A 54,487-nucleotide genomic window follows, 5' to 3' on the forward strand; every position below is an offset into this window, starting at 1 on the left:
CGACACCAGCACCCCCTGCAATTCAATGCTCGGGTCCCAGTCGTCTTCCACCACCAGAGCCATGCGCTCAATGGTCACTTCGATGCCCTCAAGCTGCTGGTTTACAGCCGCCTGCACACGCGCATGCACCCACTCTGGTGCCTCAAGCGGTTTACCACTGACCACAAAAGCCACCGCCGCCAAGAACACTACCGGCACCAAAAGACTAAACAACGCGATGACGCCAAACCGCCGCGCACGGCGCGGGCGACGCGCAGGTTGCGTCTCTGTGATCTCCGCCTCCGGTTGCACCGTATCTTGCCCGTCTTCGGGCGATACGGCGGTATCGGATGTTGTGGCTGGACCCTCAGATGCGGAGTTATGATCGCCGTTCTCTGTCAGGGTTGATGCCTCTGTGTGTTCTGGTATTCCGGTGCTCGTGGACAAAACTATACCTGCAAGCGCCGCCCGACCCAAGGCCAGATCACGGCATTGGCACCATCGGGCCACAAAGGAGCAAAATGATGATTGATGCCAACCAACCTGCCCCCGATTTCACCTTGCCGTCCACTTCAGGCGACGACGTCACGCTCTCTACCCTGCGTCCCGCACCCGTGGCCCTGTTTTTCTACCCACGCGACAACACCGCAGGCTGCACCAAAGAGGCCATCGCCTTTTCCCACCTGCTGGAAGACTTCGCTGCGGCCGGCGTAAAAGTCTTTGGCATCTCCAAGGACAGCATGAAAAGCCACGACAAATTTGTTGAGAAAAAAGAGCTCACCGTGCCGCTCCTCTCGGATGAGCACGGCACCGTTTGCGAAGACTACGGCGTCTGGGCCGAGAAAAAGATGTATGGCAAAACCTTCATGGGCATCGTCCGCGCCACCGTCCTGATCGACGCCAACGGCAACATCGCCCGCACCTGGCCAAAGGTCAAAGTCGACGGCCACGCCGAAGAGGTTCTGGAGGCGGCAAAAGCACTCTGATGACACAAACTCTTGCAGAAATGGCGGTGGAGGTCCTCACCACCGCCGACGGTCGTACCAAAACCGCAATTTCCAAAAAACACGCCGAAGCGTGGTTTGCCGCGCGCGAAGCCGGTAACCCATTGCCCATCGGCACCGCTAATCCACCGCTGCAACCGGCCCGACCGGAGCAACCGGAGCTTTTGAACCCACGCGACGTGCCCCGCCGCAAACCTGGCAGCCCGCAGGGCCGCATCGCCATGCTGCACGCTGTGGCGCACATCGAGCTCAACGCCGTGGACCTGCACTGGGACATCATCGCCCGCTTCACCGACGTTGACATGCCGCTGGGATTCTATGACGACTGGGTCAAATCTGCCGCCGAAGAATCCAACCACTTCAACCTGATATGCGACAGTCTTGAAGCCAAAGACAGTTTCTACGGCGCGCTCCCTGCGCACGCCGGCATGTGGCGCGCAGCTGAGGATACAGTTGATGACCTGATGGGTCGTCTCGCTGTGGTGCCAATGGTGCTCGAAGCCCGCGGCTTGGATGTAACCCCAGGCATGATCCGCATCTTTGAAAACGCCAAAGACGCGCAAACACTGGAAGCCCTGCGCATCATTTACGCCGAAGAAGTGGGCCACGTCGCTTATGGCTCCAAGTGGTTCAACTTCCTCTGCGGCCGCCACGCGCTTGACCCCAAAGTCACCTTCCACGGCTTGGTACAGAAATACTTCCACGGCGCTCTGAAACCGCCGTTCAACGAAGAAAAACGCGCCGACGCTGGCCTACCGCCAGACTTCTATTGGCCGCTCGCCGACGAAGAGCCGCCCGCCTACGCCCGCTGAACATCGGCGGCAAACCGCCCATCTCTGCGCCACATCCGCGCCATACCCGCCTAAAAAGGTCAAAATCCTTGCCGGACATGGCCCAGGCGGCTAAAACCCTGCCCCAAGGCGCCATCAAAAGGCGTTGGGGACAAAGGGTTGCGCCGGGGGTGGCGTGCTCTGGGATGGGACTAAACAAGGAATTCTTCCGTGAGAACACGACTCGCGATCCGCGCGCACGCGATCCTGGAACGCTTCTTTCCGGAACGCAGGCTCTTTCTTCGGTCAGACACAGACACCCGCTTCATTCGCCTGAAGCCAAGCACGCAGCTTGTTGCTTTTGTCGGCTCTTCCGCCATCGTCGCCTGGGCCATCATCGCCACCGCAATCCTGTTGATGGACAGCATTGGCTCCGGCAATTTCCGGGAACAAGCCAAGCGCGACCAACTCACCTATGAGCAGCGCCTGAACGCCCTTTCCTCTGAACGCGACATGCGCACCGAGGAGGCTCTGGCGGCACAAGCCCGCTTCAACTCCGCACTCACACAAATTTCCGATATGCAGTCCGAACTGCTCGCTTCGGAAATCCGTCGCAAAGAGCTGGAAACCGGCATCGAGGTCATCCAGGCCACCCTGCGCCGCACTATGCAGGAGCGGGAACTCGCCCGCGCCGAGGTTGTCGCCCGCGATCAGGCCCAAGCAGAGACCCAAACGGCTCTTATCGGCTCTTCGCCTTTGGGCAATGACATGCTGGACGTGCTGTCCACCGCGCTCAATGAAACCGCCGCTGAGCGGGACGAAGTGGTTGCCAACGCCCAACTGGCCCTGCGAGCCGCTGAGGAAATGGAGCGTGAACTCCTGCTGATGGAAGAGAAGAATGATAAAATCTTCCGCCAGCTCGAAGACGCGATGACCGTCTCTGTAGAGCCGCTGACCAAAATGTTCACCGCCGCCGGTCTGGATACCAAAAGCCTGATGGATGAGGTTCGTCGCGGCTATCAGGGCCAAGGCGGCCCGATGATGCCTCTCAGCTTCTCCACCAAAGGCGCGGAGATTTCGGAAGAAACCCTACGCGCCAACCGCCTTCTAGAACAGCTGGATCAGTTGAACGTCTACCGCATCGCTGCGGAAACCGTGCCGTTTGACAATCCACTGAAGTCCGCCTTCCGCTACACCTCTGGTTTTGGCATGCGTTGGGGCCGGATGCACAAAGGCACCGATTTTGCCGCCCGCTATGGCACGCCGATCCATTCCACAGCGGAAGGTGTGGTGGTTCATGCCGGCTGGCTGTCCGGTTACGGGCGTCTCATCAAAATCAAACATGACCACGGAATTGAAACCCGCTATGCCCACTTGGCGAAAATCCGCGTGAAGGAAGGCCAAAGGGTCTCGCGCGGCGACCATATTGGTGATATGGGCAATTCTGGACGCTCGACCGGCACGCATTTGCACTACGAAGTGCGCGTCAATGGTCGCGCAGTGAACCCGATGACATTTATCAAGGCTGGAAGAGATGTTTTCTAAGAGCAAAATCAACGACCCCGCACCGACTACAGACACTCCGGCCAAGCCTGCGGCCGCCGACGCCTCCCCGATTCCGGCGGCACCGGCCAAGGCCAGCGAATTCAAAAGCGCGTCTGCCCCAAAAGCCAAGCCACCTGCCTCTGTGCTGTCCTCTGACCTGCACATCTCCGGCAACATGAAAACCACCGGTGACATTCAGGTGGAAGGCACTGTTGAAGGCGACATCCGCGCCCACCTGCTGACCGTTGGCGAAAGCGCCACCATCAAAGGTGAGATCATCGCAGACGACGTGGTCATCAACGGCCGCATCGTCGGCCGCGTACGTGGTCTGAAAGTACGCCTGACCTCCACTGCGCGTGTAGAAGGCGACATCATCCACAAGACCATCGCCATCGAAAGCGGCGCCCACTTTGAAGGCTCCGTACAGCGCCAGGACGATCCACTGACCGTTGGCAAAGCCGCCGCGCCAAAGGCCGCAGCCCCTACTGCCGCGCCCGCCGCTGCCGCAAAGCCAGCGAAATAAGCGACAAAATCGCCACAGACGTTTGAAACCGCTGCGCCCTTGGCGCGGCGGTTTTCTTGTGGGCAACCGTCTGAAAACACGGCAAAACCTCTAACTGATCACCTTCCAAGCAGAGCAGTCCCCGCCATCACAGCTGCCAAACCTCCCGATTTTCTCCCCTAGGCAGAGCCAAATTCGCTTCCTACGCTCCCAGAAGGTATATTTGGGAGTGATATAAAATGTTTCAGAAACTCGGCGCAGAATTCATCGGCACCTTCTGGTTGGTGCTCGGCGGCTGTGGCAGTGCGGTCCTTGCAGCCGGTGTGGCGGATGTCGGCATCGGCTGGCTTGGCGTCAGCTTCGCCTTTGGTCTTACGGTGATGACCATGGCCTATGCTGTGGGCCACATCTCCGGCGGACACTTCAACCCCGCCGTCAGCCTTGGCCTCATGATCGGGGGCCGTTTTGAGGCCAAAGACCTGATCCCCTACTGGGTAGCACAAGTTGCCGGCGCCATCGCCGCAGCGATAGTTCTTTACCTCATTGTCTCCGGCGCGCCTGAGTTTGCCGGTGTCGGCGGATTTGCTTCCAACGGCTACGGTGAGGCGTCTCCGCAAGGCTACTCCATGATGTCTGCTCTGATCATCGAAGTGGTCCTGACTGCAGCCTTCCTCTTCATCATCCTCGGGTCCACCTCCTCTGGCGCACCCGCAGGCTTTGCCCCCATCGCTATTGGCCTGGGCTTGACCCTGATCCACTTGATCTCCATCCCGGTCACCAACACCTCGGTGAACCCCGCCCGCTCTACCGGCGTGGCGCTTTTTGCCGACGGTCCCGCTCTGGCACAACTCTGGTTGTTCTGGGTTGCCCCTTTGCTTGGCGGCGCAATTGGTGGCATTCTGTGGAAGGTCATCGGCTCTGACGAGTAACCCGTAAACCACCGCGAGGGCGCACAGCCCTCGCCCTTTGTATCAGTGGCAAGGATACGGTGACCCAAAAGGACCAAACCAACCCCGGGGAGCCCCACAATGAAATGTCTGACTCTGCCACTTGCTGCGGCGCTTTTGACCGCAACCGCTGCCACCGCCGAAGACCTGCAATTCCTGCTCGTCAATGAATCCAGCGCAGCCGTCACCGCCTTCCACGTCAGCACCTCTTCCTCTGACAGTTGGGAAGAAAACCTGATTGCCGGCGGCTAATTGGACTCCGGCTATGAAATCAACGTGCTGATCGCGGACGGTTAAACCACCTGTGTTTACGACGTGCTGGCAGAATTTGCCGACGGCGCCACGTTGGAAGACTACAACCTCGATCTCTGCGAAATGGGTAGCTACACCTTCGCCGACTACCCCTAACCTGAGCCCGCTTTACAGCACATTGTAGTGCTCCACAGCGGGCTCAAACACTTTGGCATCCAGCAGGGAAAATTTCTCGAAACCCTCGGTCGCGCTCTGTATCCGGTCACAGCGAAATGTGCGCGGCGCATCCCGCAAATGATCCCAGGCCAGCACATACCACACCGGCGAACACAGCAGCAGGTAATGCGGCGCAATCGTGCGCTTAGATTTCGCCCCGTCCTCGCGCACATAGGAAATCTCCACCAGTTTCTGGTTGAGAAACGCCTGATGCAAGGTCTGCACCACCCGCGGCTTCGGCTCCCCCATGGATGTCTGCACCGGCAGAGACGCCTGCTCCGCAATTAAAATCCGTTTCTTGATGCCTTCCACAGCCCGCCGCTTCTCTTTGGAAAACGACGCAATCAACTGCCGCCGAATGGAGCCCATCTTGGCCAGAAACAGCGGCGAGTTCATCTGCTCTGCCACCGCCAGGCTGATCAAAAGGTCGACACTCTCCGCGTAAGACAGGTTGAGCCGGCCTACACCCCAGTTCACATCCATGCGCACGCCACCACCCCGGCCGCGTTCCGCCTCAATCGGCATGCCCTGCGCCCGCATGATCTCCAGATCCCGCGCAATGGTGCGCCGGCTCACCCCATGGGTCTTGGCCAAATCCTCAACCGTACAGGGCTCTTCGCCCTTTAGCTGGGCCGCGATCTGATCCAACCGCATCATCCGGGTTTGTGCATCCGCACGCGAACGTTTCTGTGTCATGCGCACAAATAGGACATAAAACGGCGCATTACTCAATATCCCGTCCCTGTCACACATACAGGAGACTCCCATGACACCCATCACCGTTCTGGCCCCGATCAAACTGGCGCCCAACAAGACCGAAGCCGACCTGCTGGCGGCCTCCGCCAAATTCCAATCTGAGTTTGTCGCCCATGAACCGGGTGTGCTGCGCCGCGAGCTGGTCCGCGCCCAAGACGGCACCTATCTCGACATCGTGCAATTCCGCAGCGAGGCCGATATGGCCGAGGTCATCGAAAAAGAAATGCAATCGCCAGCCTGCGCCGACTTCTTTTCCGTGATGGACCTGACCGACTTTTACCCGGATGCCCCTATGGACACCTACGTCTCACTGGAAACCCACGCGGCCTAAATCAGTTGAACACCAGCGCCTTCACCGGAATGACAATCGCCATGGCGCGAATGACCACCGCATTGGTCACGCCCAGCCCGTCAATCGCCTTATACATAAAGGCATGAAGGCCGGTGAGCCCGTTTTCCGCGATGAATTGGGAGTGGTCCGTAAAGCCAACCCCGGTGCAGCGACTGCCTGGCGGCACGCCCTCCACTTTCTCCGGAAAGATCGGCTCCATAATCGCCAACAAGGTGCCGGGCCGAATGCGGTCCTGAATATCAATCAAATTGTCGCCGGGCCGAAACTGTCCGGCGGCAATCGTGTCCTGCACCTGCACCACCCGCATCGGGATCACCGTCAATGGCTTCGCCGGGCAGGTCATTTCAATCAACATGCCCTCTTTCACGATGCCCGCTGAAATCTGCCGGAAGCCCGCCATGAACCGCCGTGGCCCCGCCATATCCGCCACGAGAACACCGGCAGGCCGCAGGATCGGGTTGATCACATCACCGGGCTTGAGCTGAAACTGCGTCACCGTCCCGCTGACCCCGGCATACACCGTGGACAAGGCAATCTCCGTCTCCGCCTGCGCCAAGGCCGCCTCGGCACTGTCCCGCTGTGCTGGCAAAGTGTCACTGACCCGCAAGGTGGCCGCCTGCACCGCCGCAATCGCCGCGTTGCGCTGGCCCTCGGCCACATCCACCGCATTGGACAACTGTTCCAACTCCTGCTCTGTCACCACGGTGCTGTTGCGCTCTGCAATGCTTTGCCGCCGCTGCAAATCATCCCGCGCCTGGGTCAGCTGCGCCTCAGAAGCATCCAACTGCGCCTGCGCTCCGGCAATCTCTGTGGCGCCAAGCAGCAAGGCCGCATCTACCTCCGCAATCTGCCGCCGCGCCGTTTCCGCCGCCGCTTCTTGCCGCGAGGTATCCAGCCGGAACAACGGATCCCCTTCCGCCACCCGGTCATGGTTGCTCACATAAACCTCCGCCACACGGCCACCGGATTCTGACAGGATCGTCACGGTGCGGAAGAACGAGGTGATCTTGTCCGAGGTTGGGTGATAATAGAAAATCAACGTGATCAGTGAAATCGCCAGTACTGCGCAGCACGAAATTCCCCAGCGCAACTCGTACCAGACGTTGAAGAATGTGATCTCATACCCCAGACGTTTACCCTGCGCAAAACGGCGATACAGGATATCCGGCACCAAGGTCACAAGGCAGCTCAACATCAACTCAAGCATTGTCCTGCACCTTCGCCTCTGCCTCGACCTCAACAGCCTCTTCCGGTGCGGCATCTATCTCCGGAGGCGCCTCCCGTGCGGCCAGCGCCTGATCTACCCGCGCAAAATGATCCGGGAACAGCTCATGAAACGGAATCGCCGCCAGCAATATGCCCGCAATCCAGAACGCGTTGTTCATGGTGAAAAGAGAAATCACGCCCAAAATGCCAACGATCTGCATCTGAATTTTGTGACTGCCAGAGGCCATGCGGTCAGGAATGGCCTGCACTGTGAAATACAGCGCTCCAAGGCCTAGCAAAACCACGACCAGAAAGATGCCAATTCCCAGCATAAAGTAGTCTGTGCCACCAGGCGCAACGACAAAAAAAGGTAGTTCGGCGTCCATCTCGCGCCTCCCCAAAAGCTATTGAAATCCCAATAACTTCAACCGTAACGCGGAAAACCGGTTTCAATCAACGGTTCTGACATGTTTGGCGCGCGGGCTTACTTGTCCAGCATCCATTGCCCATCCGGCCAAAACGCATGAAAGGCAAAGGCAAACAGCACATCATGCGGCACATCGTTTCCGCTGCCGTCCCTCACCCGAATGGTGCCCACATCCTTGCTCTTGCCGATGTTGGCTTTGTCCAACGCCGACGCCTGCCCCGCCTGCCAAGAGATGGTGATCCCCGCTTCTGACACGTTGCCTTCCTCGGCCAATCGCGTCATCGGCCAGGCCCGATCCCCCACGCGCACCACCCGCACCAAGGGTGGCACCCCATGCGGCGGGTTCTCCCCGCTAAACAGAAACGGCCGCGCCGAGCTGTCATAACGCACATAAGGATTGCGCCCATAGTCACGGTTGTATGGCGGCTCCGCCATCACCAGCCCCTCCGGATGCCGCGCCTTGAACTGCGCCCAGCTCTCCATCCAGGTGGGCAAAGCCTTCAGCCTCACCCCGGTCATCTCACCCACAATCCCAGTGCCAATCGCCTGCTGCCACCAGCTCTGGGTCTCGCGGTCATACATCACCATGTCGCTGTTGCGCAGCTTGCCCGACACCCCAAGCGTCAGAACTTTGCCTTTGGCCCGCCGATCAAAGGTGATTGCAGAATTGCACAACGGGCAAAAAGTGACCGCAATGGGCGTCTTGCCCACCTGATCATTTACAATCTCATGCCAGGTCAGATAGCGGATCGGATAAGCCCGTGGCAGCTCACCGGGCATCTCCACCGTCACCACCGGCTCGCGATCCCCAATCCGGCTCTCGTCGCCAACCCGAATGAACTGCGGATCACTCAGCGCTGGAATCCCATCTTTGGGCGGCCCACCACTCATGATCTCGACCCAATTGTTGATGCTGGTTCTGGAAAAATCCGTCTCCGGCCACTCATGCTTCCAGAAACTCGGATCAGCCCAAGCCGTCCCCCCAACAGCCAAAGCCACAGCCACCGCCGCCAAACGTCCCAATCGTTTCAATGCCATAGACCAACCCTCCCGCGCTTCTCAAAAGCCTGCGCCGAAACCTGCCTCCGCACCAGCCCTCACACGCAGATGTGAGACGCCTTTACCAATCCTCAATCCCTCTGCCGCATAGCTAGCTCCGCAGCATTTGCCTCAAAAAAGGAAAATTAAAGTTGTTAGAAGAACAACCCTCTGCCGCCGACCTCGATCTCATTGCCGAGTTTGAACCCCGTTTTGAGATGTTGGACGCCAACAGCCTCGTGGCCCTCGCCGAAAACGCCCCCCTGGGCGATGGCGGTGTACACGCCTCCAATCTGCTGGCCCAAGCGCTTGAGAAAGACCCGCATCACCACGCGGCGCATCTCCTGAAAGAGCAATTGCATCAGATGTTTGTGCCCCGCTGGCACTTCCCCATGCTGGCCGACACCGTGCGCAACCAAGCCTACGCCAAAGCCATCGCCGCCAAGGTGCAGCCGGGCGACATTGTGCTCGACATCGGATGCGGCGCCGGCCTCACCGCCATGCTCGCCGCCCGCGCAGGCGCCAAGCACGTCTACGCCATCGAAGGCCAGCCGCTGATTGCCGCCGCCGCCAAACAGGTGATCGCCGACAATGGTCTGAGCGAGAAAATCACCGTGCTGTCCAAATGGTCCCATGAATTGATCATCGGCGAGGACCTGCCAGAGCGCGCCGACGTTGTGGTCTCTGAAATTGTCGACAGCAACCTGCTCGGCGAAGGCGCTCAGGCCACACTGGCCCACGCGATGGAGCATCTCGCCAAACCCAACGCCCGGGCCGTGCCGGAAAGCGGCATGCTCAAGGCGCAACTGGTGGAAAGCGCCACCCTGCGCAACCAGTACCGCCCACTTGAGGCCGAAGGCTTTGACCTCTCCGCCTTCCACAAATTTGCCAATGTCGCGCAGGTCACCCCCAACGACTCCGCCGCCTGCGGCCTGCGTCCCTTAGGCCCCACCAGCGAGCTGTTCCACTTCGACTTCACCCGCCCGGATATGTCCCACGGCAAAACCACCCTGCCGCTGTTCTGCACCACCATGGGCACCGCCCATGCGGTTGTGGTCAGCTTTGACATGGTGCTGGCGCCGGGCATTTCGGTCTCCAATGACCTCAACACCGACGGCCACTGGGGGCGTTTCTCCTATCTGCTGGAGCACTCCACGCCGGTCAGTGTTGGGTCGCAAGTCACCATCACCGCGCAACACGACGCCACCAAGCTCAGCGTGTCGATCCACGACACTGCCCCGGCAGAGCGCCCCATCATCTGGCAGCGTGGTGTCAACAGCCGCAGCACCTTTGCGCCTTTGCCCGAGGCCACTCCGTCATGGTTTGTACCAGACACGCAGGAGACACCCTCTTCCGAGCGTCCGATGCACTAAGGCGCACACACAACACAAAACACAAAAGGCCCACCGCAAAGCTGCGATGGGCCATTTTTCTTTGAGCAACGCCGACGGGCGCTCTTAAAATCACTCGGTCACAGAGACTTTCTTCATCATGTCCGGCTGACCAACCACAGCGCCGTTCTGGCCGGTGCCACGTTTGATCGCATCGACCACATCCATGCCATCGGTCACTTGACCCACAACGGTGTACTGGCCGTTCAGGAATGGGCCCGGTGCAAACATGATAAAGAACTGGCTGTTGGCGGAGTTCGGGTTCTGGCTGCGCGCCATGCCGACAACACCACGGTCGTAGTTGATGTCAGAGAACTCCGCAGGCAGGTCCGGACGGTTGGACCCACCCCGGCCCGCCATGCGCATGTCGCCACCCATTTTGCCATATTGCACGTCACCGGTCTGCGCCATGAAGCCGTCAATCACGCGGTGGAACACCACGCCATCATACTGGCCGTCGGCGGCCAACGCGGTGATCTGCTCAACGTGCTTTGGCGCTACATCTTCCAACAGGTCGATGGTAATGACGCCATTGGCCTCACCTTCCACCTCAATCTGAAGACCAGCGGCCAGCGCCGGGCTGGCCATCACGGCAAACGTCGCTGCAAGCTTAAGCATCGACATCTGAAGCCACCTTTACGCTGATCATACGGTCTGGGTTCGCAGGTGGCTCGCCACGTACAATCGCGTCCACATGCTCCATACCCTCAACCACACGGCCATAAACTGTGTACTGGCCATTCAGGAAGTGGTTGTCTTTGAAGTTGATGAAGAACTGGCTGTTCGCGGAGTCAGGCATCTGGCTGCGCGCCGCGCCCAGGGTGCCGCGGTCGTGTGGCAGCTTGGAGAATTCCGCCTTCAGGTTTGGCAGATCGGAACCACCGGTGCCCGCCATGCGGATGTTGAAGTCTTTTTCCATGTTGCCGTTGGCCACGTCGCCGGTTTGCGCCATGAAGCCGTCGATCACGCGGTGAAAACACACGTTGTCGTACTGACCAGAGCGTGCCAGCTCTTTCATGCGCTCGGCATGACCCGGTGCCACATCCGGCAGCAGCTCGATAACAACCGTGCCACCGGTCAGTTCCATCAGGATTGTGTTCTCAGGATCTTTGATCTCAGCCATTTCGGCGCTCCTCAATGTAAATTCTTGCCCCGTAGTTAAACATCCCTACGGCGATTGCCAAGAGAGCGTTGACCCCGTGCTCCAGTGCGCTAGGAATGCGGCAACGGATTTTCTTTGGAGATTGAGACCATGGCGTGGAAGACCCTCGATGAAATGCAGCTGAGCGGCAAAAACGTGCTGACCCGCGTGGACATCAACGTGCCGGTTGCGGACGGCGTGGTCACCGACACCACCCGCATCGACCGCATTGTCCCCACCGTGAAGGACATCCTCGCCGCTGGCGGCAAACCGATCCTACTGGCGCACTTTGGCCGCCCCAAAGGCGAACGTGTGCCAGAGATGTCCCTGCAACAACTGGTCCCTGCTCTTGAAGCGGCCTTTGGCACCAAAGTGATGTTTGCCGCGGATTGTGTCGGCCCCGCGGCCGAAGCTGCCGTGAACGCGCTGGCCGATGGCGATGTGCTGCTTTTGGAGAACACCCGCTACCACGCGGGCGAAACCAAAAACGACGCCGACCTGACTGCCGCCATGGCCAAACTCGGCGACATCTTCTGCAACGACGCCTTCTCCGCCGCCCACCGTGCCCACAGCTCCACCTGCGGCCTGGCTCACGCCCTGCCCGCCTGTGCCGGTCGCTTGATGCAGGCCGAACTCTCCGCGCTGGAAAGCGCGCTGGCCGATCCGGTCCGTCCGGTCACTGCGGTTGTGGGCGGCGCCAAAGTCTCCACCAAATTGGAGCTGCTCGGCAATCTCGTCTCCAAGGTCGACAACATCGTAATCGGCGGCGGCATGGCCAACACTTTCCTCGCAGCGCAAGGCATCGACGTCGGCAAATCGCTGGCCGAGCACGACATGAACGACACCGCGTCTGAAATTCTCGCCAAAGCCAAGGCCGCTGGCTGCACCATCGTGCTGCCCACCGATGTGGTTGTGGCACGTGAGTTTGCCGCCAACGCCGCCAACGAAACCGTAGCTGCCGACGCCTGCCCCGCCGACGCCATGATCCTGGACGCGGGGCCTGCCACCGTTGCGCAGGTCTCTGAAGTCTTCGAGGCCTCCAAGACCCTGATCTGGAACGGTCCAATGGGAGCTTTTGAAATCGAACCGTTCAACGCCGCCACCGACGCCGCTGCTCTCAAAGCCGCCGCGCTCACCAAATCCGGTGCTCTGGTGTCTGTGGCCGGCGGCGGTGACACCGTTGCGGCGTTAAACGCCTCCGGCGCTGCGGCTGACTTCAGCTACATCTCCACCGCAGGCGGCGCATTCCTGGAATGGATGGAAGGCAAAGAACTGCCCGGCGTGGCAGCACTGAGCCAGTAACACCAGATTTGCGCAAACCGCGCAAAACAAAGGCGCAAATTTAATCCGACACTCAAATTAATGAGCGGTAGCGCCACCATAATTGCACCCGTTGGCCGGCTCCTCTATGAGCTAGGGCAACGGGGCTTTAACCCTTTATTCACAACCATTTTTTTGATGGGGACAGATATGTCAAACCAAGCTCAAGCAGAAAAGATCTCCAACGGCCAAGGCTTCATCGCCGCGCTCGACCAATCCGGCGGATCTACCCCAAAGGCCCTCGGCCTATACGGCGTGCAGGCGGATGCCTACAGCAACGACGCAGAGATGTTTGACCTGATCCACGGCATGCGCTCCCGCATCGCACAGGCCCCGGCCTTCACCGGCGACAAAGTGGTTGGCGCAATCCTGTTTGAAATGACCATGGACCGCGACATCGACGGCACCCCGACCCCGACCTACATGTGGGAGAAGCGCGGCGTTGTGCCTTTCCTGAAAGTCGACAAAGGTCTGGAAGCTGAAGAAAACGGCGTTCAGATGATGAAACCCATGCCAGAGCTCGACACCCTCTGCGAGCGCGCAGTATCCAAGGGTGTGTTTGGCACCAAAATGCGCTCCGTGATCTCGGCCGCCAACGCCGACGGTATCCGCGCCATCGTCGCACAGCAATTCATGGTTGGTGAGCAAATCATCGGCCACGGTTTGATGCCGATCATCGAGCCAGAGGTCACCATCTCCATCGCAGACAAAGCCGAGGCCGAAGACATCCTTTTGGCCGAGCTGACCGCCGCGCTGGACATCCTGCCCGAAGATCAGCAGGTGATGTTGAAACTGACTCTGCCATCCAAAGCCAACCAGTACAAATCTCTGGTCGACCACCCCCGCGTAATGAAAGTTGTGGCCCTTTCCGGCGGCTACACCCGCGAAGAAGCCAACGCAAAGCTGGCGGAAAACACCGGCATGATTGCCAGCTTCTCCCGCGCCTTGACCGAAGGCCTGTCTGCGCAGCAGAGCGACGACGAATTTGCCGCCACCATCGCAGACAGCATCGAAGGCATCTACCAAGCCTCCATCGCAGGCTAAACCTCAGCGACAGACATCAAAAAAGGCGCCTCCTCACGGGGCGCCTTTTCATATCAAGCCAATGAGGCCAACAACGCCTGCGACGGGTCGCCCGTCGGCTCCAATCCGCGACTGCGCTGATAGTCGGCAATGGCGGCCTTAGACTTTGGCCCCAGCACGCCATCCGCCCCACCAGTGTCATATCCCCGCGCCGTCAAACGCGACTGCAAGGCAATCCGGTCGTCTTTGGTGAGCCCATACTGATCCGGCGGGAACGCTGTCCGCAAAGGTCCGCCCCCAGCAATTCGATCCGCCAGATGCCCCACGCCAATCGCGTAACTGTCCGAATTGTTGTAGCGTTTGATTGCCGAGAAATTCCCGGTCACCCCAAACCGCGGCCCACCGGCCTGCGGCTGGATCACCCGCCCCGCGCTCTCCCCCGGCCGCAGTTCCCGCCCCCAAGACACACCACGTGTCCAGCCATTGCGTTGCAAATAAGCCGCCGTGGAGGCCAAAGCATCCGATGGATCATCCGACCAGATATCGCGCCGCCCATCCCCGGTATAATCCACCGCAAAGGCTTGATAACTCGTGGGAATAAACTGCGTGTGCCCCATCGCTCCGGCCCAGCTGCCGGTCATGCGGTCCACCGTGATATCGCCGTTCTGCAAAATCCTCAGCGCCGCAATCAGCTGCTTCTCATAAAAACTCCCGCGCCGCCCATCAAAGGCCAGCGTCGAGGTGGCCGAGATCACAGGAATGTCACCCTTGCGCTCACCATAGTAACTCTCCAGCCCCCAGATCGCACAGATGATCTCCGCATCCACGCCATAGCTTTGCTTGAGATTGCGCAGCGTGCTGCCATGCCGCGCAAACGCCGCCTTGCCTTTGGCAATCCGCTCATCCGAGGCTGCTATCGACAGATAATCCTCCAGCGTGCGGGTGAACTCTGTCTGGTTGCGATCGCGCTTGATCACCCCCGGCAAATACCCGGTGTTGCGAAACGCCGCGTTCAACGTGGTCTCACTGATCCCCGCGCTCAAAGCCCGCCCGCGAAAACTCGTAACCCAAGCGTCATAGGCGCCATTGGGCGTGGGCCGCAAATCCACCGGCAACCCTTGCGCAATAGACGCAGTCTGCCGTGACGGCGTGGTCGAGGTGCCCTGACAGGCCGCCAATGCCAATGACGACAACCCCACCAGAAAGTTCCGACGTGAAAAACTCATACCAACTGCCTCTTGTTGTCCGGCCTATGTGCCAAATTCATTGCCAAGAAGTGTGGCAGAGATTTTTGGGAGGGGCGAGAGGGAAAATACGCGACAAAAGGCAAGGAACACCTTCCTCTACGCCGTCGCCACGTATTCTCAAAACTCAACTTAAGCGTTATATGGGGATAACGCCGCCAGTGACTTTAAAGAAGCCAGAGTTTTTATGATCAACAAAAACAACGCGCTCTATTACCTCACCGCAGGGTGGCTGTTTGCCACAGTGGCGACTGGGCTCTACTACTCGGCGAACAGCGCGACCCCCACCGCAGATGTGACGGCGCAAACCAACGCCAACTTGCACCAAATATCGGTCGTCGACATGGCTCCCGGAGACACGGCTTTCAGCGGCTTTAACGGGAAACCAGTGGTGATCTGGCGGCGCAGCCTGCCACAAATGGCAACCGCGCTGGTTCAGTGGGATTCCAGCCTTGCGTATGACGACATACTGGAGAGCCTGCAGGACGGATCACTCGAAGCGGACATGGACCCCAAGCAATTCACATATCTCGAATGGCTTGTGATCAGCCCGGTGGACATGGGTGGCATCGGCTGCGTCACCTTGGCCGATGCGGGGGATTTTGGCGGCTTTTTTGATCCCTGTCGCGGCACGCATTTTGATCTATGGGGACGCGTCAAAAAAGGACCAAGCGAGCACGACTTACAAGTTGTGCCCACTCGGTTTGATGACAACCGACAGTCCGTTTTGATTGATCTCACCGATATTCAAAGGTTCAGATGATTTCGGAAACCGATCTCAAAACTTCGCCATACACTCCTGCGCCCGTTCAATTGCATTTTTGGGTGTTTTGAGCTTCACGGTCACAGCCCGCGGCGAGCCTTGGAATGCCACAAACTCGCGGGCTTTTTCCAGATCGACCACAAACTGCGGGTTGTCAAAAACGATGTAACCGCCGGTGAAGCCGCCAGAAACGGTCTGGGACACAGACGACGCCGTCCCCGAGTAGATGTTGCCATTCACCACAATCGCAATCTCGCGGTCCCCGTCCGCCGGCGCTTCGCCTTTGACAAAGGCTCCCAAATAGGCAGCGTCCTGCGCCATGGTGAGACCCGCCTGCACCACGCTGTTTTCGCTGCGCCACTCAATGAAACAGGACTGCCGCGTGTTGTTCTTGAAGACCGTCCAGTATTTTGAACTCAAATAGGTCTCCACATTGTCACCAGAGGTCGGCAGAACGGTGTCATCCGCGGCAAAGCTCATCGACGCCGCGAAAAGTGCCGCCGCAGCGGTCAATCCGGTCACAAAGGTCTGAACAGGGTTAAACAGGCTCATGAAGGCTATTCCTTTCAAAAAATACGATTTGGGCCAAGCATAGGCACGGCCCGTTGAAGGTAAATTTCTTGTTAGGGTAGAGCATTCCTTGCAACCGGTCCATCACTCAGAAGGTGCGCATCAAACGCCTCCATGCGGAGAGCATCGTTTCAATCCGCCTAGCCCACCGCCCGCTGCCTTCACAAACGCAACATTTGGCACGCGCAAAACACGCACCTCCGCAAAACAGTCGCGATACAGACAAAATACCGACGTGAAATTTGGCACAATTTAGCCGGTTAACGCCCTACCCCAACCGCGCAATGATGGCGTCCACATCCATGCCGCGCACGGCCCCGGGAAACGCCCCGCGATCCCCTGCAACCCGCGAGCTGACATAGCCTTCCGCCACCTCCGACGGCGCGGTTTTAATCAGGCTCGCCGCGGTCAAAAGCACCGCCAAGCTTTCCACAAACCACCGCGCCTCCGCCTCATGGGGAAGCCCCGGCCAGCGCTCAAAATGCACCTTCAAAGCCGCATCATACCGCGGATCTGATCCGGTCACCGATGTCAGCACTGCGCGCAGCGCTTCGCACGCTTCTGGCTCCTTCACCAGCGCCCGCAAGACGTCCAGACAAATCACATTGCCGGAGCCTTCCCAGATGCCATTGAGCGGCGCTTCACGATAAAGCATCGGCATCGGCGTCTCCTCGACGTAGCCCATGCCCCCCAGCATCTCCATCGCCTCCGCAATCACGCCAATACAGCGTTTGTTGTTGAGGTATTTCGCCAAGGCAACGCCAATCCGCGCCAGAGCGCGGCTCTCCACATCGTCGCGATCAAAAGCACCTGCGAGGAACATGCCCACCGACAAAGCTGCCTCAGTGTCCACCGCCAAATCGGCCAACACAGACCGCATCAGCGGCTGGTCGATCAAGCGCTTTTGAAACGCAGAGCGTGACGCCACCCACCAATGCGCTTCTTGCACCGCCGCGCGCATCAACCCTGCCGGAGCCAACACCGTGTCCAAACGCGTGTGATGCACCATTTCGATAATGGTCCGCACCCCCGCGCCCTCTTCGCCGACGCGGTAGGACAGCGCATTGTGATATTCAATCTCAGAACTGGCATTGGCCTTATTGCCCAGCTTGTCCTTAAGCCGTTGAATACGAATGCCATTGCGCTCCCCTTCCAGCCAGCGCGGCACCAGAAAACAAGTGAGCCCGCCCTCGGCCTGCGCCAGCGTCAGGAACCCGTCACACATTGGAGCGGAACAGAACCATTTGTGCCCATTCAGTCGATACGCCTCGCCATCGCGACTGGCTTTGGTGGTGTTGGCCCGCACATCGCTGCCACCCTGCTTTTCGGTCATCGCCATGCCCAGCGTCGCGCCTTGTTTGGCGCCAATCGGCGTGGTGCGGGGATCATAAACACCTGAGGTCAAACGCGGTGTCCAAACCTCTGCCAGATCCGGCTGATGCCGCAGCGCGGGCACAGCCGCGTAAGTCATCGTCAATGGACAGGCCACGCCCGGCTCCAGCTGCGCCATATAGTAGGTCAGCACCGCATGGGTCGCATGCCCGCCAGCCTGCCCGTCCCAAGCCGCAGAGGCATAGCCCGCTTCTAAGCCCGCTTGCATCACCGCGTGGTAGCCGGGGTGAAACTCCACCTCATCCACCCGCCGTCCAGCCCGATCAAACGTCTTGAGCCGCGGCACATCCCGCCGCGCGTCCTCCGCCGCCTGTCTTAGCGTCTCACCGCCACATTCGGCCCCAACCTGCGCCAAATGATCCACCCGCGCACCCGCCGCTGTGGCGTGCTCTCTTAGCGCGTGATCCTGCCCCCAAAGATCCACCGCCCGCTGCGGTTCAGGTTGGTTAAAAACCTCATGCGATCCTAACTGTGACACCGGCCGTGATGTGGTCATTTCTGGCTCCTCCCGCACCCAGCCTGACCGGAGAAAAACGCCCTGCCAACATTCCCGTCACGTCACAAAAATAAATGAAAAAACTTGTCGTTAAGGGATTCACACAGCGAATCACCTAAGATATAAAGAAATCAGACGGCGCAAAGCCGCACTCAGAGGCAAAAATGACAGCATCTTCCACCAAACCGGCCCTTGGCGCGCTTGCGTTTTTCGGCATCGCTTTCACGCTGGCGATCTACTTCACCTTCGCCGCTGTGCAAGGCGATTACGGCCTGTTCCGTCGTGTGGAGATCCTGGCGGAAAAGCAGCAGCTGGAAGCCGAGCTGGCTCTGGCACAGGCGGAAGTGGCCCATATGGAAAACCTCACCCGCCGACTGTCTGACAGCTATCTGGACCTTGATTTGCTGGATCAACAGGCCCGCGACGTGCTTGGTATGATCCGCGCTGACGAGCTTGTCATTCGCTAAATCCACGAACATCCTGACACTACAGACCTTTTTCCACTCGCAACCCATGCGGTGATCCGCTACCCTTCCTGCAAGTATGGTTTAACACTAAACCATTTTGTCTTTGGGAGGAGCCACCATGGCGGCAAAACGTGCTGCAAAGAAGCCCAACGTCTCGGGCGAAGACCTCACGCAATACTACCGCGACATGCTGTTGATCCGCCGCTTCGAAGAGAAGGCCGGCCAACTCTACGGCATGGGCCTGATCGGCGGTTTTTGCCACCTCTACATCGGCCAGGAAGCCGTGGTTGTGGGCCTAGAAGCCGCAACAGAAGAAGGTGACAAGCGCATCACATCTTACCGCGACCACGGGCACATGCTGGCCTGCGGCATGGATGCCAACGGTGTGATGGCTGAGTTGACTGGCCGCGAGGGCGGCTACTCCAAGGGCAAAGGCGGCTCCATGCACATGTTCTCAAAAGAGAAGCATTTCTACGGCGGCCATGGCATTGTCGGCGCCCAAGTTCCTCTCGGCGCGGGCCTCGCCTTTGCGGACAAATACAAAGACAACGGCCGCGTTACCTTCACCTATTTTGGCGACGGCGCTGCCAATCAGGGTCAGGTCTATGAAACCTTCAACATGGCCGCACTTTGGGATCTCCCGGTGGTGTTTGTTATCGAGAACAACCAATACGCCATGGGCACCGCTCAGGCCCGTTCCACCTCCTCACAGGACATTTACAAACGCGGTGAAGCCTTTGGTATTCCTGGAGAAATGGTCGACGGCATGGACGTCCTCGCAGTCAAAGACGCCGGCGAACGCGCCGTGAAACACTGTCGCTCCGGCAAGGGTCCCTACATCCTTGAGGTCAAAACCTACCGTTATCGCGGCCACTCCATGTCCGACCCCGCAAAGTACCGCACCCGCGAAGAAGTGCAGAAAATGCGTGAGGAGCGTGACCCGATCGAAAGCGTGCGTCAGATGCTCCTGACCGGCAAACACGCCTCTGAGGATGATCTGAAAGCGATCGACAAAGAGATCAAAGCCGTCGTGAATGCCTCGGCGGACTTCGCCAAGGAAAGCCCCCTGCCAGACGAGTCCGAACTCTGGACCGACATCTACGCATAAGCCAACGAGAGGACATAGATATGGCTACTGAAATTCTCATGCCCGCCCTCTCTCCGACCATGGAAGAAGGCACGCTGGCCAAATGGCTGGTCAAAGAAGGCGACACCGTACAGTCCGGTGATATCATTGCCGAAATCGAAACCGACAAGGCCACAATGGAGTTTGAGGCCGTCGATGAAGGTGTGATTGGCAAAATCCTTGTGGCTGAAGGCAGCGAGGGTGTGGCCGTGAACACAGCCATCGCCATTCTGGCCGAAGAAGGCGAGGACGTCAGCGCTATTGAGGCAGCTCCAGAAGCGTCTGATGCCAGCGCACCAGCTCCTGCCGCCGACGCCCCTGCCTCTGTGCCTGCTCAAGCCGCCCCAGCCGCGCCAGCGCCGGATTTGTCTCCGGATTGGCCCGAAGGCACGCCCATGAAAACCCAGACCGTGCGCGAAGCGCTGCGGGACGCCATGGCCGAAGAGATGCGCGGTGACGAAGACGTCTACCTGATGGGCGAAGAGGTCGCAGAATATCAAGGCGCCTATAAAGTCAGCCAGGGTCTGCTAGACGAGTTTGGCAGCAAGCGGGTCATCGACACGCCCATCACCGAGCATGGTTTTGCCGGTATCGCAGTGGGCGCGGCTTTTGGCGGCTTGAAGCCGATTGTTGAATTCATGACATTCAACTTCGCCATGCAAGCCATTGATCAAATTGTTAATTCCGCAGCCAAGACACTCTATATGTCTGGCGGCCAAATGGGCGCACCTATGGTGTTCCGTGGTCCTAACGGTGCGGCAGCGCGTGTCGGTGCGCAGCACAGTCAGGACTATGCCGCCTGGTATGCTCAAATACCGGGCCTCAAAGTTGCGATGCCTTACTCGGCCTCTGACGCCAAAGGGTTGCTCAAATCTGCGATCCGCGATCCAAACCCGGTGATTTTCCTGGAAAACGAAATCATGTATGGCCGCAGCTTCGAAGTGCCCGCCATGGATGATTTTACCATTCCTTTCGGCAAGGCCCGCATCTGGCGCGAAGGCTCTGACGTGACCATCGTCAGCTTCGGCATAGGCATGCAATACGCCCTCGAGGCCGCAGACAAACTGGCAGAAGACGGCATCTCCGCCGAAGTCATCGACTTGCGCACGCTGCGCCCGATTGACTATGACACAGTGATCGCCTCGGTGATGAAAACAAACCGCTGTGTAACCGTGGAAGAAGGCTGGCCGGTGGGGTCCATCGGCAACCACCTGTCCGCGACCATCATGGAACGCGCATTTGACTATCTGGACGCCCCGGTGATCAACTGCACCGGCAAAGACGTCCCGATGCCTTATGCGGCCAACCTCGAAAAACTGGCGCTGACGACCACAGATGAGGTCATCACGGCAGTGAAAAAAGTGACCTATCGGTGAGGAGACACGCACATGCCTATTGAAATCCTCATGCCCGCCCTCTCGCCCACTATGGAAGAAGGCACTCTGGCCAAATGGCTGGTCAAAGAAGGTGACGAAGTGTCCTCTGGTGACCTGTTGGCGGAGATTGAAACCGACAAGGCCACTATGGAATTTGAAGCCGTCGAGGACGGCGTGATCGGCAAGATCCTGGTGCCGGAAGGCTCCGAAGGCGTTGCTGTGAACTCGCCTATTGCCATCTTGCTCGAAGACGGCGAAAGCACGGATGATCTTGGCGCTACTCCAGCTGCGACGCCTGCCGCAGTGAGCGAAAGTGCACCTGAATCCGCCACCTCCGAGGTTCCAGAGCCTCCTGCCCCCGCAGCGCCCGCGGCCCCTGTAGCGGCAGACGGCAATCGCATCTTCGCATCGCCACTTGCACGACGCATCGCAGCCAACAAAGGCTTGGACCTCGCGACCATTCAGGGGTCCGGCCCACGGGGACGCATCGTGAAGGCAGATGTTGAAGGCGCGACGGCATCACCTGCTACTCAGCCCGTGGCAACTGCGCCAAAACCATCCGCACCGGCGCCAGCAACCAAACTGCCTAGCGGTCCGGACACCGACACGGTCCTCAAAATGTACGCGGACCGCGACTTCGAAGAGGTTGCTCTGGACGGCATGCGCAAAACCATCGCCGCGCGTCTTACAGAAGCCAAACAGTCGATCCCGCATTTCTATCTGCGCCGCGACATCAAATTGGACGCTCTTTTGGCGTTCCGCAGCCAGCTCAATAAGCAGCTCGAGAAACGCGGTGCAAAGCTATCGGTGAATGACTTTATCATCAAAGCCTGTGCGTTGGCCTTGCAAGAAGTGCCGGAAGCCAATGCCGTTTGGGCCAACGACCGTATCTTGAAGTTGTCGCCTTCTGATGTGGCCGTCGCCGTAGCCATCGAAGGTGGCCTGTTCACCCCGGTGCTCAAAGACGCCGAGATGAAGTCCCTCTCCGCACTCTCTGCGGAAATGAAAGACCTCGCCACCCGTGCAAGAGATCGCAAACTGGCCCCTCATGAGTACCAAGGCGGCAGCTTTGCCATCTCCAACCTCGGCATGTTCGGCATCGACAACTTTGATGCGGTGATCAACCCGCCGCATGGCGCGATTCTAGCGGTCGGCGCAGGCACCAAGAAACCGGTTGTGAACGCCGAAGGTGATCTGGAGGTCGCAACTGTGATGTCCGTAACCCTGTCCGTCGATCACCGTGTGATTGATGGTGCCTTGGGGGCACAGCTGCTGAATTCCATTGTCGACAATCTGGAAAACCCAATGGCAATGCTGGCCTGAGACAACACACCAGACAACGCAAAAAGGACCGCACCATGCGGTCCTTTTCCATTTAAATCAATGACCTGTCAGCCTTTGCTACAGTCACCAATATCCTGGTTCATATTCACGGCAGGCTGATCACAGCCCGCTTCGCCGACCACTTTTGCAGGTACACCGGCTACGGTCGAACATGGCGGCACTTCTTGCAGCACCACAGAACCAGCAGCCACGCGACTGCAGTGGCCCACTTTGATATTGCCCAGCACCTTGGCTCCGGCGCCAATCAAAACGCCGTCGCCTATTTTGGGATGGCGGTCCTCTTCCTCTTTGCCGGTGCCACCAAGCGTCACTGAGTGCAGCATCGACACGTTGTCCCCCACGACAGCGGTCTCGCCAATCACAATGGAATGCGCGTGGTCGATCATGATGCCTTTGCCAATCTTGGCGGCTGGGTGAATGTCGATGCCAAAAATCTCACTGGTACGCATCTGAATAAAGTACGCCAAATCCGTGCGCCCCTGACGCCATAGCCAATTACCAATGCGATAGGCCTGCACAGCCTGATACCCTTTGAAATACAGGATCGGCTGCAAAAGACGATGGCACGCCGGATCGCGGTCATAAATCGCCATCAAATCCGCCCGAGCAGATTCTGCAATCGCCGGATCAGAGGCAAAGGCCTCATCTGCGATCTCTCGCAGGATCACCATCGACATCTCGTTGGAGGACAGCTTCGCGGCAAATCGATAACTCAACGCACGCTCAATGGTGCGATGGTGCAAAACGCAGGCATGCACCAGGCCGCCCATCAACGGCTCTTCCTTTACCGCCTCTTCCGCTTCTCGCGTAATGCGCTGCCAGACCGGGTCAAGTTCGGTCACTTTGGGTTGCGTCTCAGCCATCCTGGTCCCCTTTTCTCCCTGCCAGTCTACACCACCTAGGCAAAGCGCCGCAAATTCAAAGGTGTGAAGATGCCAAAAAGCAAATCGAATGAAACACAAGTTGGTGAAGCACAAGGACTTTTGGGCTCAAGCCCCCAGAGAAATGGAGCGAAACGGCCCAGGCCCATACACTGCTGAAATTTGCGCAACGTCAACCGAAAGACCCGCGACACCTCCAACCGCAGCCTGGTCACTTACGAGGAATTGCCATTTGGGTTCCGATACTTGCACCTCTCGCACGACCACGTCCTCCCGTCGAACGCGTAGCAGATAGCTCTCGTTTTCTTCGCCTAGAGGCACCTCAAACCCGTCCCAACTGTCCGCATTTAAGCGGGCGCGCCGTATCCAAGTGATGTCGATGTCGCCGGAGGCTTGGGTCACGTGTGTCAAATGCACTGGAGCATAGGGGCGCGGGCCATTGCCGTCAAAACTCTCCAAATGAAGGGTGTAACTCGGGTCATTCAGTCCGCGTTGCGCCGGACCAATCCGAAAATACCTAGCCTGCCCACGATGATGTCGCGCCAGTGGCAACTGCGTCAGTTGAGACGATCTGAACACAATCCAGCTGCCCGCCGGCCAAACCCCAGGTGCCAGGGCATCTGTGCCCAATTGCCCGCGAAGCCGTGTTGACAGGGCATAGCGCTCTTCCCCAATCAGCTCCGCATTCTGAAACTGTAACGCTTCCCAATTCTCGGAAGCCCCATCGCCGATAAACGCCAGGTTTTGCCCGTTGAGCACGTCCTGTGCGCTCACACTGCGCAACGCACCGTTCACCATGCGCACTTGCAGCGGTTCGCCCTGATCCCAAATGCCGGGTGTAGAGCGCACAAGTGGCGTTTCCGTCACGCCCACCATCGCACTGCCTTCGACCAAAGAATCCAATGCGTACCCTTCATCGCGATCACTGGCATACACCGCAACTGCGCCCGGCCAAGGACGATCTGTCACCGCAATGTGCGGCTCGTGGGGATGCTCGTCACCTGTGACCAAAGGCAGATCCATAAACAGCGTTTGTACCGGCACCAGCGCAACAAACCGGCTCTTAGGCACGACATCCTCCGGCATCTCCGCCGTTTTGTACAGCGCCAGCTCCGTGCGCGCGCCTTCCAAAACCTGCGCGCCCTGTTGCGTCAGCCGATCCATCCGATACGCCTGTGTCTCGCCGATTGACAAAGGAACCTCGACAAGATCGCCTGCCCCAATGTTCATTTTGCTTGGTGGCAGAGCCAGTTTCACGCGATCCCGCGCAACACGCGCTTCCGCCAACCACCTCTCAGCTGTCTGTCGCCCCTCTGCTCGCGTCAGAACCTCTTCGACTTCGCTATGCGCCACCGCAAAAGTCGCCTCGTCGTGTAGGATGGCCTCTTCGGACACGACCTCAAAATCCCGTTCCGCCTGCACAAAGTTCAAGCGCACGCGGCCTGCCAATTCCGCATCTGATTGCCGCGTGAATTCAATATCCCCCTCGATCTCTTTGGAGTCCACGCACTCTTCCGGATCAACCGCACTTCCGGTCTGATCGCCACGCATAACAAAGCGCAGCACACCGTCCCGCTCAACCGCATCAAACCCATGTCGCAACATCAATGGCTGCAACGCGGCGCGTCCATCAGACACATCACCTTGCTCAAATCCGCGAACCACGCCGGTCAAACCAGACACATCATAATCAGCAATGCCCGCATTCACGCAAACCTCTTCCACCACTGAAGCCAGCGTGCGGTTGCTCACCCGCCCATTTATCCAATGGCCTTTGTGATAATTGCCCCCGTCGCTCCATAGGTCTCGCTCATTGGGAAAAGCCGGAAACGGCCGCGCATCCCAGGCCCAGGCAAACATATGATCGCGGTCCACCATCGGTTCACCATAGACAGTGGATACCGGATTCATCTCCGTATCCGCATAATGTTCGTGAAGCGCTTGGTAATATCGCTGCTGCACAGCATCCTCTCGCAACCCATTGGAAAAATACGGGATTGCAGACTCCGAGGACTTCTCGTCCAGAAACTTATTGGGCTGATTGGCACCTTTGTCGATGGCAGCACAGCCTATTTCCGTGAACCAAATAGGCTTACTCTGGGGTTGCCAATTTGTGGGTGTGGCCTGGCGGACGCCGCCAATCCGCTCATGTTGCGCTTGCCCCCACCAGTTCCGTAAATCTTTGTAGCGATACACCCATGGCTCGTTGTAAGCGCCATCGGAAATCGTCGTGCGGTCCTGATCCTCGCGCGGCTCAGCCGAGGCATAAAACCAGTCAAACCCCTCGCCGCCTTCTATGTTGGCTTTCAGGTAGGCGATATCCTGAGGCCCGCGCCAACCTTCCTTGTCCAAATGCACATCTGTGTCCCGCCAATCCGACAGCGGCATGTAGTTGTCGATGCCAACAAAATCGATCTCAGGGTCCGACCAAAGCGGATCAAGGTGGAAATACACATCACCGGAACCATCCTGCGGGTGATAGCCAAAATACTCTGACCAATCCGCCGCATAGCCGAGTTTCACCCCCGGCCCCAACAAAGACCGCACCTCTTGCGAAAGGTCTTTGAGGGCTTGAACGGCTGGAAACCCCGTTGCCCCACGCACCTGTGTCAGGCCCCGCATTTCTGAGCCGATACAAAAGGCTTCTACGCCCCCTGCCGCTGCACAGAGCGCCGCATAGTGCAGAATAAAACGCCGGTAAGACCACTCAGAGGGCCCGGAATACGTCACGCTGTCTGCGCCCACCTGAAAATCCGCCGCCATTGCCGTACCAAAAAACGCTGCCACCTCGGCATCCGCCTGCGCTGTCCCATCAGGTGACCCACTTTGCCCTGGTGCCTTTGAAGCCGTGATCCGCCCCCGCCACGGCAACACCGGCTGGTCCGCCGCACCGTCCCAAGGATTTGGCAACCCGTTTTCTGCCATCTGTTCCATCAGAATGAAGGGGTAAAACGTCACCTTGGTGCCCTGCTCATCCATGTGGCGAATGGCCTGAACAACAGCGTCGTCCGTCGGTGTTCCGCCATAGACGGGCCGCCCATCCAACTTGGCGATAACCTCCGCCTCCCCACGCGCCACTCCAGACACGCGCCACGGCATGTTGTCCCCGTCCACCTCGGCGTCTTCAACCTTGGGGCGCAAACGGCAATCCGCCATACGCAGGTCATCCCCAAACCAACTCACGATCAACGAGGCCGCACCACACTTCGGCAACTCTTCCTGTAAGTCCTCATGGGATGTGACAAAATTGGTCAGGCCAGACGGCGTGTGCTCATTGGCCACTTTTGTTTCGCCATTGCCCTGTCGGCAGTAGACCGGCGTGGTTGCCAAAGAATACTCCCCCGTCCCCGGCATTAAGGCCACCGCCCGCACCGTTTCGCTATAGTCGGCGGCGCCTTCGGGAACGTGCTTTGGCGTTGCCCTTACAACTTCAAAATTGAACTACGGCACGCGGTTGCCAAACCGTCCCAGCTCAAGGTCTTCGATCACCACATAAGCTGTCCCCCGATACGCAGGCACGGTCCCAGCTCCTTCAACCGCCTCCATTTTGGGGTCCGGCATCTGGCTGTCAGAGCCTGTGTAAACTCGCAGGTTCAGCTCCTCGCGGCCAATTTCGTCACCGTCCGCCCAAATGCGCCCGACCCGTAAAATCTCCCCTTCACACAGAGCAATCGCAAGCGAGACCGAATAGCTGTAGGCGCGGGTTCTCGGCGCTTGGCGCATACCTTTGCCCCCGCCCGTTTCCTCGTAAGTTTCCAAAAACCGCGTGGCCCAAATCACCTGCCCGGCTACGCGAACCCGCCCAAACACCCGCGCCTGAGCGGCGCCCTCCGCAGAACCAGTGAGCCGGAAGCGTTTGATTTTTCCGGTTTCCACAACATCGGCGCCGCCTCCCATCAGCTTCTGGTCGATCACACGCCCCAAGGAAGCCCCAGCCAACCGCCCAATGGCCACAGAGGACACTCCGACCAAACCACCGCCTACCGCACCGCCAACCGCCGCACCGGCAGCCGCTAAAATCAACGTAGCCATAACGCGTTACCCTCTCTCACCAACTGTGCTCTGAACGCCCCTCGGAAAGGTAAACCGCGCCACAACCCGGCGGCGCCAAGGCCCACTTAAGGGACTTTCCACCACTGCATGTCCGCCATAAGCATGGATCAGAGTTGGCTCCCGTCCGATCTCCCCAAAAATGCCCAAGTGTTTCGCCACGGCCCCCGCCTTCATCCGAAACAACAGCACGTCGCCGGGAGCCTCATCCCTTGGACCCTTGGCAACCAAGTTGCGCATTGCGGCCTGCCACAGCACCTCTTTGCCATGTGCCTCTGACCAATCATTGGTGTAGGCAGGCACGGCTTCAGGCTCAGCACCATAAAGCCCACGCCACACGCCGCGGATCAGCCCTAGGCAATCTGCTCCGCCCCCCAAACAACTGGCTTGATGCACGTAGGGCGTGCCGATCCATCGCCGCGCCTCCGCAACAACCGCCTCTCCAAGTGTGTCCATCAGCGCAAACTCCCGCCGGTGTTCCCGCCATTCTTTTTGGGATAACTTTTGATCCAATCTTCGCCCGGAATGTCCGGAAATCCCTGAAAATTCAAAAGATTGGAGAACTTCTTGCGGCAGGTAGAAAACCGCTTGTCGCAGCCCGCCGTGAGCAAAACCTCATCGCCCACACTAACTTCCCCCCGCAGCGCTTCCCAAAGCTCAATTTGCCGCGCCCCATCTGCCGCAACCCAATCCCGCTTGATCAAGCCACTCAAGCCCTGCGCTGCCCCGCTAACAACTTGAAGCTGCCCACGCGTGAACCATCCTTCGTCAAAACCCGATATCGCACTTAGATCAAACATCCGACCTTGATCCGCCTGCGCCACAGAGACCTGCACCTGAAAGGCTGCATCAGAAACATCAAACTGGCATGCGGCATCCCCAAGTACGGCGGTACAAGGCCGCTGATAAACCCGCCCTCGTGGCACATTCAGCTTTTCCGCCAGCCCACGCAATTCCGCGACAAACGCCCCTCCCGCCCGTCGGATTTCCCCGATGGAACCGCGAAACACCACACTGCGTTCACTGACATCGACCCAGTTCACCATCCATGAGACAACTTCGGCGTCATCCAGCCGTCCGGCCTCAATGTCATGCTCCGTGACCGCCGCATCACACAACATGCCAATGGCTTCGGCATTGTCTACCGACAGCCCTGTCCCTTGCTCGATTGCACTCGCTGTCAGCCCTGTTGCGGCTTTGAACACAAACCCGTCAAAACTCAGATCCTGATCGTGATCGGTAAACCCCAACGTCACGCCATCCTTGCGCGTGATGCCCCAGGCCCGCGCCACCGTGGTCTCGCCACTCTGCAAATGCGCCAATAACTCCGCCTGAAACCCCATCAGATCCGCACCTCTATCACCGGCACATTCGGCAGATCGCCCGCCTTGAAACTCGCCAAGCTGGTCTGAATATTGTCCGCGTCAAACCGCACCGGCACGTCAAACTCAAACCCCGCTGAGATTTGCGCTCCGGAAAACGGCGGCGTGTCGAAACTCAAAATCCCAGTGGTCAGGTCGACCTCAAAATCGCCGCCTTCCTGCAAAAGCGCCTCTTCCAAGCCCACCGTGACGGTGCCATCCACCGGTTTGCGAATGGGCCGCGCATAGCTATGTGCGCCAGATTGATAGGTCTTCATCAACTGAAATTCTGTGGTCACGCCATCGCCCGTGGCAACCGCCTGATCCCGATGGTCGATGCCCTTGGAGGCCGTACAAGACTTGAAGTCTGCCCAATCTTTCCAGCGAAACCCGTGCAACTGTCCGCGTCGTGCCTCAAAAAAGGCGATCAAAGTCTCAATGTCATCCAGCGACCGCATACCAAAGCCAGCATCATAGCGCCGCCGCGAATGGGCCCAAGGCGTGTTGCGTTCCTCAAAACCGTTGACAAGCGTCACCACCTCGGTGCGGCGCTCAGGCCCACCAAGGGAGCCAAAACTCAGACTGGCTGGAAATCGCACTTCGTGAAAACTCATCGTCGCCTCCTATCGGTTGCGCTTGGCCTGCCCCAAGGCGCGGCTCATCTGCGTTGCAATCTGACTTTGCGAGCGGCGGAAGCCGTCCACATCCGGCGTTGTGATGTTCATCACCACCTGCACCGGACGGCTGTCGCCCTGGCTGCGCACGCCAAGCTTTCCGTCCATCCCGCGCGCCAGCGGCATGATCGCCTCTGGCCCGGCTTCGCCCATCAACCCGCGCCCACCGCGCATCGGAAAGCTCACCGGTCCACTCACCACGCCGCCGTTGGCAAATGGCATCACCCGCCCCTGCGTAAACGGTGCCCCGTCGGCAAAAGGCAACAGCCCTTGCATCAGGCCACCAATGCCTGAGGTCACAACCTTGCCAAGCCCATCCGTCACCGGCTTCATCGCTGCGTTAAACGCTGTGTCCATCATCGAGGTCGCCAGAGTTTTCAGGGCATCCGACAGCTTCACACCGTCAAAGGCCAACCCGCTGAATGCTTTGCGCAAATCCTTGCTCAGGCTCTTTTCCAGAGAGGCCACTTCCTGCCCTGCTGCGCCCAGGATCTTGCGCATGTTGCTCAGTTCCCCGTCAAAGCCAGCAACCATATCCGTGGCCTGTCCCAGGCTCACCTCCAGTGCGTCCAATTGCCCTTCGAAACTGTCAATCTCTTCCATCACCTGCCGCTCCTTCCGAATCCGGATATGCGCTCATCAGCTGTTCCAACCCTGCCCGTGCAAGGGAGGTCTCCGCACCGCCCTGTCCAAGCATCAGCGCCAATTCCGCCGGCGTCAGGCGCCAAAACTCCTCTGGTCGCAATCCAAGCCGCTGAACGCCAGTGGTCAGCAAAACCGGCCAATCAAACGCTGTCATGCTATGTCACCGTCAAAGGCCCAAATGCCCGCACCAACAACTGCGCAGCCACTCGGGCCGCCTCGATTGCGCCTCCCTCGATCTCCGCGTGCAAGAGCTCCGCCCTGCGCCCTTGCCAACCACCGCCGCGCAACCCCGCCACAATCAATGCGAGCACATCTCGCGAAGAAAACTGGCCTGTTTCAAACCGACTGATCAGCGACACCAACGTGTCCTCTCCCAACCCGTCTTCCAGCTCTGCCAAAGCACCCAGCGTGAGCTTCAACACATGCCGCTGCCCATCGATCGTCAGCGCAACTTCGCCCGCAAACGGATTGGCCATTATCACACCGCCGTAAAGCTCAGCGCCCCGGCACTGGCCATCGCCATCTCATAGGTCGCCTCTCCATTGTGGCTGCCCGCATACTCAATCGACGTGATCTGAAACGCGCCTTCAACAATCCCAAAATCCGGGATAATCACCTGGAAGTCCGGCGTTTCCCCGTCAAAGAAGATCTGCCGCGCCCGCTCATCCGTGCTGGCATCCTTGAACACGCCCGAGCCGCTGATCCCGGCCGATTTCATGCCCGCGCCAGCCAGCAACTCGCGCCATCCGCCTTGGCTCTCAAGCGAGGTCACATCCACACTTTCCGCATTGAAACTGATGCGTGTGGCCCGCAGCCCCGCCACGGTTTCAAACGCCCCGGCTCCGGTCAGATCCACCTTGATCAGAAGGTCTTTGCCATTTTGCGCACCCATGATCTCTCTCCAAACTAGCTATGATTGTCTTCCACCCGCGCCACAAAGCGCAGATCCACACGGCGCAGGTTCTTGCGCCCGTCCCGCTTGGCCACCGCCCGATCAAAGCGCAGGTAAACCAACCGCCCCCGGCTCAGGCTCAAATCCGCATCTACCAGTCCGTCGCTCACCGCTGCCGCCGCCGCTTTCACTTTGGCAAAGCCACTGGCATCGCCAATCACGGAGACCACAAAGCGATGCTCTGCCCCGTCACCGTCTTTGTCGGACCGATCCAAGACCGTTTCCGGACCAAGAGACACAAACAAATCCGGCACCTTACCAACCGGTAACTGGTCAAAAATGTCGTTTCCAACCAACGTGTTCAGCGTGACATCTGCCTGCAACGCGGCATAGATCGCCTCTTGCAGCGCTGCCCCAACTCCGTAACTCATGGCGCCACCTCTTCTGTGGCGTGACAGACCAAATATTGCCCCTGCCCGTCCTTCTCTGTCACCGCATCGATGGCAAAAACCCGATCCCCTTCACGGAAGCGACACTCTGGCGTTGGCCGCTGCTCCGCCCCAACTGGCGCGCCACGCAGCGTGATCCGATACCTAGCCGCTGCAAGCGACATGATCCCGCCATCCATCTCACGCCCGCCACGCGCCACTACCTCGGCCCAAACGGCGCCCAGTGTCTCCCAGGTCTGGGCAAATCCACCCGCCCCGTCCGGTGCCGCCAACGGCCGCTCCAACAGCAAGCGCCGCGACAACGTCACCGCCCGGCTCATGACACCGCCCCCGCGCTCAGTCGCATCGGGCGATACCGCTCCAACAGGCTCACCACGCCAAACGGCATACAGCCTTCGCTCAAACTGGTTTCGTGGCGGAACTCGTAATAATGCGCTGCCAACAACAGCACCGCCTGGCGCATGTCCGCAGGGCTGTCCGACCAACCCGCGCCGTATCCAGCCACAAACCGCACCGTTGCGCTTCCGTCCGTCGGAATGCTTGGCAAAGCTCCGGACACGCCTTTCAAACATGGATGATGCGCGTCACTGACCAACCGGTAAGCACTGGACGCTACGGAAACCACCGCCCCCTGCGCATCTTCGAGCATTACGTCCACAACCTCAGACACCGGTGCCACCGGCAAGCCCTGCGCAGCCCCATCGCGCCAACCATAGACCGTCCAGCCAAACGTCTGTTGAAACATAACTTTGCCGGTCCGCGCTTCCACCGCGCTGATCGCTGCGCGCAAAAAACTCTCCAAAACGCTGTCCTGCAACGTATCGTCAGAAAACCCGCTTCCAAGCCGCGTGTGATCTCGAAAATCTTGAACCGGCAGCGCCTCCGTCGGCACCGAGGTCTCTTCGACTAACATCATGGAACAACACCAAAATTCTCGATGGTCTTTGTTGGGCGCGCGTCCTCACGTCGCTTCAACGGAGGGGGTAAGCCAGACAACGTGTGTAGTCCGACGCGCGCCCGGATGACGGCGCTTACGCGCCCCACCCACCCAGGAAATCAGCTCACCGCAAAGCGCAGCAGCTTGATCGCAGCAAAGTCACTGACATCGCCGCCAATGCGTTTCGTGGCATAGAACAGCACATGTGGCTTGGCGCTGAAGGGATCACGCAGCACACGCAGGTCCGGACGCTCTGCCACCGTGTATCCAGCCGCAAAATCGCCAAAGGCAATCGCATCGGCACCACTCGCGATATCCGGCATGTCTTCGGCAATCAGCACCGGATAGCCCAGCAAACGCGCAGGCTCACCCGCCGCCAACCCATCAGACCACAAGAACCGCCCGTCTGCGTCTTTCAACTTGCGCACCGCGCCGGCTGTTTTGGAATTCATCACAAAACTGCCGTTGGCACGGTATTGCGCGCCCAAGGCATAGACCAGATCCACCAGTGTATCGCCGCCGTTGAAATCCCCATCAACGCCCGTCGCCACATAGCCAATGTTGCCCCAGCTCCAGCTGCCGTCATCCACCGCCGTGTGGGTCAGAATGCCGGTTGGCTTGTCGACCCCATCGCCGGTGATAAAGGCCGCCGCCTCCGCCCGTGCAAACTTGTCGGCAATGCGCCCCGCCAGCCAGGCCTCAATGTCAAAGGCACTGTCATCCAACAGCCGTTGCGACGCTTTGGGCAGAGCCGACAGCTCATGCAGCGGAATGGCGATGCGCTCGATGGTCGGCGTGCCGGTCTCGGTGGTCGCAGTGGTCTCATCCGCCCAGCCGGCGCCAGTTTCCGAACTGTCGATCAGCACGTCATAAGACCCCGCTTCCACGGTCACCACATTGGCAATCGCGCGGATGCTGGCCGTACTGTTGAGCACCGATTTGATGGTCTCAGCCGTTTGCGGGTCCACCAAATAGCCGCCGTCGCTGTTCACCGACGTGGCCATGGCTTTGCCTTCCAGCTCAAGCCCACGTAGCCCGTCATCCTCTCCGGTGCGCAGATAGGCATCAAAGGCTTTCTGGTGTGGCGCGTCAAAGTCCGTTGCCGCCGCCAAAGGCGGCCGCGCCGCCTGTGTCGATTTGCGTTCAAGCATGGTCAATCGCTCTTTCTGTTGTTTAATTTCCGCGTGAATGTCACCTCGAAAGGCATTGAAACTGCTGGCGAACTCCGCCACAGCAGACTTCATTTCCTGGACCGGAGACACGCCTTCCCCGATCCGAGACTCTGTCTCGGTCTTACTCATCACTGACTTCCCGTTTTGTTCTGGCGCTTACTGCGCCGCCATCCCGCGGCTGATGCTCCGCAGGTAGGCCGCCGCTTCCCGCAAGGGCAGCAGAGCGTCCTCTTTTGCGGTCAACCGCGCACTGGGCAGCATCGGAAAGGTCACAAGCGACACCTCCCAAAGCTCCAGTTCCATCAAGAGCCGCTGGCCCTGTGTCGTCTTGCTGGCCTTCTTGGTACGGTAGCCAATCGACAGCCCGTCAATCGCCCCCGCCGCAATCAGGGCCGCCGCTTCGCGCCCTTTGGCCACATCGTCAAGCAACCGCCCCTTGACCCAAAGTCCACGATCATCCTCGCGCACCTCTTCCCAAAGGCCGATGGGTTGCGCCGGATCATGCTGCCACAGCATCTTCACTTGGCGCCCCTCTTTGGACAGCCGCTCCAAGGATGCGCCATAGGCCCCTTTCTGCACGATATCGCCACCTCGATCCGCCGTGCCGAACAAGCTGGCATACCCGCTGATCACCTGCCCGTCTTCGACGCTCAGTCCATCGCCGAACCGTGCAAACTTCCGCTCCAAACCACTGTCTTGCATCACACACTCCTCACTCATGGCGTCACACTGAGAACCGACTGAAACGCCTGCGCCAGGATCACGCCCACTACGCCATAGACCGTCAGCCACAACCGCCGCTCCAACCGCTCAATCAGCTGTTCGATCTTGTCCAAACGCCGGTTCAAACTCTCAAACTGCAACTTCGCCACCCTCTCATGCGCCTCCAGCCGCAGCCCCGGCGCACAATCAAAACTCTCAAACCCGTATCTCGGATCACCCATGCGCGCCCTCATCCGGCTCAACTGGCAAACCCAGCAACCGCCGCTTCTCCGCATCCGACAGGAAGACCGCGCCCGCAACCCGCGCCCATTGCGCGTCCCGCTCAACGGCCAGGGCCGGCACCTGATCCAGATCCGGTTTTAAGATGATCTCTTCGCCAGTGTATTTCGCCAACCACGTGCCCACCGCCGCCGTCACCCGCGCCGCAAGCGGCAGCACCGTCAGCCGGTAAAACGCCCGATTGGCCTCTTGGTAATTCGCATAGGTCGCGTCCCCCGGAATGCCGAGCAGCATCGGCGGCACCCCAAAGGCCAGCGCAATCTCCCGCGCCGCCGCATCCTTGGTCTTGTGAAATTCCATATCGCTTGGCGAAAACCCCATGGGTTTCCAATCCAGTCCGCCTTCCAACAACATCGGCCGTCCCGCATTGCGCGCGCCCTGATGGTGGCTCTCCATCTCACTGACCAATCGGTCATATTGATCTGATGACAGGCTGCCTTGCCCGTCATGCCCGCGATAGACAATCGCCCCCGAAGGTCGCGCCGCATTGTCCAGCAGCGCTTTGGACCAGCGCGAGGCGCTGTTGTGCACATCCATCGCCATGGCCGCTGCCTGCATCGGGGACAACCCATAGTGATCGTCTTGCGGGTGAAACGTTTTGATGTGGCAAATTGGAGAAATCTCGCCAACCGCAAACCGATGTTTTCGCGCACCAACCGCATACTCATACCCCACCGGCCACCCGTCCGAACCAGGCACAACACTCATCCGATCCGAGCGCAGCACGTGCAACTCTACCGGCGCACCACTGTCGCCGCCTACCGCTTCGACATATCCGTCACCCGACAACAAAATCTGGCCGTACAGTGCCTCAAACAGCTCCGCCTGCCCCTGCGCCCCATTTGGCACGGTCAACAGCTTCAACACAGGATGGGTCTCAAACCGCTGGCGCTGATCCTGCAAAACCAACGGCAACGCCGCCGCCGCCTCGGCAATCATCCGCACCACACGGAACCCCACCGGATTGGCGGCAAACCCCGTGCGGGTCAGCGACACCGTATCGCGCGGGCTCCAGGCCGCACGGCCAGCGCTGTGATAGCTCACCACCTTGCCTGTCGCACTGGCCTTCACCTGAGGCGCTGCCTCTGGGGTCTTCTTCTGCAAAAACTTCCCTAGCATGCTCTGCCGCTCCCGGATCTCTGCGCCGCCACTCTGGCGACCCGCTCAACTTGGTCCGTCCGCTTTGGACACATACAGTTCTGATGGGTTTGTCTTAAATTGTAGCTTTCTCACCGTACGCAGCTGTTGCGTCACAGCTCCCGAAGCCTCGGGCGTCGCCAATGCGCCGATGGCTCCACGATCAACTCATGCAGCGCCCAGACCAATGCATCCACGCGATCCGGACTGCCGGAACCCACAAAGCCCTGCGCCGTCATCAGGCACATCTGATCTTCCAGGTCCCCAAGCCCTGCGCGATGGGACACCCGTCCCTGCTCATAAAGCGCCGCCACCGGCTCTGCCCGCGCCACCTTGCCCCGACTGGCCCGCACCGCCTTAAAGGGCACCAACGGGTCCACCTGATTGATCATAGACTGCACCAGATCGCCGCCCTGATTGACCTCCGCCACCAGCCGATCCGCGCCCCAGCTTTCCATCGCTGCCAACGCCACCCGCGCCCAAGCATCCGGCGTGGCCGCCCGAACCGTGGCATCATCCAAGACATAGGCGCGCCAGTCCTGCACCGGCCCTTTTGTGACTGCCCCGACAACCACGATGCCACACGCATCGCTGCCAGCATGACCCGTCACCGGTGGATCCACCGCTACCACAATCCGGTCCATCTCCGGCAGGTCTTCACACCGCAACCCATCCAACTGCGCCCGCGTCCACAATGCCCCCTCGGCATCCTCCATCAACACACCTTCGAGTTCCTGCCGCCCCAATCGCGTGCCCGCATAGCGCGCCTCCACCTCTGCCAAAAAACTCTCCGCCAGATTGGCGCGGTTGGCTTGCGTTGGCGCACTGGTCTGCACCGTGCTCTCCACCTGCAGCAACCGTTTCAGAACCCCGACATTTCGCGGCGTTGTTGTCACCACCTGACGTGGGTTCTCCCCCAACCGCAGCGCAAACTGCAACATGTCCCATGTCTCTTGACCATTGCGCCATTTCGCCAGCTCATCGACCCAGGCGGCATCAAACTGCGGTCCCCGCAAGCTCTCCGGATCATGCGCCGAAAACGCCTGCGCCACCGCGCCATTGGGCCACACCAACCGCCGCCGCCCCGCTTCCCACACAGGGCGCCGATCCGGCGGCGCACAGGCGATCAAGCCACTTTCGCCAAAAATCATCACCTCGCGCACCTGATCGATGGTTTCCCCCACCAAAGCTACCCGCCGCGCCCGCCCGCGATCTTGCGGCTTGGCCCCTTCCACCATCCTCCGCACCCATTCAGCCCCGGCCCGCGTTTTTCCCGCGCCACGTCCACCCAGGATCACCCAGGTCTTCCAGTCGCCCTCTGGCGGCAATTGATGTGGCATGGCCCAGAACTCAAACAAAAAGGGGAGCGCCAAGAGCTCCCCTTCCGTCAGGCTGTCCAAAAACTCACTCTGCACCGCGCGCGGTTCGGAGGCGATCCAAGCGGCGCCCGATCGAAGATCGCGCGGCGTCGAGGTCAAGCTGTGAGTGTCCTGCCGGACGGTCTGTTGCGGTGCGCTGGTCAATGTCTCTCTCCACCAATAGCGCCAATCGCATGCACTGCCGCACTTCTGCCAGAACCCGACGCCCCGCCGTCGCCGCCTGCGGCCCCTCATGTTGCAACGCGTGTTTCACCCGCTCCAACTCGTCGGTCATCCGCCGCAACAGGAGTTGCAGCGCGTCCAGTTCCTGATCCAGTACGCGTCCACCCGAAGGCGTGAAATGTTGTGTCATTGCTGCTCTTTGCCTCTCATGCGCAGTTGCCCCTCCGCACAAGCCACACACGAATTCTCCCGCCCAATTTTCCGGCGTTCCGCCTTTCACCCGCGTGGTGCCAGCCCAAACAGAGATAACACAAACTCAAGGTAAAAATCAATATTACACGTATTTTCAATAGATTAACTGAGAGTGCGCAGCTGTTGCACAGGCGTCGAAACGCAGTGTTTCCAAATCGGAACCCAACCGCCCCAATTGCGCCCTTATCAAAAACTAAACCTTTCTGTGGTGGATTTGAGTTGGATAAATGAAGGGTGACCAAGATGCGTATCGCTGCCAATACGACGCCGTCCTGGACTTTAAGACTGTCACTTGCCGCCGCCTGCTTCTTTGGCACGGTGCAAGCCGGCCCCGCCTCTGACAGCGCCAGCTCGACGTTCCAACTGCCTGCCAAAATCCTCGTTGAGGTTCTGCCCAACTAACGGCTTTGGCACAGACCAACCCAAACAAAAACGCGGCACCCAAAAGCGCCGCGTTTTTGTATTTCTCATGTGGACAACCTTACTGGTTGGCCCGTTCCGCCTCGATCTTACGCCAAGCAGCCACGTTTTGGTTGTGCTCGGCCAGCGTCTCGGCAAAGGCGTGCCCCCCGGTGCCATCCGCCACAAAGAAGATATAGGGCGTCGTATCCGGGTTGGCCGCCGCTTCCAGGCTTGCGCGGCCCGGGTTGGCAATCGGTGTCGGCGGCAGCCCGTCGATCACATAGGTGTTCCACGGGGTTTCCCGACGCAGTTCGCTCTGACGCAACCCACGACCCAGCACACCCAAACCTTCCGTCACGCCATAGATCACGGTTGGGTCGGTTTGCAGCCTCATGCCCCGGTTCAAACGGTTGGTGAACACACTCGCCACCTGACGCCGCTCTTCTGCCACGCCGGTCTCTTTTTCAATGATCGAGGCCAGGATCAGCAACTCATACGGTGACAACAGCGGCACATCCGCCGCCCGGCTTTCCCAAGCCGCAGACACCAGGATTTCCTGCGCTTCCTGCATCCGGTCAATCACGCTCTGACGGGTGTCCCCGACACGCACCTCATAGCTGTCCGGTGCCAGGCTGCCTTCGTCTGGCCGCTCGATCTCGCCACTGAGCAACTCAATGCTGTTGAGCGTGTCCATCACCTGCCAGCTGGTCACACCTTCGGCCACGGCAATACGATACCGCGTATCCGCCTCACCACGCACACGGGTGTAATCCGCAGGCGCCTCGTCCTCAGCCGGGTTGAACGCGGCCACTTCGACAAAGCTGCCCGTCGCCGGATCAAGCTCTCGCACCTGCACGGTCTTTCGAGTCACACCAATGCGATACACCACCTCGGTGCCACAGGTGCTCGCGCCGCCACGGGTGACGATGTCGACAATCTCTTCCATCGACGCGCCCGCAGGCACAAGGAAAGCACCAGCTTTCAGCTTGTCCGCCTTATCCGAGTAATCCGCCCCCAACCGAAACAAAGTCCCGCTGGCAATTGCACCTTTGTCTTCAAGGTATTGCGACACGCGGCTCATGTTGGAGCCGGGCTGCACCCGCACACAGACAGGCTCGTTTAGCGGCCCTTCTGCGCGGTAGGTCGACTGTCCAAAAAGGATGACGCCCCCCAACAGGAAGAGCGCCACGATAAGTAGAGTGAGTGCGTTAGACGCAACTGCGCGCCACATTAATCGACCTTTCCGAAGATCACGGATGCGTTGGTGCCGCCAAAGCCAAAGCTGTTGGACAGCGCCACATTGATCTCGCGCTCCACTTTCTTGTTCGGGGCCAGATCAATGGCAGTTTCCACCGCCTGATTGTCGAGGTTGATGGTCGGCGGTGCCACCTGATCGCGGATCGCCAGGATCGAGAAGATCGCCTCAATCGCGCCCGCCGCGCCCAACAGGTGGCCGGTCATCGACTTGGTCGACGACATGGTCACTTTGCTGGCGTGCTCACCCATCATACGCTCAACCGCGCCCAACTCGATGGTATCTGCCATCGTCGAGGTGCCGTGGGCGTTGATGTAGTCGATGTCTTTTGGCTCAAGACCCGCCTTCTTCAGCGCCGCCCGCATGGAGCGCTCGCCGCCTTCGCCGGTCTCTGCTGGCGCGGTGATGTGATACGCGTCCCCAGACAGGCCATAGCCCAGAACTTCAGCGTAGATCTTCGCGCCACGCGCCTTGGCGTGCTCATATTCCTCCAGCACCACAATACCAGCGCCCTCACCCATGACAAAGCCGTCACGATCCGCATCATACGGACGGCTGGCTTTTGTCGGATCATCCGCACGGCTGGTAGACAGCGCTTTACAGGCGTTAAAGCCCGCAATGCCAATCTCACAGATCGCCGCTTCACCGCCGCCAGCAACCATCACATCCGCATCATCAGACGCAATCAGGCGGGCCGCGTCCCCAATGGCGTGTGCGCCTGTTGAGCACGCGGTCACAACAGAGTGGTTTGGACCTTTGAAACCGTATTTGATGCTCACCTGCCCCGAGATCAGGTTGATCAGCGCGCCGGGAATAAAGAACGGCGACACACGACGTGGGCCTTTTTCAGCCATCAACAGCGTGGTCTGCTCAATCGACTGCAAGCCTCCAATGCCAGAACCAATCATCACACCGGTGCGTTCCAGCGACTCGGTATCTTCTGGCGTCCAGCCAGAGTCTTCCACCGCCATCTGAGAGGCCGCCAGACCGTAGAGGATAAAGTCATCCACCTTGCGGCGTTCTTTTGGCGCCATCCAGTCATCCGGATTGAAGGTGCCATCGGTGCCATCACCATACGGCACTTCACATGCATATTTGGTGGTCACACGCTCAGGATTGAAACGGGTGATGGTGCCTGCACCGGACTGACCGTCCAGAATACGAGACCAGCTTTCCTCAACACCGGAAGCCAATGGAGTGACGAGCCCAAGCCCGGTGACAACAACGCGACGCATTTTCTATGCCCTTCCTCAGAAGTCTTTTGCGGGTTCATACCCCGCTTCGCCCCCAAGGGGCAAGAGCGGCCAACCCACAGCTTGACCCGTTTCGCGCTTCTGCGCCCAGTTTTGGGCCGTTTCCTTGCGGCAGCCTCCCCGCTGCCCTCAACGCAAAACGCCCGCCTCATCAAAGAGACGGACGTTTGCAATTCTCAGTCCCCTGCAATGTGCAGGATCTCCGGCTTAGGAAGCTTCGGAGATGAACTTGACGGCGTCGCCGAAGGTCTGGATGGTTTCGGCTGCATCGTCTGGGATCTCGATGCCGAACTCTTCTTCAAAAGCCATTACCAGTTCCACGGTGTCGAGGCTGTCTGCGCCCAGATCGTCGATGAAGGAAGCTGCTTCAACAACTTTGTCTTCTTCTACACCCAGGTGCTCTACAACGATCTTTTTCACGCGGTCTGCGACGTCGCTCATGTCAATTCCTCATTCGTCTTGGGCATCTCGGCCCGTTTGAACTCCCACCCACCCGGGCGGGTCTGATTTGTGCCCCTGATAGGGACGGTTTTGATCCGGCTGAACCGGAAGGTCTCCGTCCACCCCTCAAGGCACCCGGAAAATACTCGCCGCCTATAACACATCCGCTTCACAACGCAAACGCTTTCCCCAGCGACAATTGTGGCGCCCCAAAGGACGCCACCAAGGCTTACAACATGGCCATGCCGCCGTTCACATGCAAGGTGGTACCTGTCACATAGCCCGCTTCTGGGCTGGCCAGATACAGAACCGCCGCCGCGATTTCTTCAGAGGTGCCCATGCGCGCCGCAGGAATCTGCTTGTTGATGGTCTCTTTCTGATCGTCGTTCAGCTTGTCAGTCATTGCAGTGGCAATGAAGCCCGGCGCCACTGCGTTTGCGGTGATGCCACGGCTCGCCACTTCATAAGCAATGGATTTGGTCATCCCGACCAGACCGGCCTTGGAGGCGACATAGTTCACCTGACCCGGGTTGCCTGTTGCCCCCACAATCGAGCTCACGTTGATGATCCGGCCCCAACGGGATTTCATCATCGGACGCATCACACCCCGGCACAGACGCATCGCACTGGTCAGGTTTACGTCAATCACACTCTGCCATTCGTCGTCCGACATCCGCATAAAAATCTGATCCCGCGTGATCCCAGCGTTGTTCACCAGAATATCGACGCTGCCCATGGCTTCAATCGCCTGTTTTGGCAGCGCATCCACGGCCTCCGCATCGCTCAGGTTACACGGCAGCACATGCGCACGCTCGCCCAGTTCTGCCGCCAGCGCCTCAAGCGGCTCCACACGGGTGCCGGACAGGCCGACAGTTGCACCTGCAGCATGCAGCGCTTTTGCAATTGCACCGCCAATGCCACCCGATGCACCTGTCACAAGTGCGGTTTTTCCAGTCAGATCAAACATGTTTGTCTCTCTCAGTTTCTCTCAACAGGCTTAGTCAAAAGCCCATATTTTGCAATCTCTTCGGCACTCATCACGTGGGTTTCCTGCACCGGCGCCGCTTCCAGGGTGAACCAATAAAACGCGTCACTGCCCAGCATCCGCTTGGTATAGCTCACATAAGCCGCATGTTCTGGGTCTGACTTCGGCAAGTCACGCCCCTGCAGGTTGCCAACCGCCCAGCTGTGCACGCCCAGAACCGCGCCCTCTTCCATGCTGCGCTCCACGCCCGCCAGGAACAGGTCGGTACCGCCAGAATGGATTTCACTGTCCGCAGTCACATGCGTGTCCAGCCCTAGGTCCCGCACACGATGGCCAAGTTGCAGGTTGACCTCATCATCCACCGATCCCGGCACCTCCAACAAAATCAACCGCGTCACGTCCGGGTTGTCGCTCATGGCCTGCTCAAACGCTGCCAGACTGCGGCTGTTCAACGTGCCATTCACCAACAGATCATTCCCATCCGCCTCAAACGCAATTGTGTCGGTGGCATTCAGATACGCCACCTCCATTTGCACACAGCCCGCCAGCACCGCCGCCCCAAGAGCGACGCCTCCACAGGCTGCAACAAAGCGTCGGATCAAGACAGGCTCTCCGCCGCCTCTTTTACATCGTCTGGCGTGCCCACAGCCCGTACCGCATTGGCGCGGTCAATCTTACGGATCATGCCGGACAGCGCTTTGCCGGCACCGATCTCCCAGAACTCCGTGACGCCGTCAGCCGCCATGTTCTGCACCGATTCGCGCCAGCGCACCGATCCGGTCACCTGCTCCACCAGCAGCTTGCGGATCTCATCCGGGTCAGACACCGCCGCCGCCCGCACGTTGGCAATCACCGGCGCCGCTGGCGTTTTGATCTCCACACCAGCCAGCGCTTCGGCCATCACATCTGCCGCAGGCTGCATCAGCGCACAGTGGAATGGCGCACTCACCGGCAGCATCACCGCGCGACGCGCGCCCTTCTCTTTGGCAATCTCAGCAGCGCGTTCCACAGCTGCTTTGGCACCGGACACCACAACCTGAGTTGGGTCATTGTCGTTCGCTGCCTGACAGACTTCACCCTGTGCCGCCGCGTCCGCAACTTCCTGCACCGCCGCAAAATCCAAGCCCAAGATCGCTGCCATTGCGCCTTCGCCCACAGGCACGGCCGCCTGCATCGCCTCGCCACGGGTGCGCAACAAACGCGCCGTGTCGCCAATGCTCAAGGCACCAGCCGCCGCCAGCGCCGAGTATTCGCCCAGCGAGTGGCCCGCCACGCAGGACGCCGCCGAAATCGTCACGCCTTCCGCTTCAAGCGCCTTCATCGCCGCCAGAGAGGTCGCCATCAGCGCGGGCTGTGCGTTTTGGGTCAGGGTCAGCGTCTCTTGCTCACCTTCCCAGATCAACCCGCTCAGGCTTTCGCCCAAGGCTGCGTCAACTTCGTCAAACACCGCTTTGGCCTCTGGATAGGCCTCCGCCAGCGCTTTCCCCATTCCAATGGTCTGGGCACCCTGTCCCGGAAACACAAATGCACGGCTCATTCTTGGCTCTCCTTGCAAATCTTTGGCTTGGCATAGCGCGCACGGACAGCGCACGCAACGTCAATAGAGTGGTAATGGCCCAGCCCAGACACCGCACCAACGCGCAAAAATCCGCCGAAACACACCTCAACTGCGCATTCATGCACAAAGCGGGTGCACCACCGCCAGTTGCCTTGCCCCGTCGCAGCCCCCAAAGTCTGATTAACACTTTCAAGAGGTTTCCCATGCCCCGCAGCAACACAGCTATCCGCTACGGCTCCGTCGCCAAGACCTTCCACTGGCTCACCGCCTTGCTGATCCTCTCCGCACTGATCCTTGGCTTTGTCGCCTACCGCGCGCCTTACGAGGACAGCGCCCAGCTCGCCGTCAAAGCCACACTGTTCTCGGTGCACAAAACCATTGGCCTCGCCGCCTTTTTCACGGCACTTCTGCGTATCTTCTGGGCCTTCACTCAGCCACGCCCCAAATTGCTCAACGGCGATCATGGTCTGGAAGCCTGGGCTGCCGAGACCGCCCATTGGGTGCTCTACGGCTCCATGGTGCTTGTGCCACTCACCGGCTGGATGCACCACGCCGCCACCACAGGCTTTGCCCCGATCTGGTGGCCGTTTGGTCAGTCTCTGTTCTTTGTTCCCAAAGACCCAACGGTCGCCGCAATCCTTGGTAGCGCACATTTCCTCTTTATGGCTGTGCTGGTCCTGACCCTGCTCGCCCACATTGGCGGCGCGCTGAAACACTTCGTCATTGACCGCGACAAAACCCTGCAACGCATGTTGCCCGGCCACACCGATCTACCAGAGCTGCCCGCCGACCAACCCGGCCACCTGCGCCCGGCCCTGACGGCACTGGCTGTCTGGGCTGTCGCCCTCGTGATCGGCGCAAACGCGGGCCTCTTTGCCGCTGAAGAGCGCACAGAAACCGCCGCCCTCGCCGAGGTTTCCTCCGAATGGCAGGTCCAATCCGGCACATTGGACATCGCGGTGCAACAGTTTGGCGCGGAGGTCACAGGCACCTTCGCCGACTGGACCGCAGACATCGCCTTCAACGAAGAGCCAACCGATGGCAAACACGGCACAGTCACCGTGACCATCGCCATTGGCTCCCTCACCCTTGGCTCTGTCACGGATCAGGCTCTGGGCGCGGATTACCTGAACGCCGCCGCATTCCCCACCGCCACCTTTGTCGCGGACCTGCTGCCAGCGGACACCGGCTATCTGGCCAAAGGCGAATTGACCATCAACGGTCACGCCGTCCCCATCGACCTACCCTTCGCACTCCCATTGGACGGCAACGCTGCCGACATGACCGGCACCGTGTCCCTAGACCGCCGCGCCTTTCATGTAGGTGACGACATGACCGACGAAAGTTCCCTCGGCTTTGGCGTGGACGTGAACGTCTCTTTGACAGCAACGCGTGGCGAATAATCCACGCCAAACTAACAGCCGATCACCATCGCAAAGGCCACATCTTTTGGTGCGGCCTTTGCGCTCTTGCCAAATCCGAACAGCAGCCTAAAATTCGGGTCAATCTGGCCAATTTCGAACGCCAAGCCTTTCACATCTCGCAGGAATTTCGCCATGCAGAAAACGCTCCTCCTCACTGGCGCCAGCCGGGGCATCGGCCACGCCACCGTGAAGCGTTTCTCGCGTGAAGGCTGGCGCGTTTTGACATGTTCCCGCCAACCTTTTGACCGACGCTGCCCTTGGCCTGACGGTGAAAAGAACCACATTCAACTCGACCTCAGCGACCCGGCAGACTCGATCAACGCAGTAGAGTTGATCCGCGAACGGCTCGATGGCCCGCTGCACGGCCTCGCCAACAACGCAGGAATTTCCCCAAAAGGCCCCAACGGCGAGCGCCTCAATACCTTCACCACCGACCTGATGGACTGGGGCAAAGTCTTTCACGTGAACTTCTTCTCTTCGGTCATCCTTGCGCGTGGCCTCCGCGACGAACTGGCCGCCGCCAAAGGCTCCATTGTCAACGTCACCTCCATCGCCGGCTCCCGCGTGCACCCCTTTGCCGGGGCAGCCTACGCCACCTCCAAGGCGGCCCTCGCCGCCCTGACTCGCGAAATGGCGCATGACTTCGGACCGCTTGGCGTCCGTGTAAACGCCATCGCGCCGGGCGAAGTCGAAACCGCGATCTTGTCACCTGGCACCGACAAAATTGTCGACGGCCTACCCATGAAACGCCTTGGCCAACCGTCTGAGGTGGCCGACGTGATCTACTACCTTTGCTCCGATCAATCGACTTACGTGACTGGCACCGAAATTGAGATCAACGGCGGACAACACGTCTGAATAGCGCCTATCCCAACAAAAAAGGCCGCCCCAACCGGGCGACCATTCCGTGAGTGATGAACGCGAAGGCTTACTCAGCCTTCATCGCCTCAACAGAAATCTGAACCTGCACTTCGTCGCTCACAAACGGCGCAAAGTTGCCCGCGTCAAAGTCGCTGCGCAGCAGAGTTGTGGTGGCGTTGAAACCGGCCCAAGGCTTGTTCGCCATCGGGTGTTCGCTTGCTGTGTTGAGCTGCGCGTCCAGAACAACAGATTTGGTCACGCCATTGATCGACAGATCGCCGGTGATGTTGGCCGTGGTCTCGCCAGTCACTTCAATACCGGTAGAGGTGAACGTCACCACAGAGTCATCATTGGCGTTGAAGAAATCCGGGCTCAGCAGGTGCGCGTCACGCTTTTCCCACCCTGTCCACATGGACTTCAGCGGCATGGAGACGGACACAGCGCTGTTGGCTGGCTCTTCCTGGTCAAACATGATCTCGCCTTCAAAGCCGGAGAACATGCCCCAGGTCGTGGAGTAGCCCAGGTGGTTGTAAGAAAACAGGATCTGGCTGTGGCTGGCGTCCAGCATGTATTTTTCCGGCGCCGCAACAGCGGAAGTGGCAGCAGCGGCAGCAAAAGCAAAACCAGCGGCAAGAAGGGTGCGTTTCATTGGGTGTCTCCTGAGGACAAGATTAATTTCTGATAGAACCAATGTGCCCATTCATCGCTGTGCGGCAATTCGCAGTAAACCCAGATATTCTGTGCAGCCGTGAACAATTGCGTGATCTCACACAAAAAAGGCCGCCCGTCGGCGACCTTCTGTTCAAAATAGGCAAGCTTTTGCTTAACTTGGCAAAATCGACTGGCTGCGCAGCTGGGCAATGGCATCAAGCCGCGCGTGGTTGCCATCAATCGGCAGTGTCACCATGGCCTCGCCGTCTTCATCCATAACAACTAGTGCAGACGCACTCACATCCACGCGGCCAATGTCCTCATAATTAATCGACTGAAGCACGTGTTTGCGCCCCCGTGGCAGGCCTTCATAGACCAAAAGCTGCTCGTTGCGCTCATCAAAGTGCAGCTCTTTGCGGGGCTTGTCGGTGGCAATCTGGGTCATGCCCACGCCGCCGGTCACCAACAGGATCGACACCCCCATCTTTGCCAGCAGGATCATCGGCGTCAGGTCCAGTCCTGGCATCAGCCAAAGACCCACTCCAGCCAGAATGAAGGCAAAGCCAAACACCGCCGAGGACGCGCGCACCGAAAGCGACGGGCGTTTGCCCTCCACCCGCGTCACACAGGACCGTGTATCTTCTGCAAAACTGGTCAGCGCCACCATATTCCCACTCTCCCACTTGGCCCTTCAACGGCCTTTAGTCCAACGGCTTCTCCACCGGTTGCTCAGACCTTCGGGTTGAAATCGGGCAGGAATGCGGCGGATTGAGGAAAACCTCGTGCCCTTTTGCCTTGAGATGTCGGGAATTTTGCACCACTAACGGGACCACGCAAAAACCTTGCTGCCCCCTTGCACACAAAGCTTGCGCTCCCCCCAAATTCGGCTATACAGCGCCATCCTTTTGCAAAAGCTTGAACCGCGCAGTCTCTCGTGGGTGGGGTGCAAAAGGTGAAAGACGCCCCGCTCTTTGAAATGCGCCGATAAATGAATGGAGAGCACATGCCACTGTATGAGCATGTTTTCATCTCGCGCCAGGACCTGTCCAACGCGCAAGCCGAAAGCCTCGTTGAGCACTTCAGCACCGTTCTTTCTGACAACGGCGGGTCCGTTGTAGAATCCGAGTACTGGGGCGTGAAAACCATGGCCTACAAAATCAACAAGAACCGCAAAGGCCACTACGCCTTCCTGAAGACCGACGCACCATCTGCTGCGGTTCAGGAAATGGAACGCCTGATGCGCCTGCATGACGACGTGATGCGCGTTCTGACCATCAAGGTCGACGAGCACGCCGAAGGTCCATCGGTTCAGATGCAGAAACGTGACGAGCGTGACAACCGTCGCGAACGCCGCAACTAATCACCTTAAGAGAGGACATTAAGTTATGGCTGCAAAACCATTTTTCCGCCGTCGCAAAGTCTGCCCTTTCTCGGGTGAGAACGCGCCGAAAATCGACTACAAAGACACCAAGCTGCTGCAGCGCTACATCTCTGAGCGTGGCAAAATCGTGCCGTCCCGCATCACCGCAGTGTCTGCAAAGAAACAGCGTGAGCTGGCCCGTGCAATCAAACGCGCGCGCTTCCTCGCACTGCTTCCATACGCCGTGAAGTAAGGAGAGACTGATATGCAAGTTATCCTTCTGGAACGTGTGGCCAAGCTGGGCCAAATGGGCGACGTGGTTGACGTGAAGCCGGGCTATGCCCGCAACTTCCTGCTGCCTCAGGGCAAAGCACTGACCGCTTCCAAGTCCAACATCGCATCCTTCGAAGCGCAAAAAGCGCAACTCGAAGCGCGTAACCTGGAAACCAAGAAAGAAGCCGAAGCGCTGGCAGAGAAACTCGACGGACAGCAGTTCATCGTGATTCGCTCCGCGTCCGACGCTGGTGCCCTCTACGGTTCCGTCACCACCCGTGACGCCGCAGAAGCCGCCACCGCCGCTGGTTTCACCGTGGACAAGAAACAGGTTGTTCTGGCCAAGCCAATCAAAGACCTGGGCCTGCACGCCGTACACGTACTGCTGCACCCAGAAGTCGACGTGACCATCGACCTGAACGTGGCGCGCTCCGAGGAAGAAGCAGAGCTTCAGGCCTCCGGCAAATCCATCCAGGAATTGGCCGCTGAAGCAGAAGCTGAAGCAGAATTCGAAATCGCCGAACTGTTCGACGATATCGGTGCTGCAGCATCTGACGACGACGACGATTTGGCTCCGGCAGCTGCCGACGCCGAAGAAGCGCCTGCCGAAGAGCAGTAAGCGTTTCACCGCGAAGAACTCGCAGAGCCGCGCCCGGGTGCACCTGGGCGCGGCTTTTTGCTTTGTCTATCCGCAAGATACCGCGCATCCCAACGCGCGCCCTTTCCTTCACAGCCGCTAAAGCCATACTGACGCCAAGACCGTCAGGAGGCCCTATGTCACAGCACCTTTCCCGCCGCACCGCACTCATCATGCTGGCCAGCCTGCCTCTGGCGGCCTGTGGCCGCTCCAAGCGCAAAGAAGACAGCCCGTTTGACCCGCCGCTCTATCCCAACGAAACGCCCGAGCTACGCGCTTTAATCAACAAATGGGCCGACCACTATGAGGTGCCCCGCGATCTCGTCCAACGTGTCATCATCCGCGAAAGCACCCACCGCCCCTGGGCCACCAACGGACCCAATATTGGCCTGATGCAAATCCAACTGCCGACCGCGCGCGGCATGGGTTACACCGGCGGGCGCCAAGGCCTCTTGGATGCCGAAACCAACCTTACCTACGCGGTGAAATACCTGCGCGGCGCGTATATGGTCGCCGAAGGCAATTACGACCGCTCCGTCTTCCTCTATGCCAAAGGCTACTACCCCGAAGCCAAGGCCGCAGGATTGTTGAAAGAAACGGGTTTGCGCCCCTAAGTTGACTTGGCAGCCCCCCTGGGCCTCTCTATTCTGACGTCAGATTTTGACCAGTAATTGAGGCCCCTTCGTGAGCTCTGAATCCGCAGCCAGCCTGCACCCTTTAGCCCCCCACCACTTGCCGAGTTTTATCTCCGACGGCACCGGTGGGGATCCGATGATGACCAACGTCGCGATCTTTGTCGCTGTCATGGTGTTCATCATCACCACCTTCTTCCTGCACCTGCACTCGCTGCCGGAAAAGCTCGCCCACAAGGTGGGCGCCAATCAGCTGCAAATGGTTGGCGTGCTCGCCCTCATCGCGCTCTTCACGCACAACAACCTCTATTGGGTCGCCGCGCTCTTGCTCGCGCTTGTCCAGATCCCGGATTATGAGACCCCACTACAACGCATCGCCGACGCGCTCGACCGCCTCAAGGCGGCCCCGCAACCTCTCGCGGAACCAGTCGCTGAAGCACCAGCGCCCGAAATCGAAGTGTCTGCTCCAACCGCCACAAAAGACGGGGAGGCCTAACCCATGTTGGAATTCCTCGCCTGCTCCATGCTCACCATCTTCCCTGACTTCCTGTTCCGCCGCTATTGGCAGGGCAAACGTCTGGGCCAAGACATCACCCTGTTCTCCATGTGGTATGAGCTGCGCTACGGTCTCAGCGCCTGCTTCATCCTCACGGTCAGCCTGATCACCCTGATCTTCTACTTCCACCCCTCCACCACCAGCGTGTCGTCTTACTTCCGCACCGTCACCATCTTGCCGGAACTCTCCGGCCGCGTGGTTGAAGTGAATGTGGAAAACAATCAGGACGTTGAAGCCGGAGAGCTTATCTTCCGCCTGGACGACAGCCGCCAACGGGCCGCCGTCGCCACCGCCCGCGCCGCCATGGTCGAAGTCGATGCTGGCGAACTGCTGGCCCGCGACGACCTGCGCGTCGCTCAAGCCAATCTCGACGCCGCTGAGGCCGCCTTTGAGCAGACCAAAGACGAATTTGAGCGCAAGAACACGCTCTATCAAGAAAACTCCCCTGCCGTGACCGTGCGCGAAGTCGAGCGGCTCGAAAATCTGATCCAGGAACGCCTCGCCGCTGTGGACGCCGCACACTCTGCCGTGGAATCCGCCAAACACCGCGTAGAAATCCAGCTCCCTGCGCAGAAGGACAGCGCCCGCGCCGCGCTGCACCAAGCCGAAGTTGAGCTTGGCAAAATGAGCATCTACGCCGGTCAAACCGGCCGCATCGAGCAATTTGACCTGCGCGTCGGCGATTACATCAACCCGATCCTCCGCCCCGCAGGCATTCTGGTCCCCGCGGACACCGGACGCGGCCGCTTCCAGGCCGGGTTCAGCCAATTGACCGCGCAAATTCTGCACCCCGGCATGCTAGCCGAAATGTCCTGTATTTCCAGCCCAATGCGCGTCACCCCCATGGTGATTGTGGAAATTCAGGACGTGATCCCCTCAGGTCAAATCCGCCCCTCCGACACGCTGCGCGATCCGCAAAACGACCGCCAGCCGGGCACGGTGATTGCCTATATGGAACCGCTCTATGAAGGCGGCACCGACCACCTGCCGCCGGGCAGCAAATGTGAGGTCAACGCCTACACCAACAACCACGAGCGCCTGCAAGATCCCGACATTGGCACCGGCGAATTTGTCGCCCTGCATGTGATCGACACCGTCGGCTACGCCCACGCCCTGATCTTGCGCTTTCGCGCCATCATGATGCCCTTCCGCCTCTTGGTGTTCTCGGGCCATCACTAAACATCCCAACTTCAAAACCAAAAGCCCCGGCCATGTGCCGGGGCTTTTTCTTTACGCACCAAAGTTTCCACCCAAGTCCCTCGGCGCCATCCGTATCAACCGGCTGTCCGCCACCGCCGCCTGCCGATGCTCGACCGCCGCGCGATACTCCGGATATTTGTGCATCGACGCAAAAGCCTCCACGCTTGGATACTCTGCGATAAAACACAGATCCCACTGCTTCTCCGGCCCAATCAACATCTGCTCCATCTCGCCGCGCCAGATGATCTTGCCGCCCAGTTTGGCAAATGTCGCCGCGCTCTCACGCCCATAGGCCGCATAGGCCTCTGCCCCGGTGGCCTCCCGCCCATCGGCATATTCCGCTTTGTCGCGCAGCTTGACCAGATTCAACATATGTACCGGCCCGGCGCGATCATTGGCCTTAAACGCGTCATAGCCAGCCTTATCGAATGTTGTGTACTCCATAGGTGCTCCTCCCGCCTCCACCCGACCACCCTCGCTGAAAGAGGTCAAACAAGACGCAGGGTCACACCCCGCTTCTTCTTGCCCAAAATATCCCGGGGGTTTGGGGGCTGGCCCCCAATTTAGTCTGTGTTTTGGGGGCTGGCCCCTTGTTTAGCCTGTGTTTGAGGGCTGACCAACGCCGCCACACTGCCACCTATCCCGCGCAAAACAAAACCACCACCCCAACAAAAAAGGCCGCCCCAATCCGGAGCGGCCTCTCACTGTCCCGTTAACGGGTGTTGGACTTATTCGTCGTCCAGTGCCTCTACGGCTTTTTGCAGGTCGTCTTTGGAGACCTCTTTTTCAGTCATCTCAGCCAGTTCGAAGACATAGTCGACAACTTTGTCTTCAAAGATTGGTGCGCGCAGCTGCTGCTGCATCTGCTGGTTCTGCTGGATGAATTCAAAGAATTGACGCTCTTGACCCGGGTACTGACGCGCCTGGTTCATGATCGCTTGCGTCATCTCGGCGTCGGTCACTTCAACCTCGGCTTTCTGACCCAGTTCTGCCAGCAACAGGCCCAGACGCACGCGGCGCTCGGCAAGCTTGTTGTGCTCGTCGGTTGGCTCGATCTCTGGGTGATCGTGGCCTTCAACTTCTGGGTTTTCTTCGTGCCACAGCTGGTGTGCAATCTGACCGGCTTCCGCTTCCACCAGGGATGGTGGCAGGTCGAAGGACACCAGACCGTCCAGCGCGTCCAGCAGCGCGCGCTTGGTCACGGCACGGGCCGCACCGGCGTATTCGCCTTCCAGACGCTCGGAGACCTGAGTTTTCAGGGCTGCGAGGTCTTCGGCACCAAATTTGGTCGCCAGCTCGTCGTTGATCTCTGCCGCAACCGGCTCTTTCACTTCCTTGATGACGCAGGAGAACACGGCCTCTTTGCCAGCAAGGTTTTCGGCGCCGTACTCTTCTGGGAAGGACACGGTCACGTCTTTTTCTTCTTCGGCTTTCACGCCAACCAGCTGCTCTTCAAAGCCAGGGATGAACTGACCGGAGCCCAGCACCAGTGGGAACTCTTCGCCGGCACCGCCATCAAACGCTTCACCGTCGATGCGGCCAACGAAGTCCATAACAACCTGGTCGCCGTCTTTGGCTTTGGAGCCTTTACGACGTGCTTTGAAGTCCTGCGCGGTTTCGGCCAGGTTGGCCAGCGCTTCGTCCACATCCGCTTCGGCTGCTTTCACAACCATTTTCTCCAGCTTGATGCCTTTCAGGTCCACGTCTGGGATCTCTGGCAGCGCCTCATAAGACATCTCGACTTCAACGTCGTCGCCTGGCTTCCAGTTTTCGCCGTCTTTCATCTCTACTTTTGGCTGCAGCGCAGGGCGGTCACCGGAGTCTTCAAAGTGCTTGTTCATCGCACCGTCGATGGTTTCCTGCATCGCTTCGCCCATCAGGCGCTCGCCAAACTGCTTTTTCAGAAGCGGCATTGGCACTTTGCCTTTGCGGAAACCTTTCATTTCGATTTCCGGCTGCGCTTCTTTCAGCTTGTCGTTTACAGTTGCCTCAAGCTCGGAAGCCTCCACCTTGATGGTGTAGCCGCGCTTCAGACCTTCGTTCAGCGTTTCAGTAACCTGCATCGGGTATCCCCATAAGTAGCGGCGCGCGGCACAATGAGTCCGCGCGCAGTCGAGAAAAATTTGTGCTCTTCTAGTGCCACGCGCGCCCCTGTGCAAGGGCAAAGGCATCAAAAACGCCTTGCCGATCCGGCATCAAATTGCTGCTGTCAGCCAACACATCGCAAAGCAACGTAAAAAGGGCGACCAAACCGGCCGCCCCTCCCGCAATTCCTTCGCTACTACAAGCTTAGAAGCTCCAGCGCGCGCCCACCATATAGGCGTCCACGTCGTTGTAAGTGGTGCCGGTGGTCACGTCATAGCCATGCTGGTGGTAGCTGAAGAACAAATCCACATTGGCGTTGTCGATCTTCTGCACCGCTTCAAACCCGTAGCTGACCGATTTGTCACCCACTGCCGCCATGTCGTTGCCGCGATAGGCATCGACGGACAGATGGGTACGTCCAAAGCTGAACCAATCCCGCTGATAGCCAAGCTTGGCATAGACGTAGTCACTCTTGCGCCCGCTGTCGCGATCGTTCTGACCAAGTGTCACCGTGCCGCTGATCCCGGTTGGGTTATGAAGCGCCCCGACCGAGCCCACCACCGACTTGGAGTCATCCGCCGCACCATCGGTCTGCGCATAAGACAACGTCGCCCGCAGAGTGGTGTCACCGAGATCCGCCCCATAGCGCAGCGCCACGTCGTAGAAGTTGGTGTCATCATTGTCTTTCAGGATTTCGGTACCCGCCGAGGCCGAGACCACAAACCCGCCGAAGCTTGGCGTGTCATACCGCACACGACCCTTCCGGCTGCCGTCAAAGTCCTTGAACACGTCGCCAATGGTTGGACCTGCGGCACCGCCGCCTACCGGTTGGAAGGCAAAGCCGCCCGCGGTATCGGCCACGGCAACCGTACCGGACAGGTCGGTGCCGGACAAATCCGTACCGCCAGAAATGCCATCAGACGCCATGGAACCCTGACCAGCGTAGAATGTGCCAAAGCGATCGGTCTCATAGATGGCTTCAAACTTACGCAGATCCGTCTTGTCCCAATCAAAGAAGTCATCATTGGAGGTCGCGCTCAGGCTGGATGTGCCCCGCAGACCCAAAGCGGTTTCGAAGTTAAACTTCAGGGTACCCGCACCCGTACCCATTTCATACCACGCCCCGATCCGGCTTGGCGCGTTGCTGTTGTCACTGAACTCGTTGCGCTTCTGCACACCATCATCCACGCTGGTCACAGCCCCGTTCAGGAACCCGTAAAACCGAAACTCCTCTTGCGCGGACGCCGCTGACGTCATCGCAACACTGCCCACAA

Annotated in this window: 65 protein-coding genes (2 of these 65 running past the window's edge); 24 read left to right on the forward strand and 41 right to left on the reverse strand. The window is 59.2% G+C overall.

Features of this window, described 5'->3' with window-relative positions:
- A protein-coding gene (locus MK208_RS06435; RefSeq protein WP_294115031.1) for a DUF3971 domain-containing protein crosses the window boundary here: on the reverse strand, positions 1–426 show its 5' end (the start). The gene continues 3,000 nt to the left of window position 1, outside the view; only the first 426 of its 3,426 coding nucleotides appear in the window; it begins with the start codon at positions 424–426; the stop codon falls past the left edge of the window.
- 77 nt (positions 427–503) lie between these two features.
- On the opposite strand from MK208_RS06435, the gene MK208_RS06440 reads away from it, so the two are divergent.
- The 6 genes from MK208_RS06440 (at position 504) to MK208_RS06465 (ending at position 4,999) form a co-directional block, all read left to right on the forward strand.
- Positions 504–965 (forward strand): peroxiredoxin, encoded by a 462-nt coding sequence (locus MK208_RS06440; protein WP_294115035.1) that lies wholly within the window; start codon positions 504–506, stop codon positions 963–965.
- The gene (locus tag MK208_RS06445) at positions 965–1,795 is read left to right on the forward strand and encodes a ferritin-like domain-containing protein (protein WP_294115037.1); all 831 of its coding nucleotides are present in this window, start codon (positions 965–967) and stop codon (positions 1,793–1,795) included. The genes MK208_RS06440 and MK208_RS06445 overlap by 1 nt, the downstream gene beginning before the upstream one ends.
- A 189-nt stretch (positions 1,796–1,984) precedes the next feature.
- Complete coding sequence (locus MK208_RS06450) at positions 1,985–3,298, forward strand: M23 family metallopeptidase (RefSeq protein WP_294115040.1); 1,314 nt, start codon at positions 1,985–1,987, stop codon at positions 3,296–3,298.
- Positions 3,288–3,821 (forward strand): polymer-forming cytoskeletal protein, encoded by a 534-nt coding sequence (locus MK208_RS06455; protein WP_294115044.1) that lies wholly within the window; start codon positions 3,288–3,290, stop codon positions 3,819–3,821. The genes MK208_RS06450 and MK208_RS06455 overlap by 11 nt, the downstream gene beginning before the upstream one ends.
- Positions 3,822–4,039: 218 nt before the next feature.
- The gene (gene aqpZ / locus MK208_RS06460) at positions 4,040–4,729 is read left to right on the forward strand and encodes an aquaporin Z (protein WP_294115046.1); all 690 of its coding nucleotides are present in this window, start codon (positions 4,040–4,042) and stop codon (positions 4,727–4,729) included.
- A gap of 99 nt (positions 4,730–4,828) precedes the next feature.
- Complete coding sequence (locus MK208_RS06465; protein WP_294115048.1) at positions 4,829–4,999, forward strand: hypothetical protein; 171 nt, start codon at positions 4,829–4,831, stop codon at positions 4,997–4,999.
- Positions 5,000–5,167: 168 nt separating this feature from the next.
- Here MK208_RS06465 and MK208_RS06470 read toward each other — a convergent pair whose 3' ends face one another.
- Positions 5,168–5,911 (reverse strand): WYL domain-containing protein, encoded by a 744-nt coding sequence (locus tag MK208_RS06470; RefSeq protein WP_294115050.1) that lies wholly within the window; start codon positions 5,909–5,911, stop codon positions 5,168–5,170.
- A gap of 70 nt (positions 5,912–5,981) precedes the next feature.
- Between MK208_RS06470 and MK208_RS06475 the strand changes: the two genes are divergently transcribed.
- On the forward strand, positions 5,982–6,302 hold the full coding sequence (locus tag MK208_RS06475; RefSeq protein ID WP_294115052.1) for a hypothetical protein: 321 nt from the start codon (positions 5,982–5,984) through the stop codon (positions 6,300–6,302).
- Between the two features lies 1 nt (position 6,303).
- Here MK208_RS06475 and MK208_RS06480 read toward each other — a convergent pair whose 3' ends face one another.
- The 3 genes from MK208_RS06480 to MK208_RS06490 all read right to left on the reverse strand — a co-directional run bounded on the left by MK208_RS06480 (position 6,304) and on the right by MK208_RS06490 (position 8,994).
- On the reverse strand, positions 6,304–7,530 hold the full coding sequence (locus MK208_RS06480; RefSeq protein ID WP_294115055.1) for a biotin/lipoyl-binding protein: 1,227 nt from the start codon (positions 7,528–7,530) through the stop codon (positions 6,304–6,306).
- Positions 7,523–7,915, reverse strand: coding sequence for a hypothetical protein (locus tag MK208_RS06485; RefSeq protein WP_294115059.1), 393 nt, complete (start codon positions 7,913–7,915; stop codon positions 7,523–7,525). The genes MK208_RS06480 and MK208_RS06485 overlap by 8 nt, the downstream gene beginning before the upstream one ends.
- Positions 7,916–8,013: 98 nt before the next feature.
- Complete coding sequence (locus MK208_RS06490) at positions 8,014–8,994, reverse strand: DUF3179 domain-containing protein (protein ID WP_294115062.1); 981 nt, start codon at positions 8,992–8,994, stop codon at positions 8,014–8,016.
- Between the two features lie 218 nt (positions 8,995–9,212).
- On the opposite strand from MK208_RS06490, the gene MK208_RS06495 reads away from it, so the two are divergent.
- On the forward strand, positions 9,213–10,367 hold the full coding sequence (locus MK208_RS06495; protein WP_294115243.1) for a 50S ribosomal protein L11 methyltransferase: 1,155 nt from the start codon (positions 9,213–9,215) through the stop codon (positions 10,365–10,367).
- A gap of 90 nt (positions 10,368–10,457) precedes the next feature.
- On the opposite strand, the gene MK208_RS06500 is transcribed toward MK208_RS06495, so the two are convergent.
- The gene (locus tag MK208_RS06500) at positions 10,458–11,003 is read right to left on the reverse strand and encodes a peptidylprolyl isomerase (protein WP_294115245.1); all 546 of its coding nucleotides are present in this window, start codon (positions 11,001–11,003) and stop codon (positions 10,458–10,460) included.
- The gene (locus MK208_RS06505; RefSeq protein ID WP_294115064.1) at positions 10,996–11,508 is read right to left on the reverse strand and encodes a peptidylprolyl isomerase; all 513 of its coding nucleotides are present in this window, start codon (positions 11,506–11,508) and stop codon (positions 10,996–10,998) included. The genes MK208_RS06500 and MK208_RS06505 overlap by 8 nt, the downstream gene beginning before the upstream one ends.
- Before the next feature lie 129 nt (positions 11,509–11,637).
- Between MK208_RS06505 and MK208_RS06510 the strand changes: the two genes are divergently transcribed.
- Together MK208_RS06510 and MK208_RS06515 are read left to right on the forward strand one after the other, a co-directional pair.
- Positions 11,638–12,828, forward strand: coding sequence for a phosphoglycerate kinase (locus tag MK208_RS06510; protein ID WP_294115067.1), 1,191 nt, complete (start codon positions 11,638–11,640; stop codon positions 12,826–12,828).
- A 168-nt stretch (positions 12,829–12,996) separates the two neighbouring features.
- A complete protein-coding gene (locus MK208_RS06515; RefSeq protein ID WP_294115070.1) occupies positions 12,997–13,890 on the forward strand; it encodes a fructose bisphosphate aldolase in 894 nt (297 codons plus the stop codon).
- 53 nt (positions 13,891–13,943) lie between these two features.
- Here MK208_RS06515 and MK208_RS06520 read toward each other — a convergent pair whose 3' ends face one another.
- Positions 13,944–15,095 carry a lytic murein transglycosylase gene (locus MK208_RS06520; RefSeq protein WP_294115072.1) on the reverse strand — a complete coding sequence of 384 codons (1,152 nt, stop codon included), beginning with the start codon at positions 15,093–15,095 and terminating at the stop codon, positions 13,944–13,946.
- A 205-nt stretch (positions 15,096–15,300) separates the two neighbouring features.
- Here MK208_RS06520 and MK208_RS06525 point away from each other — a divergent pair, with 205 nt between their 5' ends.
- The gene (locus MK208_RS06525; protein WP_294115073.1) at positions 15,301–15,876 is read left to right on the forward strand and encodes a ubiquinol cytochrome C oxidoreductase; all 576 of its coding nucleotides are present in this window, start codon (positions 15,301–15,303) and stop codon (positions 15,874–15,876) included.
- 15 nt (positions 15,877–15,891) lie between these two features.
- Here the strand turns inward: MK208_RS06525 and MK208_RS06530 are convergent, their stop codons facing one another.
- Together MK208_RS06530 and MK208_RS06535 are read right to left on the reverse strand one after the other, a co-directional pair.
- Entirely contained in the window at positions 15,892–16,428 is a 537-nt protein-coding gene (locus MK208_RS06530; RefSeq protein WP_294115075.1) for a hypothetical protein, read from the reverse strand.
- 286 nt (positions 16,429–16,714) lie between these two features.
- Positions 16,715–18,334 (reverse strand): acyl-CoA dehydrogenase family protein, encoded by a 1,620-nt coding sequence (locus MK208_RS06535; RefSeq protein WP_294115076.1) that lies wholly within the window; start codon positions 18,332–18,334, stop codon positions 16,715–16,717.
- 164 nt (positions 18,335–18,498) lie between these two features.
- On the opposite strand from MK208_RS06535, the gene MK208_RS06540 reads away from it, so the two are divergent.
- The 4 genes from MK208_RS06540 (at position 18,499) to MK208_RS06555 (ending at position 22,626) form a co-directional block, all read left to right on the forward strand.
- Positions 18,499–18,801: a septum formation initiator family protein gene (locus MK208_RS06540; protein WP_294115078.1), complete on the forward strand. Its 303-nt coding sequence runs from the start codon at positions 18,499–18,501 to the stop codon at positions 18,799–18,801.
- Positions 18,802–18,919: 118 nt separating this feature from the next.
- Positions 18,920–19,909 carry a pyruvate dehydrogenase (acetyl-transferring) E1 component subunit alpha gene (gene pdhA, locus MK208_RS06545; RefSeq protein WP_294115080.1) on the forward strand — a complete coding sequence of 330 codons (990 nt, stop codon included), beginning with the start codon at positions 18,920–18,922 and terminating at the stop codon, positions 19,907–19,909.
- A 20-nt stretch (positions 19,910–19,929) separates the two neighbouring features.
- Positions 19,930–21,303: a pyruvate dehydrogenase complex E1 component subunit beta gene (locus MK208_RS06550; RefSeq protein ID WP_294115082.1), complete on the forward strand. Its 1,374-nt coding sequence runs from the start codon at positions 19,930–19,932 to the stop codon at positions 21,301–21,303.
- 12 nt (positions 21,304–21,315) lie between these two features.
- A complete protein-coding gene (locus MK208_RS06555) occupies positions 21,316–22,626 on the forward strand; it encodes a pyruvate dehydrogenase complex dihydrolipoamide acetyltransferase (protein ID WP_294115085.1) in 1,311 nt (436 codons plus the stop codon).
- Positions 22,627–22,694: 68 nt separating this feature from the next.
- Here the strand turns inward: MK208_RS06555 and cysE are convergent, their stop codons facing one another.
- The 19 genes from cysE to MK208_RS06645 form a co-directional block, all read right to left on the reverse strand.
- The gene (cysE, locus tag MK208_RS06560; RefSeq protein ID WP_294115087.1) at positions 22,695–23,510 is read right to left on the reverse strand and encodes a serine O-acetyltransferase; all 816 of its coding nucleotides are present in this window, start codon (positions 23,508–23,510) and stop codon (positions 22,695–22,697) included.
- A gap of 126 nt (positions 23,511–23,636) precedes the next feature.
- Complete coding sequence (locus MK208_RS06565) at positions 23,637–26,858, reverse strand: glycoside hydrolase/phage tail family protein (protein WP_366010603.1); 3,222 nt, start codon at positions 26,856–26,858, stop codon at positions 23,637–23,639.
- A 111-nt stretch (positions 26,859–26,969) separates the two neighbouring features.
- Positions 26,970–27,560, reverse strand: coding sequence for a hypothetical protein (locus tag MK208_RS21075; RefSeq protein ID WP_366010605.1), 591 nt, complete (start codon positions 27,558–27,560; stop codon positions 26,970–26,972).
- Positions 27,561–27,566: 6 nt separating this feature from the next.
- Positions 27,567–28,034, reverse strand: coding sequence for a peptidase (locus tag MK208_RS06570; protein ID WP_294115090.1), 468 nt, complete (start codon positions 28,032–28,034; stop codon positions 27,567–27,569).
- The gene (locus MK208_RS06575) at positions 28,034–28,921 is read right to left on the reverse strand and encodes a DUF2163 domain-containing protein (protein ID WP_294115092.1); all 888 of its coding nucleotides are present in this window, start codon (positions 28,919–28,921) and stop codon (positions 28,034–28,036) included. The genes MK208_RS06570 and MK208_RS06575 overlap by 1 nt, the downstream gene beginning before the upstream one ends.
- Positions 28,921–29,553 (reverse strand): DUF2460 domain-containing protein, encoded by a 633-nt coding sequence (locus tag MK208_RS06580; protein ID WP_294115095.1) that lies wholly within the window; start codon positions 29,551–29,553, stop codon positions 28,921–28,923. The genes MK208_RS06575 and MK208_RS06580 overlap by 1 nt, the downstream gene beginning before the upstream one ends.
- A 9-nt stretch (positions 29,554–29,562) precedes the next feature.
- Entirely contained in the window at positions 29,563–30,216 is a 654-nt protein-coding gene (locus MK208_RS06585) for a phage tail tape measure protein (RefSeq protein WP_294115097.1), read from the reverse strand.
- Positions 30,203–30,412 carry a rcc01693 family protein gene (locus MK208_RS06590; RefSeq protein WP_294115099.1) on the reverse strand — a complete coding sequence of 70 codons (210 nt, stop codon included), beginning with the start codon at positions 30,410–30,412 and terminating at the stop codon, positions 30,203–30,205. Before MK208_RS06590 ends, MK208_RS06585 begins: the two co-directional genes overlap by 14 nt.
- Before the next feature lies 1 nt (position 30,413).
- A complete protein-coding gene (locus MK208_RS06595) occupies positions 30,414–30,734 on the reverse strand; it encodes a gene transfer agent family protein (RefSeq protein ID WP_294115101.1) in 321 nt (106 codons plus the stop codon).
- A 2-nt stretch (positions 30,735–30,736) separates the two neighbouring features.
- Positions 30,737–31,150 carry a phage major tail protein, TP901-1 family gene (locus MK208_RS06600; RefSeq protein ID WP_294115103.1) on the reverse strand — a complete coding sequence of 138 codons (414 nt, stop codon included), beginning with the start codon at positions 31,148–31,150 and terminating at the stop codon, positions 30,737–30,739.
- Positions 31,151–31,164: 14 nt separating this feature from the next.
- Positions 31,165–31,581 carry a DUF3168 domain-containing protein gene (locus tag MK208_RS06605; protein ID WP_294115104.1) on the reverse strand — a complete coding sequence of 139 codons (417 nt, stop codon included), beginning with the start codon at positions 31,579–31,581 and terminating at the stop codon, positions 31,165–31,167.
- Positions 31,578–31,919, reverse strand: coding sequence for a head-tail adaptor protein (locus tag MK208_RS06610; protein WP_294115106.1), 342 nt, complete (start codon positions 31,917–31,919; stop codon positions 31,578–31,580). The genes MK208_RS06605 and MK208_RS06610 overlap by 4 nt, the downstream gene beginning before the upstream one ends.
- Positions 31,916–32,515 (reverse strand): head-tail connector protein, encoded by a 600-nt coding sequence (locus MK208_RS06615; protein WP_294115108.1) that lies wholly within the window; start codon positions 32,513–32,515, stop codon positions 31,916–31,918. The genes MK208_RS06610 and MK208_RS06615 overlap by 4 nt, the downstream gene beginning before the upstream one ends.
- Before the next feature lie 140 nt (positions 32,516–32,655).
- Positions 32,656–33,837: a phage major capsid protein gene (locus tag MK208_RS06620; RefSeq protein WP_294115110.1), complete on the reverse strand. Its 1,182-nt coding sequence runs from the start codon at positions 33,835–33,837 to the stop codon at positions 32,656–32,658.
- Positions 33,838–33,864: 27 nt separating this feature from the next.
- Entirely contained in the window at positions 33,865–34,410 is a 546-nt protein-coding gene (locus tag MK208_RS06625) for an HK97 family phage prohead protease (protein ID WP_294115112.1), read from the reverse strand.
- 14 nt (positions 34,411–34,424) lie between these two features.
- Complete coding sequence (locus MK208_RS06630) at positions 34,425–34,652, reverse strand: hypothetical protein (protein ID WP_294115113.1); 228 nt, start codon at positions 34,650–34,652, stop codon at positions 34,425–34,427.
- Positions 34,645–35,829 (reverse strand): phage portal protein, encoded by a 1,185-nt coding sequence (locus MK208_RS06635; protein WP_294115117.1) that lies wholly within the window; start codon positions 35,827–35,829, stop codon positions 34,645–34,647. Before MK208_RS06635 ends, MK208_RS06630 begins: the two co-directional genes overlap by 8 nt.
- 131 nt (positions 35,830–35,960) lie before the next feature.
- Positions 35,961–37,220, reverse strand: coding sequence for a terminase family protein (locus MK208_RS06640; protein WP_294115246.1), 1,260 nt, complete (start codon positions 37,218–37,220; stop codon positions 35,961–35,963).
- Between the two features lie 31 nt (positions 37,221–37,251).
- A complete protein-coding gene (locus tag MK208_RS06645; RefSeq protein ID WP_294115118.1) occupies positions 37,252–37,578 on the reverse strand; it encodes a hypothetical protein in 327 nt (108 codons plus the stop codon).
- 305 nt (positions 37,579–37,883) lie between these two features.
- On the opposite strand from MK208_RS06645, the gene MK208_RS06650 reads away from it, so the two are divergent.
- Positions 37,884–38,042: a hypothetical protein gene (locus MK208_RS06650; RefSeq protein WP_294115120.1), complete on the forward strand. Its 159-nt coding sequence runs from the start codon at positions 37,884–37,886 to the stop codon at positions 38,040–38,042.
- A 79-nt stretch (positions 38,043–38,121) separates the two neighbouring features.
- On the opposite strand, the gene mltG is transcribed toward MK208_RS06650, so the two are convergent.
- From mltG to fabD, 6 genes are all read right to left on the reverse strand, one after another.
- Positions 38,122–39,273 carry an endolytic transglycosylase MltG gene (mltG, locus tag MK208_RS06655; protein ID WP_294115122.1) on the reverse strand — a complete coding sequence of 384 codons (1,152 nt, stop codon included), beginning with the start codon at positions 39,271–39,273 and terminating at the stop codon, positions 38,122–38,124.
- A complete protein-coding gene (gene fabF / locus MK208_RS06660) occupies positions 39,273–40,532 on the reverse strand; it encodes a beta-ketoacyl-ACP synthase II (RefSeq protein WP_294115123.1) in 1,260 nt (419 codons plus the stop codon). Before fabF ends, mltG begins: the two co-directional genes overlap by 1 nt.
- Before the next feature lie 225 nt (positions 40,533–40,757).
- Positions 40,758–40,991, reverse strand: coding sequence for an acyl carrier protein (locus MK208_RS06665; RefSeq protein ID WP_058240599.1), 234 nt, complete (start codon positions 40,989–40,991; stop codon positions 40,758–40,760).
- Between the two features lie 229 nt (positions 40,992–41,220).
- Entirely contained in the window at positions 41,221–41,958 is a 738-nt protein-coding gene (fabG, locus tag MK208_RS06670; RefSeq protein WP_294115127.1) for a 3-oxoacyl-[acyl-carrier-protein] reductase, read from the reverse strand.
- 11 nt (positions 41,959–41,969) lie between these two features.
- Entirely contained in the window at positions 41,970–42,578 is a 609-nt protein-coding gene (locus MK208_RS06675; protein ID WP_294115128.1) for an alpha/beta hydrolase, read from the reverse strand.
- Positions 42,575–43,513 carry an ACP S-malonyltransferase gene (gene fabD / locus MK208_RS06680; protein WP_294115130.1) on the reverse strand — a complete coding sequence of 313 codons (939 nt, stop codon included), beginning with the start codon at positions 43,511–43,513 and terminating at the stop codon, positions 42,575–42,577. The genes MK208_RS06675 and fabD overlap by 4 nt, the downstream gene beginning before the upstream one ends.
- 224 nt (positions 43,514–43,737) lie before the next feature.
- Here fabD and MK208_RS06685 point away from each other — a divergent pair, with 224 nt between their 5' ends.
- Positions 43,738–44,937, forward strand: coding sequence for a cytochrome b/b6 domain-containing protein (locus MK208_RS06685; protein WP_294115132.1), 1,200 nt, complete (start codon positions 43,738–43,740; stop codon positions 44,935–44,937).
- An 11-nt stretch (positions 44,938–44,948) separates the two neighbouring features.
- Here MK208_RS06685 and MK208_RS06690 read toward each other — a convergent pair whose 3' ends face one another.
- Positions 44,949–45,092, reverse strand: a complete 144-nt coding sequence (locus tag MK208_RS06690) for a hypothetical protein (protein ID WP_294115133.1) — start codon at positions 45,090–45,092, stop codon at positions 44,949–44,951.
- Here MK208_RS06690 and MK208_RS06695 point away from each other — a divergent pair.
- A complete protein-coding gene (locus tag MK208_RS06695) occupies positions 45,091–45,816 on the forward strand; it encodes an SDR family oxidoreductase (RefSeq protein ID WP_294115134.1) in 726 nt (241 codons plus the stop codon). The genes MK208_RS06690 and MK208_RS06695 overlap by 2 nt on opposite strands.
- A 70-nt stretch (positions 45,817–45,886) precedes the next feature.
- On the opposite strand, the gene MK208_RS06700 is transcribed toward MK208_RS06695, so the two are convergent.
- Entirely contained in the window at positions 45,887–46,468 is a 582-nt protein-coding gene (locus MK208_RS06700; protein WP_294115135.1) for a YceI family protein, read from the reverse strand.
- A gap of 174 nt (positions 46,469–46,642) precedes the next feature.
- Positions 46,643–47,137 (reverse strand): hypothetical protein, encoded by a 495-nt coding sequence (locus MK208_RS06705; protein ID WP_294115136.1) that lies wholly within the window; start codon positions 47,135–47,137, stop codon positions 46,643–46,645.
- A gap of 336 nt (positions 47,138–47,473) precedes the next feature.
- On the opposite strand from MK208_RS06705, the gene rpsF reads away from it, so the two are divergent.
- The 6 genes from rpsF (at position 47,474) to MK208_RS06735 (ending at position 51,107) form a co-directional block, all read left to right on the forward strand.
- Positions 47,474–47,830 (forward strand): 30S ribosomal protein S6, encoded by a 357-nt coding sequence (gene rpsF / locus MK208_RS06710; protein ID WP_294115137.1) that lies wholly within the window; start codon positions 47,474–47,476, stop codon positions 47,828–47,830.
- 25 nt (positions 47,831–47,855) lie between these two features.
- Positions 47,856–48,083: a 30S ribosomal protein S18 gene (gene rpsR / locus MK208_RS06715; protein ID WP_009805008.1), complete on the forward strand. Its 228-nt coding sequence runs from the start codon at positions 47,856–47,858 to the stop codon at positions 48,081–48,083.
- A gap of 12 nt (positions 48,084–48,095) precedes the next feature.
- Positions 48,096–48,722, forward strand: a complete 627-nt coding sequence (rplI, locus tag MK208_RS06720) for a 50S ribosomal protein L9 (RefSeq protein WP_294115188.1) — start codon at positions 48,096–48,098, stop codon at positions 48,720–48,722.
- A gap of 191 nt (positions 48,723–48,913) precedes the next feature.
- Positions 48,914–49,354 (forward strand): lytic transglycosylase domain-containing protein, encoded by a 441-nt coding sequence (locus tag MK208_RS06725; RefSeq protein WP_294115247.1) that lies wholly within the window; start codon positions 48,914–48,916, stop codon positions 49,352–49,354.
- A 70-nt stretch (positions 49,355–49,424) separates the two neighbouring features.
- Entirely contained in the window at positions 49,425–49,868 is a 444-nt protein-coding gene (locus MK208_RS06730; RefSeq protein WP_294115191.1) for a hypothetical protein, read from the forward strand.
- A gap of 3 nt (positions 49,869–49,871) precedes the next feature.
- Positions 49,872–51,107: a biotin/lipoyl-binding protein gene (locus tag MK208_RS06735; protein WP_294115192.1), complete on the forward strand. Its 1,236-nt coding sequence runs from the start codon at positions 49,872–49,874 to the stop codon at positions 51,105–51,107.
- A gap of 51 nt (positions 51,108–51,158) precedes the next feature.
- On the opposite strand, the gene MK208_RS06740 is transcribed toward MK208_RS06735, so the two are convergent.
- The 3 genes from MK208_RS06740 to MK208_RS06750 form a co-directional block, all read right to left on the reverse strand.
- Positions 51,159–51,572 (reverse strand): DUF1330 domain-containing protein, encoded by a 414-nt coding sequence (locus tag MK208_RS06740; protein WP_294115194.1) that lies wholly within the window; start codon positions 51,570–51,572, stop codon positions 51,159–51,161.
- A gap of 284 nt (positions 51,573–51,856) precedes the next feature.
- Positions 51,857–53,191 (reverse strand): trigger factor, encoded by a 1,335-nt coding sequence (tig, locus tag MK208_RS06745; protein WP_294115195.1) that lies wholly within the window; start codon positions 53,189–53,191, stop codon positions 51,857–51,859.
- A 226-nt stretch (positions 53,192–53,417) separates the two neighbouring features.
- Positions 53,418–54,487: the 3' portion of a porin gene (locus MK208_RS06750; RefSeq protein WP_294115198.1), read on the reverse strand. The gene runs 46 nt beyond the window's last position; the window shows 1,070 of its 1,116 coding nt (coding positions 47–1,116); its start codon lies off the right edge, out of view — the gene reads right to left on this strand; its stop codon occupies positions 53,418–53,420.

This window comes from Shimia sp. (assembly GCF_022448905.1).
Taxonomy (GTDB): Bacteria; Pseudomonadota; Alphaproteobacteria; order Rhodobacterales; family Rhodobacteraceae; genus Shimia.

Bases quoted from the DNA above. Each gene is read 5' to 3' on its own strand.
- MK208_RS06735 (WP_294115192.1), top strand. From the start codon at position 49,872: ATGTTGGAATTCCTCGCCTGCTCCATGCTCACCATCTTCCCTGACTTC.
- MK208_RS06520 (WP_294115072.1), bottom strand. From the start codon at position 15,095: ATGAGTTTTTCACGTCGGAACTTTCTGGTGGGGTTGTCGTCATTGGCA.
- MK208_RS06455 (WP_294115044.1), top strand. From the start codon at position 3,288: ATGTTTTCTAAGAGCAAAATCAACGACCCCGCACCGACTACAGACACT.
- MK208_RS06525 (WP_294115073.1), top strand. From the start codon at position 15,301: ATGATCAACAAAAACAACGCGCTCTATTACCTCACCGCAGGGTGGCTG.
- MK208_RS06630 (WP_294115113.1), bottom strand. From the start codon at position 34,652: ATGGGTGATCCGAGATACGGGTTTGAGAGTTTTGATTGTGCGCCGGGG.
- MK208_RS06510 (WP_294115067.1), top strand. From the start codon at position 11,638: ATGGCGTGGAAGACCCTCGATGAAATGCAGCTGAGCGGCAAAAACGTG.
- MK208_RS06690 (WP_294115133.1), bottom strand. From the start codon at position 45,092: ATGGCGAAATTCCTGCGAGATGTGAAAGGCTTGGCGTTCGAAATTGGC.
- MK208_RS06445 (WP_294115037.1), top strand. From the start codon at position 965: ATGACACAAACTCTTGCAGAAATGGCGGTGGAGGTCCTCACCACCGCC.
- rpsF (WP_294115137.1), top strand. From the start codon at position 47,474: ATGCCACTGTATGAGCATGTTTTCATCTCGCGCCAGGACCTGTCCAAC.
- MK208_RS06495 (WP_294115243.1), top strand. From the start codon at position 9,213: ATGTTGGACGCCAACAGCCTCGTGGCCCTCGCCGAAAACGCCCCCCTG.
- MK208_RS06595 (WP_294115101.1), bottom strand. From the start codon at position 30,734: ATGGCCAATCCGTTTGCGGGCGAAGTTGCGCTGACGATCGATGGGCAG.
- MK208_RS06740 (WP_294115194.1), bottom strand. From the start codon at position 51,572: ATGGAGTACACAACATTCGATAAGGCTGGCTATGACGCGTTTAAGGCC.
- fabF (WP_294115123.1), bottom strand. From the start codon at position 40,532: ATGCGTCGCGTTGTTGTCACCGGGCTTGGGCTCGTCACTCCATTGGCT.
- fabD (WP_294115130.1), bottom strand. From the start codon at position 43,513: ATGAGCCGTGCATTTGTGTTTCCGGGACAGGGTGCCCAGACCATTGGA.
- MK208_RS06585 (WP_294115097.1), bottom strand. From the start codon at position 30,216: ATGGAAGAGATTGACAGTTTCGAAGGGCAATTGGACGCACTGGAGGTG.
- rpsR (WP_009805008.1), top strand. From the start codon at position 47,856: ATGGCTGCAAAACCATTTTTCCGCCGTCGCAAAGTCTGCCCTTTCTCG.
- MK208_RS06610 (WP_294115106.1), bottom strand. From the start codon at position 31,919: ATGAGCCGGGCGGTGACGTTGTCGCGGCGCTTGCTGTTGGAGCGGCCG.
- MK208_RS06535 (WP_294115076.1), bottom strand. From the start codon at position 18,334: ATGACCACATCACGGCCGGTGTCACAGTTAGGATCGCATGAGGTTTTT.
- MK208_RS06570 (WP_294115090.1), bottom strand. From the start codon at position 28,034: ATGGACACACTTGGAGAGGCGGTTGTTGCGGAGGCGCGGCGATGGATC.
- MK208_RS06555 (WP_294115085.1), top strand. From the start codon at position 21,316: ATGCCTATTGAAATCCTCATGCCCGCCCTCTCGCCCACTATGGAAGAA.
- MK208_RS06650 (WP_294115120.1), top strand. From the start codon at position 37,884: ATGCGTATCGCTGCCAATACGACGCCGTCCTGGACTTTAAGACTGTCA.
- MK208_RS06575 (WP_294115092.1), bottom strand. From the start codon at position 28,921: ATGGGGTTTCAGGCGGAGTTATTGGCGCATTTGCAGAGTGGCGAGACC.
- MK208_RS06500 (WP_294115245.1), bottom strand. From the start codon at position 11,003: ATGCTTAAGCTTGCAGCGACGTTTGCCGTGATGGCCAGCCCGGCGCTG.
- MK208_RS06475 (WP_294115052.1), top strand. From the start codon at position 5,982: ATGACACCCATCACCGTTCTGGCCCCGATCAAACTGGCGCCCAACAAG.
- MK208_RS06700 (WP_294115135.1), bottom strand. From the start codon at position 46,468: ATGAAACGCACCCTTCTTGCCGCTGGTTTTGCTTTTGCTGCCGCTGCT.
- MK208_RS06620 (WP_294115110.1), bottom strand. From the start codon at position 33,837: ATGAGTAAGACCGAGACAGAGTCTCGGATCGGGGAAGGCGTGTCTCCG.
- aqpZ (WP_294115046.1), top strand. From the start codon at position 4,040: ATGTTTCAGAAACTCGGCGCAGAATTCATCGGCACCTTCTGGTTGGTG.
- MK208_RS06470 (WP_294115050.1), bottom strand. From the start codon at position 5,911: ATGACACAGAAACGTTCGCGTGCGGATGCACAAACCCGGATGATGCGG.
- MK208_RS06540 (WP_294115078.1), top strand. From the start codon at position 18,499: ATGACAGCATCTTCCACCAAACCGGCCCTTGGCGCGCTTGCGTTTTTC.
- MK208_RS06465 (WP_294115048.1), top strand. From the start codon at position 4,829: ATGAAATGTCTGACTCTGCCACTTGCTGCGGCGCTTTTGACCGCAACC.
- MK208_RS06480 (WP_294115055.1), bottom strand. From the start codon at position 7,530: ATGCTTGAGTTGATGTTGAGCTGCCTTGTGACCTTGGTGCCGGATATC.
- MK208_RS06615 (WP_294115108.1), bottom strand. From the start codon at position 32,515: ATGATGTTAGTCGAAGAGACCTCGGTGCCGACGGAGGCGCTGCCGGTT.
- MK208_RS06625 (WP_294115112.1), bottom strand. From the start codon at position 34,410: ATGCAAGACAGTGGTTTGGAGCGGAAGTTTGCACGGTTCGGCGATGGA.
- tig (WP_294115195.1), bottom strand. From the start codon at position 53,191: ATGCAGGTTACTGAAACGCTGAACGAAGGTCTGAAGCGCGGCTACACC.
- MK208_RS06600 (WP_294115103.1), bottom strand. From the start codon at position 31,150: ATGGGTGCGCAAAATGGCAAAGACCTTCTGATCAAGGTGGATCTGACC.
- MK208_RS06505 (WP_294115064.1), bottom strand. From the start codon at position 11,508: ATGGCTGAGATCAAAGATCCTGAGAACACAATCCTGATGGAACTGACC.
- MK208_RS06725 (WP_294115247.1), top strand. From the start codon at position 48,914: ATGCTGGCCAGCCTGCCTCTGGCGGCCTGTGGCCGCTCCAAGCGCAAA.
- rplI (WP_294115188.1), top strand. From the start codon at position 48,096: ATGCAAGTTATCCTTCTGGAACGTGTGGCCAAGCTGGGCCAAATGGGC.
- MK208_RS06705 (WP_294115136.1), bottom strand. From the start codon at position 47,137: ATGGTGGCGCTGACCAGTTTTGCAGAAGATACACGGTCCTGTGTGACG.
- MK208_RS06645 (WP_294115118.1), bottom strand. From the start codon at position 37,578: ATGACACAACATTTCACGCCTTCGGGTGGACGCGTACTGGATCAGGAA.
- MK208_RS06695 (WP_294115134.1), top strand. From the start codon at position 45,091: ATGCAGAAAACGCTCCTCCTCACTGGCGCCAGCCGGGGCATCGGCCAC.
- MK208_RS06605 (WP_294115104.1), bottom strand. From the start codon at position 31,581: ATGAGTTACGGAGTTGGGGCAGCGCTGCAAGAGGCGATCTATGCCGCG.
- MK208_RS06635 (WP_294115117.1), bottom strand. From the start codon at position 35,829: ATGCTAGGGAAGTTTTTGCAGAAGAAGACCCCAGAGGCAGCGCCTCAG.
- mltG (WP_294115122.1), bottom strand. From the start codon at position 39,273: ATGTGGCGCGCAGTTGCGTCTAACGCACTCACTCTACTTATCGTGGCG.
- MK208_RS06530 (WP_294115075.1), bottom strand. From the start codon at position 16,428: ATGAGCCTGTTTAACCCTGTTCAGACCTTTGTGACCGGATTGACCGCT.
- MK208_RS06490 (WP_294115062.1), bottom strand. From the start codon at position 8,994: ATGGCATTGAAACGATTGGGACGTTTGGCGGCGGTGGCTGTGGCTTTG.
- fabG (WP_294115127.1), bottom strand. From the start codon at position 41,958: ATGTTTGATCTGACTGGAAAAACCGCACTTGTGACAGGTGCATCGGGT.
- MK208_RS21075 (WP_366010605.1), bottom strand. From the start codon at position 27,560: ATGGCTACGTTGATTTTAGCGGCTGCCGGTGCGGCGGTTGGCGGTGCG.
- MK208_RS06440 (WP_294115035.1), top strand. From the start codon at position 504: ATGATTGATGCCAACCAACCTGCCCCCGATTTCACCTTGCCGTCCACT.
- cysE (WP_294115087.1), bottom strand. From the start codon at position 23,510: ATGGCTGAGACGCAACCCAAAGTGACCGAACTTGACCCGGTCTGGCAG.
- MK208_RS06515 (WP_294115070.1), top strand. From the start codon at position 12,997: ATGTCAAACCAAGCTCAAGCAGAAAAGATCTCCAACGGCCAAGGCTTC.
- pdhA (WP_294115080.1), top strand. From the start codon at position 18,920: ATGGCGGCAAAACGTGCTGCAAAGAAGCCCAACGTCTCGGGCGAAGAC.
- MK208_RS06590 (WP_294115099.1), bottom strand. From the start codon at position 30,412: ATGACAGCGTTTGATTGGCCGGTTTTGCTGACCACTGGCGTTCAGCGG.
- MK208_RS06485 (WP_294115059.1), bottom strand. From the start codon at position 7,915: ATGGACGCCGAACTACCTTTTTTTGTCGTTGCGCCTGGTGGCACAGAC.
- MK208_RS06685 (WP_294115132.1), top strand. From the start codon at position 43,738: ATGCCCCGCAGCAACACAGCTATCCGCTACGGCTCCGTCGCCAAGACC.
- MK208_RS06665 (WP_058240599.1), bottom strand. From the start codon at position 40,991: ATGAGCGACGTCGCAGACCGCGTGAAAAAGATCGTTGTAGAGCACCTG.
- MK208_RS06580 (WP_294115095.1), bottom strand. From the start codon at position 29,553: ATGAGTTTTCACGAAGTGCGATTTCCAGCCAGTCTGAGTTTTGGCTCC.
- MK208_RS06550 (WP_294115082.1), top strand. From the start codon at position 19,930: ATGGCTACTGAAATTCTCATGCCCGCCCTCTCTCCGACCATGGAAGAA.